The following is a 55,613-nucleotide window of genomic DNA, read 5'->3' as shown; positions in this document are numbered from 1 at the left end:
CGACGCCAGGGGATCGTAGGGCACGACGTAGGGGCCGAACAGCGCCGCGAATAGGATGACGACCAGAAGGCCGAACGCGAACGCGGTAACGCGGTTCTCGCCGAGAACATAGCGGGTGTGCTCGAAGATCGAGGCGAGACCCGAAGTGCGCGCGGGGACAGCGGGTTCGACGGCGGGGGCTACGCTGCTCATCCTTCCAACCTCACTCGCGGATCAATGACGCCATAGAGAATGTCGATCAACAGGTTGAGCAGCACGTACATCACCGCCATGGTGAGGACAAAACCCTGCACCGGCGCGAAGTCCGACGAGATCAGGGCTTCCACCGCGTAGGAGCCGATGCCGGGCCAGGCGAACACCTTCTCCACCAGCACGTTGGCGCCGAGCAGGAACGAGAACACCATGCTGAGCGTGGTGATGACCGGCAGCATGGCGTTGCGGAAGGCGTAGGTGACGATGACGGTGCCCGGCGACAGCCCGCTGGCGCGCGCGGTGCGCACGAAATCCGACGACAGCACCGCCAGCATCGAGGCCCGCGTCATGCGCGCGATCGGCGCCAGCGAGAAGACCGCCAGCGTCGCCGCCGGCAGGATCAACTGGCTCAGCGCCGAACGAAACGTTTCGAAATCGCGCGCGATGATGGCATCGATCAGATAGAAGCCGGTCACCGCCGGCGGCGCGCTGTAGAACACGTCGAGCCGGCCCAGCGGCGCCGGCGACCACCCCAGCCTGAAATAGAACACATAGACCAGCACGAGGCCGGTGAAGAACACCGGCAGCGACACGCCGGCCGTCGTCGTCACCCGGCAGAGATGGTCGATCCACGAGCCCGGCCTTGTCGCCGCGAGCACGCCGAGCGGAATTGCGATCACGATCGACACCACGAGACCGAGCAATGTCAGTTCGGCAGAGGCCGGCAGGCGGTTCTTGATTTCGGTCGCGACCGGCTGGCCGGTGGTGAGCGAATTGCCGAAATCGCCGCGCGCCAGATCGGCGGTGTAGCGAAAGAACTGCTCGATCAGCGGCTTGTCGAGCCCGAGTTTCTTGCGGATCTGCTCGACCGCCTCCTTGGTTGCGGCCGGGCCGGCGAAATACGCCGCGGGATCGCCGGGCCGCGCGCGGGTCAGCAGGAACGTGACGATCACGACCCCGATCAGACTCGGGATCGCGAACATCAGCCGTTTGCCGATCATGGTCAGCATGGCATGGCACTCGCGGAGTGCGCGGATGGCGAATAGCGAATGGCGAATGGAAAACCGTCGCTGCTCTCTCTCACTCTTCGCTACCCCCTATTCGCTACTCGCCACTCGCCACTTACGCCTTCACCAGGGCGCGGTAATCCAGCCTTCGGTGGAACCAGTACTGGTAGCCCGAGACATTCTTCTGCATCGCGACGTTGACATAGGGCTGGTAGAGCGGAATGCGGGGAATGTCCTTGAACGCCAGGTCGACGAAGCCTTTCACGTCCTTCTCGTAAACCGCCTTGTCGCCGATCGCGGCGGCATCGACGGCGCCATGGATGAAGGCGTCCATCTCCTTCGACTGGTAACTCATGGTATTGAAGATCGAATTCTTGCCGTCGTAGCACCAGATGAAGAAGTACTCGGGGTAGTCGAGCCAGCCGGAGAACACGTTGGTGTAGAGCGGCAGCGCCTTCTTGTTCAGCTCGGTACGCCAGTTGGCGCCCGGGATCTTGTTGATCGTGGTCTTGATACCGATTTGCCCGAGGCTTTCCTGCACCAGGATACAGAGCGGCTCGTTGACGCCGGCGAAGCCGAGATCGAACGACAGCGTGGTCTCGAAACCGTTGGGAAAGCCGGCCTCGGCCAGCAGCGCCCTGGCCTTCTCGATATTGGTGACGAATTTGGTCGGCTGCGGCCACGCCACCTCGGTCGGCGCGTTGGCCGCCGCGCCGAACATCGGCTTGGCGAGGCCGAACAGCACCACATCCATGATCTTCTGGTAGGGGATCGCGCAGGCGACCGCCTCGCGCACCTTCGGATTGTCGAACGGCGGGATCTTGACGTTCATGCCGATGTACTGGACGCCGTTGGAATACGGCACCGACACGATGTTGAGCTTGCCGCTATCCTTCAGCTCGACGAAATCCTTGTTGGGCAGATCGTAGGAGATATCGGCGTCGCCGCGCTCCAGCAGCGCGCGGCGGTTGCCGGCCTGCGGCACCATGCGCCAGATCACGCGTTTGACCTTGGGCATCGGGCCGCCGACCCAGTCGTCATTGCGCTCCATGATCACTTCGGTCCCGGCGGTCCATTTCGTCACCTTGTAGGCGCCGGAGCCCGCGGTCTGCTGCTTGGTATATTCGAGACCCCAGGGATCCTTCTCGCTGGCGTTCTTCTTCACCAGTTCGGAATTGATCACGCAGGGCACGATCACGGCGAGATCGGGAATCGTCAGGCGGTCCTTCTTGGCGAAGTCGATCCGCACCGTGCTGTCGTCGACCACCACGAACTGCTCGGGCTTGGTCAGCGAGCCGGCGCCCATCTGGAAGGTCGGGAAGCCGCCGACGCTAACCGCGCGGTCGAGCGACCATTTGACGTCCTTCGCCGTGACCGGCGCGCCGTCGTGAAATTTGGCGTTCTTCTTCAGCTTGAAGGTCACCGACATGTCGCCGACCTTCATGTCTTCGGCGAGTTCGGGCTTGAACTTGTCGCGGTCGTAGTAAGCCACGCCGCCGGGGCCGGTCTTCATTTCGTGGGTGATCAGCCGGTCGTAACAATTCCACGAAACCTCGTAACCGGGCACGTTGGTGCCGACGCCATGGATGTCGAGGTTGTTGGGACCGCTTTCCGATACGATCAGCAGCGTCTCGGAGCGGGCCTGGGCCTTGGCGGCGGACCAGATCGCCGGCGCCGGCACCATGGCGCCTGCCGCTACCCCGGTGACGGATTTCAGAAAATCGCGACGCTTCATGTGATGCTCCAAAGCTACGGACGAGATCGGCTGTGGAACCGGCATCGCAAGGTTTGTGCCAAATCTTAATGGAAGGCTAATGTGGCGCTAAGACCATGATTCAATTGTCGAATAGCCGAAGTTGGCTTGGGCGTCGTCTCCCCGGCTGAGCCCAGCATTGCATACAAAGAGAGATAACTGCTCAAAAATTATGCAATATTCTTGTCTGGCTCGTTTGTTGGGCGCAGGGCGGTAGGCCAAGCCGCGGAACATCGCCAAGGCGTCGGCAAAAGGCGAAAGTCCCGCATCTTCGCTTACTGCCGCTCATCGACGGTGCCATCTCGAACCGCGTCCGTTTTTGCGACAAGGTGGCGCGCCGGAGATCCGGTCAAAACTGGGAATGCACCATGCAATACACGCCCGACGAACTCGGACCTCGCGAACGCTACAAGGTACTGACGGCCTTCGTGTTGCCGCGGCCGATTGCCTGGGTCACGACCATCGGCCCCACCGGCGTGGTCAACGCCGCGCCGTTCAGCTTCTTCAACGTGTTCTGCGAGGATCCGCCGCTGTGCATGTTCGCCGCCAATTTGCGGCCCGACGGCCGCGTCAAGGACACGGTGGTCAACATCCAGCGATCAGGGGAATTCGTCGTCCACATGACCGATGAGCCGCTGGCGCGGGCGATGCACGATTCCAGCGGCGACTTTCCGCCCGAGATCGGCGAGCCCGGCTATCTCGGACTGAAGCTTTCGCCCTCGACCAAAATCGCGGTGCCGCGGCTTGCCGACGCGCCATGGTCGATGGAATGCAAGACCTGGAAAACCATCGATGTGAACGGCGACCGCCAGCTCATCATGGGCGAAGGCATCAATTTCCACATCCGCGACGAATTGTGGGATCGCGACGCCATGCGCGTCCACATGGACCGCTATCATCCGATCGGTCGCATGTTCGCCGACCGCTATTGCCGGACCGACGACCGGATGGTGTTCCCGCCCGCCCCGGTCGTGCCTGCTGCATAACGACGCCTCGCGGGGAAAATTCCCGCATCGCAGAAAGGACGATCCAGATGAACGCCGAGCCCTACAAATCATGGCAATGCCGGACCTGCGGCTACATCTACGACGAAGCCGTGGGCGATCCGGACGAAGGCCTCACACCCGGCACGCGATGGGCCGACGTTCCGGACGACTGGGTCTGTCCGGAGTGCGGCACCGCCAAGAGCGATTTTGATATGGTCGAGCTGTAGTTCGATAGCGCGGACCGGTGCCATGCCGGTCAATTCGGCCAGAGCAATTCCTGTAACTGGACGAGGTCGCCGGCTTTGTGTTGCCAGCCCTCGATGCAGATGTGTCTGACGGGATCGCTGAAGCGGTGCAGCAGCATCAGCACCATCAACCGGCGCTTTAATGTGAAATCGATCTCCGCGCTGGAATAGCCGAATCCGCTGAACAGACTGCGGACGCGACCCGGCATCCCGGCGGTCATGAAGGCGCTGGGGCCGAGCAGGTCGTATTCGGCCCTTCCCGTCATCACGTCGCCGAAGTCGATCAGCCCCGAAAGCCGCCAGTCTCCGTTGTCGCAACTCAGCAAGAAATTCTCCGGGATGTATTCCCCGGTCAGGATGACCGGCGGCGCGTCCAGCGCCGTCAGCGCCTCGGCGTCGGCAAGCAGATCGTCGAACCCATCGAGAAATTTGTGCGACAATCCGAGGCGCTCATGCCTCGTCCGGCACCCCGCGATTTGCCGGGCCATGAACTGCGACCAGCCTGGTTCGATCCCGGCGAGGTCGCCGACCGGCGCGCGCTGCACCTGTGCGATGGTCTCGCCGATCTGAGCCAGCACACGCTCCTTCTGGTCCTCCGGCAGAACCTGCCATGCCTCGCTGCCCACCACTCCGGGCAGCCGCGTGATAACGAGATACGGCCATCGGTCGCGCTCGCCTTCGAGCACGATCTCCGGAATCGGGACGCTGAGCCGCCCACGCAGCTGCGCCAGCGAAATCCGCTCCGACTCGAACTGGCCGCGCAACGATGGCGGAAACAGCTTCAGGATCAGATGCTCATCGAGCCCGACCACGAGATTGGTCCCGGTCGCAAAGACATGCGCGTCCGCATGCGGCAATCCGTGACTTTGCGCGATATCGAGCGCCGCCGGCAGACACTGCGACGCATCGGCGCGCCATGTCTCGAAGCTTTCGAAATTCGAGAGACTTGGCAGTGAATGCATCTGATATCACAACTACCGGTCCGGATTTGCCCGCTCGAACTGGCGCAGCAGCCGGTTGCCGCGCTCGACGGCGGAATCCAGCGCTTCCTGCGCGGACTTCTTGCCGCTGAAGGCCTGCTCCAGCTCGTCTTCGATCACGCCGCGGACCAGGACGAAGGAGCCGAGCCGGACGCCGCGCGAATTTTCGGTCGGCGGCTTCAAGGTCATCTGCTCGATCGAGATCGCCGCACCCGGATTGCGATCGTAAAAACCCTGCGCGCGGGTCAGGTCGAACGCCGCCCGAGTCACCGGCAGATAGCCAGTGTTCTGGTGCCAGGCGGCCTGAACCTCCGGCTTCGACAGATAGGCGAAGAATTTCGCCACGCCCTTGTATTCGACACGCGGCCGGTCCCGCAGCACCCACAAAGTGGCGCCGCCGATGATGGTGTTTTGCGGCGCGCCTGCGACGTCGGGCCAGTACGGCAGCATGCCGTAGCCGACCTCGAATTTCGAATTGGCCTTGATGTCCGCGCGCGTCGCCGAACTCCCCAGGAAGATGCCGCATTCGCCCTTTTGAAAGCGCGGCTCCGCGGTTTGCGCCCGGCCGCTGTAATCGAACACCTTGGTGGCCTGCCATTCCGTCAGTTGCGCGACATGGCGCACCATCACCGGATTGTTGAAATTGAGTTCGGCATTGAGACCGCCGAAGCCATTGGCCATGGTGGAAATCGGCAGATTGTGGAATGCGGAAAAATTCTCGACGTTGATCCATGACGGCCAGGAGGTGGTCAAGCCGCAAACCGCGCCGGACCCCCGCAGTTTTTTCGCGGCCGCGCCGACCTCGGGCCAGGTCTTCGGCGGCACTTCGGGATCGAGGCCGGCGGCGCGGAACAGATCCTTGTTGTAGTAGAGGATCGGCGTCGAGGCGTTGAACGGGAACGACAGCATGTTGCCGGCGACGTCGGCATAGTAGCCGGTCACCGCAGGAAGATAGGCGGCCGGCGAGAACGCCTCGGTCTCGTTTCGCATCAGCTCATACACCGGATAGATCGCGCCCTTCGCCGCCATCATGGTCGCGGTCGCGATTTCGTTGACCTGAACGATGGTGGGCTGGCTGCGCGAGCGAAATGCGAAGATCGCCGCGGTGACGGTTTCGGTGTAGTTTCCCTTGTAGCTCGGCACGATCCGGTATTCGGATTGCGATGTGTTGAAATCAGACGCCAGCTTCTCCAGCTGCCGGCCGAGTTCGCCCGACATCGCGTGCCACCACATGATCTCGGTGACCGCCCATGCCGGAGACGCCAGTGTGACCATTGCGGCAACGGCCGCGAGCTGCAGAAATCTCAGAGCCGAATTCACCATACAACCAATCTAATCTGTGGCGGCCGAAACGCCGCTCTCGCGCGTGAAGGCCCTCAACGTGAAGGCCCTCAATAAGGCCCTGAGCCAGCGGTTTCAATCCGCAAAAGGTTGAGCGCAGCGCACCATTGACGCCCCGCGTGGCGCTGGCAGGATAGCTATCGGAAGGCGGCATCTGCTAAATGGGTTGAACCTTTCCTGCCCACCGTCGACATCATCATAAGGGGATGAGTTTTGCCTGTGTACAGCCGCGCCGGCCTTTCGCGGACCGTAACACTCGTTGTCGCGCTGTCGCTGACGGCGGTCTCGACGAGTGCCGCGGCGCGGGAATTTCGCGCCGCCGGTACAACGGGCGAAGACCTCAAGCGCAGCAATGTCGCTGTAGCCCTGACCGGGACCTGCGTGTCGGCCACCATGTTGACCGATACCGCCCCCGTTTCGCACCATAGAACATCTGCAAGAGCCGCCATGGCTCGAATCGACGCAAAAAATGCCGCGCGATGTCATGATGGCGCGGCTGATCGAACGAATTCGCAAGGTGGAGTGAATTAGCCTTGGCATTGCCGCGGCAAGACGAACGCATGGAACGGCCGGCGGGTCTCGCCGCGCGCGGCCGTGCCCGGGTCGTCGGGCTGGTCCGCGCGGTGCCGATCCGCTGGCGCATCCTGTCGATCGCCGCGCTGAATTCGGCCGTGGTCGTTGTACTTGCCGGCATGATCTGGAACGGCGCCCAGGTGCTCGGTTCGGCCTGGGACGACGTGCGGCAGGTCCGCGAATCCGACAAGATCCTGGCGCTGCTGGAAAGCGAAACCAGCCGGCTGCAGAACCTGATCCATCGCTACATCACTCAGCCGAGCCCGGAACTGTTCGCGGAGATCCTGCTCTTGCGCGAGGCGGTGCTGGGCACGCTGACCACGCGCGCGTCGACCGACCCGATGCTGTCGGGGTCGGTCGCTGAACTCGAGCGCGTCACCGATAAATTCCTCAACGGCTTCGGCGAGCTGCGCGCGGTCCAGGCCACGATTACCAAGACCTATCAGGACCAGGTGCTGGCTCCCGCCAAGGACATGGCCGGACTGTATTCGATCATCGAAGGCGCCACCGGGCGCCGCGAGGCCCTGATCTGGCCGTCGCTGGGCAAATCCCGCGAGGCGTTCACCGCGATGCTGGTCGCCGCCAACGCCTATTATCTGTCGCTGGCAACGGCGTCCGCCGAGGACGCCCGCAGGAATACCGAGACCATCGAAAAAACCATCCCGGAGATGTCCGAACTGGCCGAAAACGACCTGCAGCGCATGGCGCTGCAGCGGCTGCAGGCCAGGACATCCGCGCTACGCGAGGGCTTTGCCAAGCTGTCGGAGCAACTGGCGAGCCGGACCGAGCTCTTGCGCAACACCATCGACGCCAGCCAGGCCGAAGCGATCGGCGCGATCGACAATCTGTCGGTCAAGATGCGCCAGCGCGAGCAGAAGGCGCAGGCCACTTTCGACCGCACGCTGACCAGCATTTCCCGCAAGGTGCTGTCGATCGCCGTGATCTTTCTCGGCATCATCCTGACCGCCGGCGTCATCATCGCGCTCTCGATCCGGCTGCCGCTGCAGCAGATCATGGCGTCGATGCACGCCATCACGACCGGCGATTACGACCGGCGCGTGCAGGGCACCAATGCCAAGGACGAGGTCGGCGCGATGGCGCGCGCGGTCGAGGTGTTTCGCGAAAACGCCATCGCCAAGCGCGAGACCGAGGACGAACTGCGCACCTCGAAGGAAAAGGCCGAGGGCGCCCTGCTCGAACTCAACGCCGCCCAGCAGAACCTGATCGACGCCGAACGGCTGGCGGCGCTCGGCGGCCTGGTCGCCGGCGTCGCCCATGAGGTCAATAATCCGATCGGCATCAGCCTGACGGTGGCGTCCAGTTTCGCGCGCCGCGCCGAAATGTTCGAGGCCGAGCTGAAGTCCGAGGGGCAGCTGCGCAAGTCGCAACTGGAGGAATTCGTCCGCTCGTCCCGCGACGCCGCCGGGCAGCTGGTGGCGAACCTGCATCGCGCCGGCGAACTGATCCAGTCCTTCAAGCAGGTCGCGGTGGACCGCTCGCATGCCGAACGCCGCCAGTTCAGCCTGTCGGAGGCGACCGACCAGATCATCGCGAGCCTGCGGCCGGTACTGAAGCGTTCTCCGATCACGCTGTCGGTCGACGTGCCCGAAGGCCTGGTGATCGACGGCTATCCGGGCTCGTACGGCCAGATTCTGACCAATCTGTTCCTCAATGCGGCCAATCACGCCTTTGCCGACGGCCGAAGCGGCGCCATCTCGATTTCGGCGCGGCCGCGCGGCAGTGACGATGTCGAAATCATTTTCGCCGATAACGGGGCCGGAATGACGCCGGACGTGCAGCGGCAGGCGTTCGACCCGTTCTTTACCACCCGGCGCAACGAGGGCGGCACCGGATTGGGCCTGCATATCGTTTATAATCTGGTTACCCAGCAGCTCGGAGGCCGGATGATGCTGGATTCAAGACTGGGACAAGGCACCACATTTCGCATTATTATGCCGCGGGCCGCCAAGGGCGGTTCCGCGACCACAGAACAAGCAAGCGACGGGATTCCGCAATGGCCGAACAGGACGATGTCCTCCACCTGATCGACGATTCCGGAACCGCTCCGGTAGCCTCGACCGCGCGCAAATGGAAAGTCGCCGTCATCGACGACGATCAGGCCGTGCATGAAGGCACGCGGTTTGCGCTGAGCGACTACAATCTCAACGGCCAGACCCTGGAGATCCTGTCGGCCTATTCGGCGGCCGAGGGCCGCAAGCTGATGCAGGCGCACCCCGATATCGCCGCCGTGCTGCTCGACGTCATCATGGAAACCGACGCCGCCGGCCTCGACCTCGTCGAATATATCCGCAACGAGATCAAGAACGAGACCGTCCGCATCATCCTGCGCACCGGGCAGCCCGGCCAGGCGCCGGAGCGGCGCGTCATCGTCCAGTACGACATCAACGACTACAAGGCGAAGACCGAGCTGACCGCCGACAAGCTGTTCACCTCGCTGACCGCGGCCTTGCGCAGCTATCAGCAGCTCGAGCGCATGGTGCAAACCAGGCGCGGGCTGGAAATCATCATCGATGCCGCCTCCACGCTGTACGACTTCAAGTCGATGCAGCGGCTCGCCGAGGGCGTGCTGACCCAGCTCGCCTCGCTGCTCAATGTCGATTGCGCCGGCATCCTGGTGCTGCGCGACGACGGCAGCAGCGCCGGCAACGACTTCTCGGTGCTCGCGGGCTCCGGCTGCTACAGCCGCTTCATCGGCACCACCGGATCGAAATCGCTCGATCCGGACCTGCGGCAGATGGTGGAAGCGGCCTTCCACCGCCGCAAGAACGAATTTGCCGACCACCGCAGCGTGCTCTATCTGCGCACCGGCAGCGGCCGCGAGGTCGTGGTGCTGCTGCAGGCGGAACGCCCGCTGTCGGAGACCGACCGCGCGCTGGTCGAGATTTTCTCCAGCCGGCTGTCGATCGCCTTCGACAACGTGATCCTCTACCAGCAGCTGCACGAGGCCAACACCCAGCTTGAGGACCGCGTCGCCCAGCGCACCCGCGCGCTGATGCAGGCCAACCGCCGGCTGTCGTCGCAATGGATGCGGCTGCAGCGCGCCAACGGCTTCAAGAACGAAATTCTCGGCACCGTCGCCCACGACCTGAAGAATCCGCTGGGCGTCATCCTCGGCCGCACCGAAATGCTGACCGAACTGATCGGCGCCGGCTCCTCGAAGGAGAGCATCACCGCCCAGGTCGAACACATCCGCGACGCCACCAAGCGCCTGACCTCGATGGTCGACCACCTGATTTCGGACGCGATGGCCGATGCCTTCGACATCTCGATCCGGCGCGAACCGGTCGATATCGCCGCTTTGGTCAGCGAGGTCGCCGACGCCAACCAGCCGCTGGCGGTCAACAAGCAGCAGACCATCTCCGTGTCGGCGCCGCCGAATATCGTCACGATGTGCGATACCGACCGGATGCGCGAGGCGATCGACAATCTGGTCAGCAACGCCATCAAATACTCACCAATCGGCGGCAGGATCACGGTCGTGGTCACCCATGAGCAGGACAGCACCATCATCCGCATCGCCGACGAGGGCGCGGGTCTCTCGCCGGAAGATCTCGGCCGGCTGTTCGGCCGTTTCCAGCGGCTGTCGGCCAAACCCACCGCCGGCGAAAGCTCGACCGGCCTCGGCCTGTCCATCGTCAAGCGCATCATCGACATGCATGGCGGCGAGGTGACCGCCGACAGCGCCGGGCCCGGACGGGGGTCGACCTTCACCGTCATACTGCCTGCGACTGAAATGTCATGAGCCAGACCCAGCAACACATCATCATCGTCGACGACGAAGCGCCGGCCCGCGAGATGGTCGGCGAATACCTCAAGATGCACGGCTTCGGCGTCACGCTGTGCGACGGCGGCAAGACGCTGCGCGAGGCGATCGAGGTCTCGGTGCCGGATCTCGTGGTGCTCGATCTCAACATGCCCGAGGAAGACGGACTTTCCATCATCCGCGACCTCAAGGGCCGCACCAATGTCCCGGTCATCATGCTGACCGCGACCGCGAGCCCGATCGACCGCGTCGTGGGGCTGGAGCTCGGCGCCGACGACTACATCGCCAAACCCTGCGAGCTGCGTGAATTGATGGCGCGGATCCGCTCGGTGCTGCGGCGCTCCGCGCCGGCCAGGGCGCCGGCTGCAGCACCCGAGGCCACCAGCGCCAAGGCGAAGGACCAGCTGGTGCGGTTCGGCACCAAATGGCTCGATCTCGAGGCGCAGGCGCTGCGCGACGACGAGGGCAACGAGCATCCGCTGACCGCTTCCGAATTCGGCCTGTTGAAGGTGTTCGCGGCCAATCCAAAGCGGGTGCTGTCGCGCGAGCGGCTGCTGGAGCTGGCCAACGCGCGCGATGCCGAGGCGTTCGACCGCGCGGTGGACCTGCGCATCATGCGAATCCGCAGAAAGATCGAGATCGACCCGACCAAGCCGGCGGTGATCCGCACCATCCGCGGCGGCGGCTATTTGTTTTCGCCGGTCGGCGAGAAGGCGTAATGCCGCGTAGTTAGCGACTCCCTCGCCCCGCTCTTGCGGGGAGAGGGTTGGGGTGAGGGGCTCTTTCTTTCAACGAGCACCGACGGCGCGGTGAGTCCCCCTCACCCGGTTTCGCGCTTAGCGCGAAACCGACCTCTCCCCGCAAGCGGGGCGAGGTAAGGAAGGGACTGCCGCTCCAGTTCGCGCAACACGACGCCCTGTGTTTATGGGTCCCGGCGCGGAGGCCGGGACGACAGCTGCGTGATATCGGCTATCGCGCCCCGCAAGAGCCTCCATACGCACCAGAACGCGAATCGTTCCCCACCCCCAACCTGCGATGCCCCTCGCGGCCAACTTTGTGAAATCGTTCACATTTCCCCCTCGAATGTTTCGTCGCTGACCGCGCGACGAAACAATTCTTTTGCGCATGAAACCATTTTCCCGTTGGCGTGCAGACGTCCCGAAACCGGGGTTAACTATCACTCCGCTCCAACGAAACGCCGCCAATGGCGAATACCAGGAGCGTGTCATGCAGAACGTCGTAGCCATCAACGCCGCAGCCCGCCAAGGCATCATTGCCGCCCAGGCGACCTCGGATGAAATGCTGCTGCAGAGCATCTCCGATGGCGGCCGGACCGCGATGCATATCCTCTACTCCCGACACAACGTCCGGGTTTACCGCTTCATCCTGCGCATCGTGCGGGACACCACCATGGCCGAAGACCTCGTCAGCCAGGTTTTCCTCGACGTGTGGCGCACCGCCGCCCAGTTCGAGGGCCGTTCGCAGGTCTCCACCTGGCTGTTGTCGATCGCCCGCTTCAAGGCGCTGACCGCGCTGCGCCAGCGCCGCCACGAGGACATCGACCAGGAAGACGTGCTCGAAATCGCCGACCAGGCCGACACCCCGGAAGCCTCGCTGGACCGCAGCAATACCTCGGCGATCCTGCGGGCCTGCGTCGCCAAGCTGTCGCCGGCGCATCGGGAGATCATCAACCTCGTCTACTACCATGAGAAGTCGGTGGAAGAGGCCGGCGCCATCATCGGCATTCCCCAGAGCACGGTGAAGACCCGGATGTTCTATGCCCGCAAACAGCTTGCAGACTTGCTTAAGGGCGCCGGCGTCGACAGCCTCGCGGCATAAAATCGAGTTATTTCAACTGGTTGACAGGGCGCCAAGGGTGGAAAACGGACGTTTTGGCGGCGAAAGAGATTACTTCCGACGAAACAATTGAAACAATCCACGACATCACCCGGAAAAACTCAGCCCCTATACCCATCATCACCAACGCAACGCCAACGCCGAACAGGAGAACGAACATGCTGAAGCCTTCCTTCCGCTTCTTCATTATCCCGCTCGGCGCGGTCTGCACCCTGGCCTCGCTGTCCGCCCAGAACACTGCCCCCCGCGCCCAGCGCGACACCGGAACGACGTTCGTCCGCGAGCAGGTGGTCGATTGCAGCAACAAGAATCCCTCGGAGGTCTGCGTGATCTCCTACGACAGCGAGACCACCCGCTGAATTCAGGTTTCTAGCCTACCAAGTCTTCTAACCTTCCAAGTCTTTAACCTTCCAAGTGACCTCCAACGACCCGGATGGGATGCCCCCCTCCGGGTCGCTCTGTTTTTGGGGGGCGCTGACGGCGCCGGGATCGAGTACGCCGATTTTCTCACAAACACGTGACGCTGCCGGTGCGCCCCCGACGTAACGCCTTGGCCCGGCATCCCGAAGAACCATGACAACCCCCGTACGGTCGCAAGGCCAATGGCGGGATCGTTCATGGGATCCCATTTCGATGCTCAACCTCGTTCTCGCCCTGCTCGCCGGAATCGTCACCATCGCGGCGCCCTGCACGCTGCCGATGCTGCCGATCCTGCTCGGCGCTTCGGTCGGCCAGACCGGCAAGGTACGCCCGGCGATGATCGCGGCAGGCTTTGTCCTGTCGTTTTCCGCCACCGCGCTGGCGCTGAGCGCGATCACCCGCATTTTCGACTTCGATCCCAACAGCCTGCGTACCGCCGCGACCGTGCTGCTGCTCGGCTTCGGGCTGTTGATGGTCTGGCCCGCGCCGTTCGAATGGCTGTCGGTCCGGCTCAACGGGCTGATCGGGTCAGGTCCGGCCGGCAACGCCGCGGCGAGCCAAGGCAATCGCGAAGGCAATCTCGGCGGTTTCGTGCTGGGCACCACGCTCGGCCTGGTCTGGACGCCCTGCGCCGGTCCGGTGCTGGGCTCGATCCTGACCGTGATCGCGACTTCCACCGACACCGCATGGGCTGGTGTCCTGCTGGTGGTCTACGCCGTCGGCGCCGCGATCCCGATGCTGGCGATCGCCTATGGCGGCCAGGCCGTTACCACCCGCGTCCGCAGCGTCGCGGCAATCTCGCCAAAATTGCAGCAGGGGTTCGGCGCCGTCGTGATCGCCTTCGCAGTCGCCTCCTGGTTTCAATACGACACGCTGATCGTGGCGTGGCTGACCGGATTTTATCCGAGCGGCCAGCTCGGTCTCTAACCCAAAGATCCACCCCGAATGGAGTTTTCCATGACAAAACGTTTCCTCGCAGCCACCGCTTCCGTGTTTGCCCTTGGCCTGATCGGCGCCGCCAGTCTCGGCATTGCCGGCGATGCCGCGCGCGATACCACCGCTCCCTTCGCAGTCGCAGCGGTGCAGGGTGCCGCCCCCGACTTCACCGGCATCGGCAAATGGTTCAATTCCGCACCGCTCAAGGTCGCCGACCTGCGCGGCAAGGTGGTGCTGGTCAATTTCTGGACCTATGGCTGCGTCAACTGCATCAACGCGCTGCCGCACGTGGTCGCGCTCAATGAGAAATACAAAGACCGCGGCCTCGTCGTGGTCGGCGTCCACACCCCGGAATTCCCGTTCGAGCGATCGGCCGCCAACGTGCAGAGCGCGCTGAAGCGGCACGGCATCACCTATCCGGTGGCGCAGGACAATGATTCGAAGACCTGGAACGCCTGGCGCAACCAGTATTGGCCGGCGCAGTACATCATCGACCAGAACGGCAAGATCGTGTTCCAGCACGCCGGCGAAGGCCAGTACGAGCAGATCGACCGCACCGTCGCGCGGCTGCTGAATGCGAACAGCTGAGCGAGCCTGCAGAACGCGGCGCCATACAAGGGCGCCGCGCGGGAACCTGCCATTCGGTCCTTCACGATATCCCTCGCGCGCATTGCGTGGTATTCGAAACGCACGATCCAACCTTGACGGATGGTGCCGATGTTCGAGGGCTGGGATGCTGTAGTACTGGCGCGGGCGCAGTTCGCCTTCACGATGTCGTTTCACATCGTGTTCCCCGCCTTCTCGATCGGGCTGGCCAGCTATCTCGCGGTGCTGGAGGCGCTCTGGCTGTGGACCGGGCGCGAGGTCTTCATCAACCTGTTCAATTACTGGCTGAAGATTTTTGCCGTCGCGTTCGGCATGGGCGTGGTCTCGGGCATCGTGATGTCCTACCAGTTCGGCACCAACTGGTCGGCGTTTTCTGACAAGACCGGCCCGGTGATCGGCCCCCTGATGGCCTACGAGGTGCTGACCGCCTTCTTCCTCGAGGCGGGGTTTCTCGGCGTCATGCTGTTCGGCCTGGAGCGGGTCGGCCACCGCCTGCATTTCCTCGCCACCCTGATGGTCGCCGTCGGCACCCTGATCTCGGCGTTCTGGATCCTGTCGGCCAATTCCTGGATGCAGACGCCGGCCGGCTACGCCATCAATGCCGACGGCCAGTTCATCGCCGCCGACTGGTTCAAGGTGATTTTCAATCCGTCATTTCCCTATCGCCTGGTGCACATGGTGCTGGCCGCGTATCTGACCACCGCGCTGGTGGTCGGCGCGGTCGGCGCGTTTCATTTGCTGCGCGACCCGCATCTGGCGGGACCTCGCGTCATGTTTTCGATGGCAATGTGGATGGCCACGCTGGTGGCGCCGATCCAGATTTTTGCCGGTGACCAGCACGGCCTCAACACGCTGGAACACCAGCCGGTGAAGATCATGGCGATGGAAGGCCATTTCGATAGCCACCCGCACGGCGCGCCGCTGATCCTGTTCGGTTGGCCGGACCAGGCCGCCGGCAAGGTGAAATACGCGATCGAAGTCCCGAAACTCGGTTCGCTGGTCCTGAAACATTCGCTGGACGCGCCGATGGCCGGCCTCGACACCGTGCCGCGCGAAAACTGGCCGCCGGTGGCCATCACCTTCTGGTCGTTCCGGATCATGGTCGGCATGGGCTTGTTGATGCTGGGGCTCGGCCTCTTCAGCCTATGGGCGCGCTGGCGCGGCACGCTCTATCATTCGCGGTTGATGCTCACCTTCGCATTGATGATGGCGCCGTCCGGCTTTATCGCCGTACTGGCGGGCTGGATCACCACCGAGACCGGGCGTCAGCCGTTCACGGTGTACGGGCTGTTGCGAACGGTTGATTCCGCCTCGCCGCTGGCCGCGCCCGCGGTGGCCTCGTCGCTGATCGCCTTCATCATCGTCTATTTCGCGGTGTTCGGCGCCGGCGTGGTCTACATGCTCCGAATGATGGCGGCGCCACCGCATCACGGCGAACAGGGACCGAAGGGCGACACGCCGGCGCGCGCCGCCGGCATCACGCCGGCCGCAGGCGCCACGCGGGGGGCCGCGTCATGACCGCCGCGATCGACATCGCCACCGTCTGGGCGTTCATCATCGCCTTCGCCGTCTTCGTCTATATTGTCATGGACGGGTTCGACCTCGGCCTCGGCATTCTGTTTCCGCTGTTTCCCAAAAAATCCGATCGCGACGTCATCATGAACAGCGTCGCACCGGTGTGGGACGGCAACGAAACCTGGCTGGTGCTCGGCGGCGGCGGCCTGATGGCGGCGTTTCCGCTGGCCTATGCGGTGCTGATGCCGGCGCTGTACACGCCGATGATTGCGATGCTGATCGGCCTGGTGTTTCGCGGCGTCGCCTTCGAATTTCGCTGGCGGACCACGCCGGGCGGCCGCAATCGCTGGGATATCCCGTTCTTCGCCGGATCGCTGCTGGCGGCGCTGGCGCAGGGCGTAGCCCTCGGCGCCATCCTGCAGGGCGTCCATGTCGAGGCGCGGCATTATGCCGGCGGCTGGTGGGACTGGCTGACGCCGTTCAGCATCCTGACCGGCATCGCGGTGGTGATCGGCTACGCGCTATTGGGCGCGACCTGGCTGGTCATGAAGACCGAGGGCCCACTGCGCGACAAGGCCTATCATCTCAGCTGGTTTCTGTTGTTCGCGATGATCGGCGCCATCGGCGCGGTCAGCATCGCCACGCCGTTCCTGCACATCCAGTATACCCAGCGCTGGTTTTCCTGGCCGGGCATCATCCTGACGGCGCCGGTGCCGATCGCGGTCGCTGTTGTCACCGCGCTGCTGCTGCGCAGCCTCGCCAGGAAACGGGATTATCAGCCGTTCTTCCTGACGCTGACGTTGTTCGCGCTGTCCTATGCCGGGCTCGGCATCAGCATGTGGCCCTATATCGTGCCGCAGAGCATCACCATCTGGCAGGCGGCTTCGCCGGAGAACAGCCAGATCTTCATGCTGTTCGGCGTCGCCGTGCTGATACCCTTGATTCTCGGCTACACCGGCTGGGCCTATTATGTCTTCCGCGGCAAGGTAAAGGCCGGGAGCGGCTATCATTGAACCCGCCAGAGCCAAATCCGCGGCCGCTGACGCGGCGCCTGCTGTGGTTCGCGGCGCTCTGGCTCGGCGGGGTCGGCGCCGTCACTCTCCTGTCCTACGGACTGCGGCTGTGGATTGCTCCGAAATAAGGGGTTTCGGCCGGGCCTCGGCCCGAGACAAACCCAAAAACATCGAAAACAACCCCATGCACAGTAACCAAGCGGTTGGTGACACTGAGGTTTTCCCCGCGGAAAATCTCGATCCCCCAAGCATATGGGGTGTGCCTGCCCCAAACTTGCCATCAAGTTGCCACTGAGATTTGATGGTTCCATGATTTGGCGAAGGCGCCACCGGGAGAACTCCGAATGACCAAATTTCGCCACCTGATCTGGACGATCGCCGCGACAGCCGGACTGATGTTTTCAGCCTCGCAGAGTTTTGCGCAAAAGCCCGATGTCGGCGACCAGCCCGGCCTGATTGCCGATGACAGCGTGGAACTTGATCCGCAGTTCAGGAAGACAGCGGTGCTGTACCGCACCTCCGAGCCGCCGGGCACCATCATCATTTCAACCAAGGATCGCCATCTCTTTCTGGTCCAGGGCGGCGGCCGCGCGCTGCGCTATGGCATCGGCGTCGGCCGCGATGGATTCCAGTGGCAGGGCCTGGTCAACATCACGCGCAAGGCGGAGTGGCCGGACTGGACGCCGCCGCCGGAGATGATCCAGCGCCAGCCCTATCTGCCGCGCTTCATGGCCGGCGGACCCGGCAATCCGCTCGGGGCGCGTGCGATGTATCTCGGCACCACGGTCTACCGCATCCACGGCACCAACCGGCCGGATACGATCGGCACCGCGGTTTCGTCCGGCTGCTTCCGGCTGGTCAACGCCGACGTCGCCGACCTCTATGAGCGCGTCCCGGTCGGCACCAAGGTCATCATTCGACAGAAGCCGGAACTGTAATTCGAGCGGCTCATTTCCGCGGCCGTCCCATTTTCCTGACATTGGTGAGAGAAAAAATGTTTCGCACATTTCGAGGCGGCCTGCTGATTGGATTGGCGGTCGCAATCGCGATCGCGGCCGCGGCCATTACCTACGAACGCTACGACACCAAGACCCTGAAACGCACGGAAAGGCGCGGCGAAGTGCTGTGCGGCGTCAATGCCAGCCTCCCCGGCTTCTCGATGCCGGACGACAAGGGCAACTGGGCCGGCTTCGACGTCGACTTCTGCCGGGCGGTGGCCGCCGCCATCTTCAACGATCCGAAAAAGATAAAATTCGTTCCGCTCGACGCCAATGAGCGCTTCAAGGAGCTGCAGAGCCGCAAGGTGGATATCCTGTCACGCAATTCGACCTGGAGCATGTCGCGCGAGACCAACTTCGCCCTCTATTTCCCGGCCGTCGCGTATTATGACGGCGGCGGCTTCATGCTGCCGGCGGCACGCAAGATCGACTCCGGCCTGGAACTCGACGGCAGCAAGGTCTGCGTGCAGGGCGGAACCACGACGCAGCTCAACCTCGCCGACTATTTCCGCACCAACAACATGAAATACACGGAAGTAAAGTTCGATAAATTCGACGACGTCTTCAAGGCCTACAGCTCCGGCCAGTGCGACACCTTCACCGCCGACATTTCCCAGCTCTACGCGCTGCGGCTGAACCTCGCAAAGCCAGGCGACCACGTCATCCTGCCGGACGTCATCTCCAAGGAGCCGCTGGCGCCGGTGGTGCGGCAGCGCGACGACGACTGGATGATGATCGTGAAATGGACGCTGTATGCGATGATCAATGCCGAGGAACTCGGCATCACCTCCAAGAACATCGATGAGGCGCTGAAGTCGAAGAAGCCCGACGTGATGCGGCTGGTCGGCACCGAAGGCGCCTACGGCGAAGATCTCGGACTGCCCAAGGACTGGGCCGCGCGTATCATCCGCCATGTCGGCAATTACGGCGAGATCTACGATCGCAATGTCGGCGAGGATTCGAAACTCAAGATTCCGCGCGGACTGAACCAGCTTTGGAACGCGGGCGGAATTCAGTACGCGCCACCGATCCGGTAGATTTGCGGGACGGAGCCACCGGCGGCGCCATCCCCCAAGCTCGTCATCGCCCGCGAAAGCGGGCGACCCAGTATTCCAGAGACGTCAGTAATAGGGCCGAGACGCCGCGGCGTACTGGGTCGCCCGGTCAAGCCGGGCGATGACAGTTGTGGGGATGCGAAACCGTCTCAACGTCATTGCGAGGAGCTCTTGCGACGAAGCAATCCATGTCCCAACGCAAAGAAAGATGGATTGCTTCGCTTCGCTCGCAATGACGGCTGAGGGAGTGGAACCTCAATAACTCTTCATCCGCGCCAATTGATCCGCGTGAAAATTGCTGTCGCCGAACAACTCCTGGCAGACTCGCGCGCGCTTCATGAAGAAGCCGATGTCGAACTGGTCGGTCATGCCCATGCCGCCGTGCATCTGCACGCCTTCCTGCACCGCCAGAGTCGCGGTGGTGCCGGCGCGGGCTTTGGCAACGGCCACCGCAGCGCCGGCCTTGTCGACACCCGCATCCAGCGTCTGCAGCGCCTTCAGCACCGCGGCGCGGGTGATCTCGATGTCGACATAAAGCTGGGCGGCGCGGTGCTGCAGCGCCTGGAATTCGCCGATCAGTTTTCCGAACTGCTTGCGCTCCTTGAGATAGGTGACGGTGCGGCCGAACACTTCCTCGCTGAGCCCCACCATCTCCGACGCCACCGCGGCGCGGCCGATATTGAGCACGCCTTCCAGCAAGCCAAAACCCTGATCGACCTCGCCGAGCACGCCGTCGGCATTGACCTCGGCATTGTCGAACACGATGCGCGCGGCATTGTGCGCATCGACCATCGCGGTGCGCTCGATCGCAATTCCCTTTGCTTTGGGATCGACCAGGAACAGCGTCAGGCCGTCGCGCTCACCGGCCGAGCCCGCGCTGCGCGCCGCCACGATCAACAGGTCCGCGGTGTGGCCGTCGACCACAAAAGCCTTGCCGCCCGAGAGTTTGAAGCCGTTGCCGGCGCGCACCGCCTTTAGTTTTGTCATCAGCGGGCGATGCTTGGCCCCCTCATCGATCGCCAGCGCCGCCAGCAGCGAACCATCCGATATGTTCGGCAGATATTGCGACTTCTGCGCGTCGCTGCCGCCGCGCGACAGCGCCGACGCCGCGAGCACCGATGTCGCCAGATACGGCGACGGCATCAGGGTGCGGCCGATTTCCTCCATCACGATGCCGGCCTCGACGCAGCCGAGCCCGCTGCCGCCGAACGCTTCGGGCACCAGCAGGCCGGAAAATCCCATCTCGGCAAAGCCTTTCCACAGCTCGCGGGAAAATCCCGTCGCGTCCTTGGCGTCGCGCAGCTGCCGCAGATGCGACACCGGCGCCTTGTCGCTGATAAAACCCCGCGCGCTGTCGCGCAGCATCGATTGTTCTTCGTTGAGGACGAGTGCCATGAGGGAGGATTCCGGTTTGGATGTTTCAGGTCATTCTAGAGTTCGTCATTCCGGGATGCGCCCTCTTGGGCGCAGGCCCGGAATCCATACTCACGATCGTGGTTAGGGATTCCGGGCTCGCTCGCTTCGCTCCCGCCCCGGAATGACGGGTGATGGAGGCGGACAAGCTTCACGCCCCCGGCAAATCCAGAATGCGCTTGGCGACGATGCCGAGCATTACTTCCGACGTGCCGCCCTCGATCGAATTGGCCTTGGTGCGCAGCCAGGCGCGCGGCCGGGCGCCGCCTCTGGAGCGTTCGCTTTCCCATTCCAGCGCGTCGACGCCACCGGCCGACATCAGGATCTCGTGGCGGCGCTTGTTGAGCTCGGTGCCGTAATATTTCATCGCCGAGGAAAACGCCGGATGGGCCTGCCCCGCCTTGGCGAGGTCGACCGCGCGCTCGGCGGCGGCTGACAGCGCCGCTTCGTCGATCTCGAAGGTCGCGATCTGGCCGCGCAGCATCGGATCTTCCAGCCGGCCCTGCTCGTCGCTCCCTACCGAATCGGCGGCGACCTGGCCGAGCGGCCGGCCGACGCCGCGCTCGCCCATGCCCGAGATCATCGCGCGCTCGTGTTGCAGCAGATACTTTGCGACGTCCCAGCCGCGGTTGACGGTGCCGACCACATGCGATTTCGGCACGCGGACATTGTCGAAGAAAGTTTCGCAGAACGGCGAATAGCCCGAGATCAGCAGGATCGGCTTGGTCGAGACGCCCTTCGAGGCCATGTCGAAAAGAATGAAGCTGATACCGTCATGCTTCTTGGCTGATGCGTCGGTGCGCACCAGGCAAAAAATCCAGTCGGCGTAATTGGCGTAGGAAGTCCAGATCTTCTGGCCGGTGATGATGTAATCGTCGCCATCGCTTTCGGCGCGGGTCTGCAGGGAGGCGAGATCGGAGCCGGCATTTGGTTCGGAATAGCCCTGGCACCAGCGGATCAGGCCGGCCGCGATCTTCGGCAAATGTTCCTTCTTCTGCGCCTCGGTGCCGTATTTCAGCAGCGCCGGCCCAAGCATCCAGATTCCGAAACTCGACAGCGGCGAACGGGCGCCCATCGCCGCCATCTCCTCGCGCAGGACCTTGTGCTCGCCGGCATCGAGGCCACCGCCGCCATATTCCCGCGGCCAGTCCGGCACGGTCCAGCCCTTGTCGCGCATCCGCTCGAACCAGATGCGCTGCGGCTCGGAGGAAAATTTGGTGTTGCGGCCGCCCCAGAAGGTGTCGCCGTCCGATGTCATCGGCTTGCGCATTTCCGGCGGACAGTTGGCTTGCAGCCAGGCGCGGGTCTCACTGCGGAATTTTTCCAGATCGGACATGGTGGCGTTTCCATTTGGAGATGTTGGATCGACCTTAGCCGTCGCATCGCGGAATTCAATATATCTCTGGCGCACCCGTCCGTGATGCGGAATATGATAGGGCTGTGTGGTCCGGCGTCCCAGGCGCCCGCAACGATTGAAAAACAAGAGGAAACCAAGATGCGGCTGAAGTTGCTTTCGCCTGGCGAAATGAACGCGGACCAGAAACAAACCTACGACGAGTCGATCGCCGGCAAGCGCGGCGCCCCGCCGGCGCCGATGATGGCTTGGCTCAACAGTCCCGAAATGGCCCGGCACGCCACCCGGCTCGGCGAGGTGATACGCTACAACACCTCGTTTCCGGCCAAGCTGTCCGAGATCGCGATCCTGGTCACCGCACGGCACTGGACCTCGCATTACGAATGGTTTGCCCACAAGCGGCTGGCGCTGAAGGGCGGCATGGACCTGAAGATCATCGAAGACATCCGCGACCGCCGCACGCCCACATTCGACGATCCCAAGGGCCAGATGATCTACGACGTTGCGAAGTCGCTGCATGAAGGCCACGGCGTCGCAAAGCCTCTCTACGACGAGGCCGTAAAACTGCTCGGCGAGCGCGGCGTCGTCGAGATCATCGGGCTGTGCGGCTATTACACGCTGGTGGCGATGACGCTGAACACGTTCGAGTTCGAATTGCCGGAGGGGGAAGTGTCGGAGCTGGAGTAACGATCTCGTGTCCCGGACGCGGTGCAGCGTCCTTTAGAGCCGGGACCCACATCCGAGCAAAAACATGGGCCCCGGCTCAGTCTCGTAGCCCGGATGGAGCGCTTGCGACGAAGCAATCCACTCTTTCTTGTCGTTTCAGGGAAAGATGGATTGCTTCGCTTCGCTCGCAATGACGATCCGTAGCCCGGATGCAGCGCTTGCGTAATCCGGGGTGAACGCGACACCGCCCCGGATTGCGTCATCGGACCGCGCGGAGCCTGTCATCGGGCGCGCATTCGCGCGACCCGTTGGCGCCGATCCCATGCCACCATCCGGGCTACGAGCGCTTCTTGTTCCCGCGAATCATGATCAGCACGGCGGCGACCAACTCCAGCGCGATGCAGCCGTAAAACGGCAGCGCATAGCTCCCCGAGGCATCGCGCAGCAGGCCGATGACGCCGGGGCCGAACGCGTAAGTCACCTGGTTGATCGCCGTGATCAGGCTGATCAGGACGCCGAACGAGGAGGGTGCGAATTCGCGCTGCACGATCAGCGCCGGCAGCGTGATCAGATTGCCGACCGAGAAGCCGAACAGCGCGCAGGCCGCGATCAAGGCGACCTCGTTGTGCACGTTGATGATGACGACGAGGGCGGCGGCCTGGCTGACGAACGAGATCGCCGAGGCGAGCCGCTGGTTGAGCCGGTCGATCACGAACGAGAACAGCACCCGGCCGACCACCGCCATCGCGGTCATCAGCGCGACCGCGGACGCCGCGCGTTCCCGACCCACCACCGAATCCAGGAACGCGATCAGGTGGACGATGAAGCCGACCTGCGCGAACAGCACCAGCGCGAAGGAGGCCGAGACCGAGAGAAAGCCGATGTCGCGCAACGCCTGCGCCCGCACCCGCGTCGCCGACGGCGCGTCCGCCGACAATGCGGCGACCGCGGCGCTCGGATGCAGCGGCGGCCGTCCGACGAACATCAGAGTGACCGGGACCATCACCACGATCATGGCGATCGCGGCGGCGACCATGGCGCCGGGAAATCCAAAATACCCGATCGCTCCCACCAGCAGCGGCACGCCGATGATGCCGCCGAAGCTGGCGCCGTTCAGCGCCAGGCTGATCGCCATGCCGCGCTTCTTGTCGAACCAGAGCCCGAGCGTGTTGGTGATCATGCCGAGACTGGTGCCGGCCCAGCCGAACGCCAGCAGCGCATTGGCGGCATAGAGCTGCCATGGCTCGGTGACCCGGCCAATCAGTATGGCGGCTCCCGCCATGGTGAAGACACCGGCCAGCAGGCAGTTGCGCGGACCGATGGCCTTGATCGCCTCGCTGACAAAGACGACCAGCAGCGCGCCGGACAGATAGAAGAACGTGGTGCCGCTCGAGATCAGCGAGGTGGGCCAGCCGTGCAGCCGATGCAACTCGGCGACATAGACGCTCTGGCCATAGAAGCCGAGCCCCCAGCCGAATGTCGCCACCAGAAAGCAGACCACGACGATGCGCCAGCCCACATAGCGGGCCGAGGTTTCGTCAAGGGCGACTGGCTTGGAGTCGTTCAATGCACGTCTCTCTAAATCCGTCATGCCCGGGCTTGACGACATCTATCAGAATCACAAGAGCGATAGTTCGACCCGCAACGAACTGTCAGCAGTTGTCACTAAGTCTTCGGTTTTGGCGGATCGTAGAAGAACCGCTCGCGAAAGATCCGGTCGCCGCGCCATTCCTGCAGCGCGACTTCATCGATCCGGGCGGTCTTGCCGGAAAGGTAGGTGAAGTCGAAAATCCAGTTGATCGCGACGCGGTCGCCCTCGAGGATCGAGGTCACGCATGTCGAAACCACGGTCTTGACCCGTTCCAGCGTGGCGCGTTCCTGCGCCACCAGCACGTCGCGGCCGACGCGCGGAGGTGCTGCGTTTTCCTGCATGCTGGCATCCTCGGTGTAATAGCGCTCGATGGCGCCGGCATGATCGCCGGATTCTACAACGGCGATGAACTCATCAAGACGGGCTCGCGACGGCATGAAACCTCCCACGTTCAAGCAGCAATCAAATCAGCAATCAAATACTTGGATCGGGAAATTCCGTTACGGCCTGCCTCGCCCGACGCCTCGCGAACGACGCGAACATCAGCACCGCAAGCCCGAGCAGCACCGGCGGGAACACCACCATGTTGACGGTGGACCAGCCGTAATTCGCCAGCAGCTGGCCCGACGCGAACGATCCCACCGCCATCATCCCGAACACCAGAAAATCGTTGAAGGCTTGCACCTTGTTGCGTTCCTGCGGCCGGTGCGTCTCCAGCACCAGCGCGGAAGCCCCGACGAAGCTCAGGTTCCAGCCGACCCCGAGCACGATCAGCGTGGCCCAGAAATGCATCGCGGTGAGGCCGGACAATCCGATCGCAGCGGCGACGGCCTCCAGCACCAGCCCGAACGCGACGATTTTCGGCGCCCCGAAGCGCGCGATCAGCGAGCCCGTGAAGAAGCTCGGCCCGTACATCGCCACGATATGCCATTGAATACCGAAATTGGAATCGCTGACGCTTAGCCCGCACATCTGCATCGCCAGCGGCGCCGAGGTCATCACCAGATTCATCATGGGATAGGAGACGATGCCGCAAAGCGCGGCCGCGATGAAGCGTGGCTGCCGCGCGATCTCGAGCAGCGGCCGGCCGCCATGCATATCGGCCGGCGCCGGCTTCGGCGCATCGACCCCCGCCAGCACCGCCATCGCGACCAGCGCCACCACCGCCTGCATCAGGAAGCTGAAGGCGAACAGATAAGGCGGCCAGATATCCATGGTCCACTGCACGAGCTGCGGACCGAGCACGCCGGCGAATACGCCGCCGGCCATCACCCACGACACCGCCTTGGGACGGAACGCGACGCTGGCGCCGTCGGCGGCGGCGAAGCGGTAGGATTGCGACACCGCGCCGTAGAGCCCACCGAGGAACGTCGCGACGCAGAACAGCACGAACGAGCCGCGCAGGATGGCGTAAGCCCCGAGCAGGCCGGTCAGCATGCCGCAACCGGTGCCGATGATGAAGGCTGTGCGGCGGCCATAGGCGCGCGAGATCGCGCCGGTCGGCAAGGTGCCGGCGGCCAGGCCCACCACATACATCGACAGCGGCACGGTCGCGAACGAGATATCCGGCGCCAGCGTCGCGCCGACGATCGAGCCGGTGGCGAAAATGACAGCCGAATTCGCGCCGGTCAGCGCCTGCGCCGCCGCCAGCCGTGCCACATTGGATCGCGCGCGAGCGTCATCCGCGATTTCGTCGGCTGCAGTCACGTCGATCATTCATTATTTTCCGCCCAGATGCGGCCCGAAGCATTCGGCCGCATTGATTCCCGATACTATGGCGGCAAGCTTCCGCCCGATCAACCGACGCAAACGGGCGCGCGCCATGCGAGCAGCGCACATTGGACAGCACGCAGGAAAGCCGCGTAAATGACACATCCGCCATTCATGCTGTTTCCCGGGGTGCTCCATGTCCATCGACGACAGGCCGACGATCGCAGCCCCCGACGACGATCCTTATCTGTGGCTGGAAGAGATCGAGGGCGAACGGGCGCTTGCCTTTGTCGAGCAGCAAAACGCCCTGACGCTGCAGAAATTCGGCGACGCCGGGTTTGCGGGAGATCGCGACGCGCTGGCCGAAATCCTCAACCGGCCGGACAACATTCCCTTCATCGGCCGGCGCGGCGACTTCGTCTACAATCTCTGGAAGGATGCCAATAATCCGCGCGGCCTGTGGCGGCGAACCACGCTGGCGGAATTTCGCAAAGCCAGCCCGGCATGGGAAACCATCCTGGACCTGGACAAGCTCGCCGCCGGGGAAAGTGAGGATTGGCTGTTTGCCGGGGCACAGGCGCTGCCGGGAAGCGGCAAGCGAATCGTCAGCCTGTCGCGCGGCGGCAGCGACGCCGCCACGTTGCGCGAATTCGACATCGAGACAAAATCCTTTGTCACTGGTGGCTTCACGCTGCCGGAAGCGAAGGGCGGCGTGGCGTGGATCGATGCCGAGACGCTGCTGCTGTCGAGCGCCCATGGCGATGATATGGCGACCACATCGGGTTATGCCAGAACCGTCAGGCTGTGGCGGCGCGGCACTGATGTGCGGCAGGCGCCGGTGCTGTTCGAGACCACGCCTGAACATATGAGCGTGCACGCCAGCGTCGACCGCACCGGCGCGGCGCCGCGGATATGGTTCATCGAGCAGCTCGATTTCTTCAACCACAATGTCTGGCTCGGTGACGCGACCGGCGCGCGACAAAAGCTCGATCTGCCTGCTGACGCCGAGGTGGATTTTCATCGCGACTGGCTCGCGGTGAAGCCACGCAAGCCGTGGACAGTGGGAACGCGGACTTACGCGCCCGACACCGTGCTCGGAATGTCGCTGTCGCGATTTCTGGCGGGAGAGCGGGATTTCCGGACTCTGTGTGAGGCCGGACCGCGCCGCGCGGTGCAGCACTTCTTCTGGGCCAACGGCAGGCTGGTGATTTCCATTCTCGACGAATTGCAACCGGTGTTCGAGGTCTGGACGCCGGCGGCCGATGGCTGGACCTCCGGCAAGCTACCGGGCTTGCCCGAAATCGGCGTCGCCGATGTCTGGCCGCTCGACGCTGAAGAGGCCGAAAGCAACGGCGACCTGCTCGCCAACATCCAGGACCCGCTGACGCCGGCCTCCCTGATGCTGATCGAGGGCATCGCCAGTCCTGTCGTGCTGAAGCGTGCGCCGCGCACTTTCTCCGCGGAAGGACTTGTGGTCACCCAGCACGAGGCGATTTCGATCGACGGCGAGCGCATTCCCTATGTCCAGGCCGGACCGGCCGCCCTGACCGGCGAGGCGCCGGTGCATCTCAACGCCTATGGCGGCTTCGGCATCTCGGAGCGGCCCTATTACCGCTCTGCGATCGGCAAGCTGTGGCTCGAACAGGGCGGCACCAGTGTCGTCGCCAACATCCGCGGCGGCGGCGAGTTCGGCACACGCTGGCACGAGGCCGGCCGTTATGCCGGCAAGCGGCTGACGCATGATGATTTTGCCGCTGTCGCCACTGACCTGGTGCGGCGAGGCGTCACCCGGCCTGATCGGATTGCGGCGGAGGGCGGATCCAACGGCGGCATCCTGATCACCAACATGCTGACGCGTTATCCGGAGCGCTTCGGCGCGCTGTTCTGCACGATCCCGCTGATCGACATGCGCCGCTACAGCAAACTGCTGGCCGGCGCGAGCTGGATCGCCGAATATGGCGACCCCGACAGACCGGAGGAATGGGCCTGGCTGCAGACCTATTCGGCATATCACACCGCAGTGCCCGGCCAAAACTATCCGCCGATCCTGATCGCGACCACGAAACGGGACGACCGCGTCCATCCCGGCCACGCCCGCAAGATGGCCGCGAAGCTGCAGGCGATGGGGTATGAAGCGTATCTCTACGAGCCCGCGGCGGGCGGCCACGGCTATGGCAAGGACAACAAGGAGCGCGCCGCGTTCACCGCGCTGGGGTATGCGTTTTTGAAGCAGAAGATCGGCTGGCGGAAAACAGAAGCGTAGGTCCATCGTTCGTCATTGCGAGCGCAGCGAAGCAATCCAGCTTAGTTGCTTCGCCAAAGAAAGCTGGATTGCTTCGTCGCAAGAGCTCCTCGCAATGACGCGGAGAAAGTAGCGCTTCAACACAACAGGTGTCATCGCTCGACTTGATCGGGCGACGACGAGCTAGGTCCGCGCGAACACCAGCACCAGATTGTTGGCCGGCATCTCCGCTGTTTCCACCAGCCTCAGTCCGACGCTCGCCGCCAGCTTCTCCAGATCGGCGATATCGCGCACGCCCCATTCGGGGTCGCGGTCACGCAGGCTGGTGTCGAACACGGCGTTGCTGAGCGCGGTGTGCTTGCCGTCGCGCTTGAACGGCCCGTAGAGGAACAGCCGTCCGTCGGGGCGAAGCGTGCGCGCAGCGCCAGCGAACAGGCCCTCGGCGACCTGCCACGGCGCGATGTGGATCACATTGGCGCAGAACACCGCCAGCAGTTTTCCCGGGCCGCTGCCGTCGGACCATTCGCGACACCACGCCGGATCCGACAGATCAATCCGCAGCGGCGCGCGGATATTTGGCAGTCCCGCATGCGCCCGCCACGCCGCGATGCTCTTCAGATGCGCCGCGTTGAGGTCGCTCGGCCACCACACGATGTCGGGAAAATGCCGGGCGAAATCCACCACATGCTGGCCGGTGCCGCTGCCGGCCTCGACCACATCGCCGGACTGGCCCGCAAGATACCGCTGCAGCACCGCGCGGATCGCCAGATGGTTGCGGTGGAACGTCGGCGCGTCGAGACGGCCGTCGGGCTCGATCCGCCCGCCGTCCTTGCCAAATTCCACGACATACCCAGCCATAGGATTGCGTCCTTTGCGATCAAGGCTTAACAGCTTTGAGCCGGGATTGCTCCAGTTCCGGGAAAAATCCGGCGGGCATTGCCGGGATCTATGACGCGCCGCTTTAATTCAAGTTCCCGCAATAAATGTCCTTCAGCACCTGCAGCACGCGCAGTGCCTTCTTGTCGGCGATACTGTAATGCAGCGTCTGCGAGGCGCGGCGGAACGTCACCAGACCATCGGCGCGCAACCGCGCCAGATGTTGCGACAGCGCGGACTGGCTGAGCTTCGCCACCTCGACCAGTTCGCCCACCGTCATTTCGCCGCGCGCGGCGAGAAAGCACAGGATCAGCAGCCGCTTTTCGTTGCCCAGCAATTTCAGCAGCCGCGCCGCCTCGACGGCCTGTTTTGCCAGCATTTTCATTGCCGCGGCGTCCGCGGCGCTGATTCCGGTAGCCTTGTTCCTTGCTATTGCCGCTGTTCTCATCACCTGCATGTCCCGACGAATACCAACGTATATGATATCCTGATATTATCGCGCTTTCCAATAATTCAGCATTGACTAAATTAGTGTGCGACAATAGTTCGTGAGGATACTGGGCATGATCACACATCACAACGGTAGCCGGCTGCCATGATCTTTCGACAACTGTTCGACAGCGTTTCCGGAACCTACAGCTACCTGCTGGCCAGCCGCGCCGGCGGTGAGGCGCTGATCCTCGATCCCGTGCTGGAGAAGGTCGACCGCTACTGCCAGCTGCTGCGCGAGCTTGATCTGCGGCTGGTGAAGGCGGTCGACACCCATCTGCACGCCGACCATGTCACCGGGCTCGGCGAGCTGCGCGACCGCACCCACTGCGTCACCATCATGGGCGAGCAGAGCAAGGCCGACGTGGTGGCGATGCGGGTCGCCGAAGGCGACAGGGTGACGATCGAGGGCCTCAGCCTCGACGTCATGTACACGCCCGGCCATACCGATGATTCCTACAGCTACCTGATGGGCGACCGGGTGTTCACTGGCGATACGCTGCTGATCCGCGGCACCGGCCGCACCGATTTCCAGAACGGCAGCGCGCGGGCGCAATATGATTCGATCTTCAACCGGCTCCTGAAACTGCCGGACGAGACCATGGTTTTTCCGGCCCATGACTACAAGGGCGACACCGTCTCCACCATCGGCGAGGAAAAGCGATTCAATCCGCGGCTGCAGGTGCGCTCGGTGGATGAATATATCGAGCTGATGGGCAATCTGAAGCTGCCGAACCCGAAGATGATGGACGTCGCGGTGCCCGCCAACATGCATGTCGGCCTGCATCAGGACGATCTCGCCAGGCAGGGACAGTCGCTCACCGTGCGCGAGGGAATCGACAGCCTCGGCCGGCCCGATATCCTGCTGGTTGATCTCCGCGAAACCGGCGAACGCGCCAAGCACGGCACGCTGCCGGGCGCGCTGCACGCGCCCTATCCCGCCATCGCTGACGCCTTGCGACCCGGCGGCATGCTGCGCGAGGTGGCCGCAGCGACCGGACGCCGCATCGTGTTCTTCTGCGCCTTCGGCGAGCGCTCGGCGATGGCGGTGGCGGCGGCCAAGGAAGCCGGGCTTGCCAACACCGCGCACATCGCCGGCGGCATGGATGCATGGAAGAAGGCGGGTGGGCCGGTGGCGACGGGGTAGCTTGTCGTCGCTCCTTGCGCTACACACCCAACTCCCTCATGGTGAGGAGTGGGTTGGGCAGCGCCTTGCGCTGTCCGGCGCGCGTCTCGAACCATCTGGCACATTGGCTGCTGCCATCCTTCGAGACGCCGCGCGAAGTGCGCGCGGCTCCTCAGGATGAGGTCGGTATTCGTTCGCAGGGACGACGGAAGAGTTTTACTTCCCTACCCGCTCCAGCTCCTTCACCAGCACGTCCAGCGCTTCCGCCAGCATGACGCCGCCGCATTCGGTCAGCCGCTCCGGAATCACGATACGTTTCGCTGCCGGATAGAATCGCTCCAGCGCGGGATGCAGCAAGAAGGCCTGGCCGTCATCGCGGGCGAAATCGCCGGCCTGCGACACCAGCAGCAGATCGGGTTTTTGGCTGACGATCGCCTCCAGCGATGCGAATCCGCCGAAATTGAACCCGAGTTCGCCGGCGGTATTGAACAGCCCGGTTTCGGCCAGCAGCGAGCCGACAAAACTGTCGCTGCCCGCCACCCAGCCGCGCCGCGACAGCGGCAGCACGCGGTAGTGTTTGTCGGCGACGGCCCGGCGCGCCCGCGCCAGCGCCGCGTCGAGTTTGGCGATTTGCTGCGCCGCGCGATCGGGATGCCCGGCGATGTCGCCGAGTTGGCGAAGCTGGTCCTTCACCTCCATCAGGTTGCGCGGCACCGAAAGTTCGGCGAGGCGCAGCCCGTTGGCTTTCAACAGCTCCCGGGTCGCGCGCTTGTCGAACACGCTGGCGACCACCACGTCGGGCTTCAGCACCAGCACGTCCTCGGCGCTGCCCGACAGCGTCGGAAAACGCCTGACATCGCCGGTCACCCAGGCATCCCTGGAAAACCGGCTGAGGCCGAGAATCTGCTCGGGATCGGCCAGCGTCAGCAGCACCTGGTCGGTGCAGACATTCATCGAGACGATGCGCGGCAGAGGCGCGGCGGACGCTGACGACACCGCGCAGCCCGCGAGCGCGATCGAAGCGGCGAAAGTGACAAGCCGCCGGTACATCAGATTTCCGCCCACGGCACGATCACCGCCGCGCGCTCGAATTCGGCGCGATAGGCACTGATCCGGAACACATCCGCCATCACCTGCTCCGACAACGCCGCGGCCGGCGTTCCTTGCACCACCAGGCGGCCTTCGCTGAGCACGAGCACAGTATCGGCGAAGCGCGCGGCGAGGCCGAGATCGTGCGTCACCACGATCACCAGCACGCCCCGATCGGCGGCGGCGCGCAGGCTTTTCATGACATCGAGCTGGTAACGCGGGTCAAGCGAGGCGGTCGGCTCGTCGGCCAGGATGACCGGCGCTTCCACCGCGAGCACGCGGGCCAGCGCCACGCGGCTGCGCTCGCCGCCGGAGAGCTCGGTAACGCGGCGGTCGGAAAACTCCATTACGTCGGTCGCCCGCATCGCCCGCAGCACCGCCTCGGAATCCTTCGGCGACAATCGCGCCGGGTCGGTCGCGCCATGCGGATAACGGCCGAGCGCCACGATATCGCGCGCCGGCAGCGGCCAATGCACGATGTGGCCCTGCGGCAGATAGGCAAAACGCCGCGCGCGGTCGCGCAGCGAGAGCGACGACAGCGCCTCGCCGCCGACATGGATGGCGCCGTCCGACGGCAGCAGCCCGGCGAGTGCACGCAGCAACGTGGTCTTGCCGGCGCCGTTCGGGCCCACCAGCGCGACCAGATGCCCTGACGCCAGCGACAGCGAGATGTCGTTCAGCACCAGGCGGCCGGCCAGTTCGACGTTGAGACCCTGTGCGGTGAGGAAGGCGCTCATGCCACGCCTCCGCCGAGCGCGCGGCGTTCGCGCCTGATCAGATAGAGGAAGAACGGCACGCCGATGATCGAGGTCAGCACGCCTACCTTGATGTCGCTGGTCGAGGGAATGATGCGCACCGCGATGTCGGCCGCCAGCAGCAGCGCGGCACCGGTGAGCGCGCTCGGCAGCAACAGCCGCGCCGGATCGTGGCCGATCAAGGGCCGCATCAGATGTGGCGCCACCAAGCCGATGAAGCCGATGGTGCCGGTGACCGCGACCGCGCCACCGACCCCGAGCGCGACACCGACAATCACCACCAGCCGCAGCCGGCCGACATCGACGCCGAGGCTTTGCGCGGTCTCCTCGCCGAGGCTGAGCGCGCGAAAAGCATTGCGCTGGTTCCACAGGATCACCGCGCCCGCGACGATGAACGGCAGCGCCAGCATGACGTGGCGAAAACTGCGGTCCTCCAGCGAGCCGAGCAGCCAGAAGGCGATTTCCAGCACCACGAAGGGATTGCTGGAGAGATTCATCACCAGCGCGGTCGCAGCCCCCGCAAGGCTTGAGATCGCAAGGCCGGCGAGAATGAGAATCAGCAGTCCCGCATTGCGGCCGGCGATCGCCAGCAGCACGAACACCGAGGCAAAGGCCATCGCGATGGCCGCGACCGGCAACGCGTAGGACCTGACATCGGCGAGCCCGAGCGCGATCACCAGAACCGCGCCGAACGCGGCCGATTGCGGCGCGCCGAACAGCGACGGCGAGGCCAGCGGATTGCGCAGCAGCCCCTGCAGCGCCGCACCCGACAGCCCGAGGATCGCGCCGATTGCAAAGCCCAGAATGGTGCGCGGCAGCCGGATCTCGCGCACGATCACCTGCGAGACATCGCTGCCGCCGCCGAACAGGGCCTCGATCACGGCCAGCGGCGACAGCCGCACCGGGCCGATGCCGAGCGAGATCAGCATCAGCAGCACGACGAGCGCGACCAGCGCCATCGTCACACTGACGCGTCGCCCTGCCCCGATATCCGCGCTCACCACGGCGTCCCCGATACTCATCGACAATCCCTAGACCACTCGCCGTGCTGATACATGATTTCAGGCCGGGCAACAGGGTTGCATGCGACAAAAATAGCGCATTCGTCCAGTGCAGGAGGCGCGCAGGCCCCCAAGGCATTGACTCGGAGTTTGACAAACTTCTACCATGATCCTCGACGGTTCCCTTGCTTGGGGATCAAAAGGGAATGCGGTGCGGGGAAACTTCCCCAATGCCGCGGCTGCCCCCGCAACTGTAAGCGGTGAATCTTTCGTCATACGCCACTGGGAATCTCGGTCCTGGGAAGGCGACGCAAGGTATCGACCCGCGAGCCAGGAGACCTGCCGTCAGCCGTGGTCACACGCGAAGATGTCGGTCGGGGAGTACAGACATTAGCTTCATCAGAGGTGCGCGAGCACGTTGATGAGACTTGGTTCGCTGTGACGTGCCACTGACGTCATACCGAGGTTGAATCATGTCTGCCATCTTCGCCACAGCCGCCCAGCGGCGTCGCACCTGTTTGCTTGCCACCACTTTCCTTGTACCCATTCTGTCCTTGAGCGTTTCAGCCGCAAAAGCGCAGCAACTCGCCCAGGCGCTGCCGCCGATCGAGATCACCTCGCCGGACGAAAACCGCACCCGCGCGAAGCCCAAAATCGATCAGGAGACGAGTTCGCGCCGCGTGGCGCCGAACGCAGTCCCGGCGAACACGCCGGCCGGCGGCGCAGCCGCGACCGGCGTTCCGGCCGTCAGGCAGTTCAGCGGCATCGTCGGCGCATCGACGTCGGTCATCACGGCAGAGGACATCGCCCACTCCCCGGCACAAACCGTGCAGGAAATCATCGCCCAGACGCCGGGCGTGCAACTGACAAGCCTGTATGGCGGCGTCAACGGTGTGAAGACCAGCGTCGACCTCAGGGGATTCGGCGCGTTCGCAACCTCCAACACCCTGGTGCTGATCAACGGCCGCAGGGTCAACGACGTCGACATGGCCGGGGTCGATTTCTCGACCATTCAGCGCGATTCGATCGAGCGCATCGAGATCACCCGCGGCAACAGCGGCGCGGTGCTGTACGGCGACAACGCCGTCGGCGGCGTCATCAACATCGTGCTGAAGAACGGCGTCGGCGGCCCACCGGTCAAGATGCGCGCCGAGGCCGGCGTCGGCTCTTTCAATTCGCGCATGGCCTCGGTCTCGGCCGCGACCAATTACGGCCCATGGTCGACGTCGTTCTATGGCAACGGCATCAAGTCCGACGGTTACCGCGTCAACAACGCGCTCGACCAGCGCAACGGTGTCGGCAACCTCAATTACACCACCCCCGGCCTCACCGCGTTCGTGACCCTGTCCGGCGACGACCAGAAGCTGGGTTTTCCGGGCGGCCGGCTGGTCGATCCCTCGATCGGCCTCGATGAACTCGCCACCAACCGCCGCGGCGCTGCCACCCCGTTCGACTACGGCCACCAGCAGGGCGCCAACGCCACCGCCGGCTTCACCAAGACCCTGATGAACGGCGTCGATCTGATCGTCGACGGCGGCGTGCGGGACAAGAAGCAGCAGGCCGCCTTCTTCAATGCCTTTGGCAACAGTTACGTCGACGCCCATTTGCAGACCTGGTCGATCACACCGCGCCTCAGCATCAAGAACGTGATGTTCGGAATGCCCTCGGCCATTCTGACCGGCATCGATTTTTACGACGCGACCTTCCACCAGGAACGTCCGACGGACAAGGGGACGCCGCCGATCCACACCTATGATCTCGCGCAGAAAACCCTTGCCGGTTACTGGCAGCACAATATCGGGCTGTTGCCGACCACCGATGTCTCCTATGGCGCGCGGATCCAGAACACCACCCTGAGCGCAAAGGACCGCCTCAACGATCCGCCGAATTGCGCCATATTCTTTAGCTGCGGCGCTCAGGCGCTTCCGCTGGACAGCAGCGAGACCCAGCATGCGCTGCATGTCGGCATCGAACATCGCTTCAACGACATGTTTTCGGTATTCGGCCGCGCCGCCCGCGCGTTCCGCACGCCGAATGTCGATGAACGGGTTTCATCGGGCCCCTCCTTCGACGCCTTCTTCAATCCCATCCCCGGCAACTTCGCTCTGAAGACCCAGACCTCGCACGACATCGAGGGCGGCTTCCGCATCAAGTCGGGCGGGTTCCAGCTGCAATCCAGCATCTACAACATGGAGCTCGAGAACGAGATCCATTTCATCCCGGCGCTGTTCTACAACGTCAACCTCGACCCGACCCGCCGCTACGGCTCCGAGACCAGCGCCTCGCTGCGGCTCAGCGACAGCGTGACGCTGCGCGGCGGCGCGGCCTATACCGGCGCGGTGTTTCGCGAAGGCGAGTTTGCCGGCAAGGACGTTCCCCTGGTGTCCCGCTACACCGCCAGCGGCGGCGTGGCCTGGAACATCTGGCAGAAATATCTCGTGGCGGACGCCACGGTGCGGGCCTGGAGCGAGCGTTTCATGGACAACGACCAGGCCAACACCCAGCGCCGGATTCCGGCCAACGCCACGGTCGACTTCAAGCTGAGCGGCGAATACGGCCACTTCTTCTGGTCGCTCAGCGCCAACAACCTGCTCAACGCGCTGTATTACGACTATGCCATCGCGAGTTCGTTCACCGCCGGCCGCTTCGGCGCCTATCCGCTGGCGGGCCGGACCTACATGGTGAAGGCCGGCGCGACGTTCTGAGCTGCGGCGCGCTGCTTCTTCTCCCTCTCCCCGTTCTTCACGGGGAGAGGGTCGGGGTGAGGGGCTTTCTCAACAGCACGACTCGCGGAGAGTCCGCCTAACCCGGCGCTGCGCGCCGACCTCTCCCCGCAAGCGGGGCGAGGTAAGAAGCGCCCGGCTTGTCCTGACCGCACCAGACGATATTCTCCCGGCCCAACCGCCGGGAGAATATCGAGCGATGAATGCCGCGACCATCGATCTGCTGCACCGGGCGATTGCCGATCCCGACACACAATGGAGCCTCGGCACCTTCGGCGCCATCGCCGAGTTTTCGCGCGATCCCCATGAGCCGGTCACCTTGCAGCAATCCGATGACGCCGTCTCGGCGGTCACCGCGCGCGGCGGCATCGCCATCCGGCATCATCCGCGCAACCGGGCCCTGGCGTCCGAAAGCATCACCAAATCAGGCTGGAATCAGCGCATCGCGCTATGCCTGTCCAAAGCCGATGGCGCGATGGGCGGCCGAGCCGTGCTGACCGAACTCGGCGCCGACACCGGGGCCTTGCGCGCGAGCGATCGCGATTCAATCCTGTTCGATCTCGGCCTCGGCGCGCCGCATGCGGATTTCTGTGTGCGCATCGGTGATGGCGACACGGCAGCGCAGCTGCGCCGGCACGCCGGCCGGGCGGTGTTTGAAACAGGCAATCCCGCGATGGGACTGATCCTCAGCGCCAATCCGCACCGCGTCTTCATCAGCCGGCTCGGCCGCATCGAGGTCTATCAGCCGATCCCGCCGGCTTCGGGCAGGAGCCCCGAGGGGCCGCACACCCATGTGTTGCCAAAACTCTTGAAGAGCGGCCGGACCCATCCGGCGACCGAGCCGATCCCCGAGGGCTGGGTTCCCTGCGCGCATCTTTATCCGCCGCATCCGGCGCGCGATGGATCGGGCGAGGCGCGGCCGTTCGACCCGGCGCGCCACGAGTCATTTCAGTCTTACATCGCGCGGTTCGGCAGCCCTGAAATTCTCAGCCTCAAGCGGCGCGTGCGGGATGCGATAGCAGCGGAACAGCCGCCATCGGCGATGTCTGGAGACCGCCACGGCCGCGCCGGCATCCGGATCGCGTTGCGGCAGCTGAAGGCCGCCGGCCATGTCTCGCCGGTATTGCAGTCATGGCTGCAAAACCTCGATCCGGCAGGCCTCGAAACCGACGCCGACGAGGCCGACCTTCACCACGATTGAGGATTTGGCCCGAAAACCGGCCCTTTTTGCCTCCAGATCCGGCCTAAAGTTGCCCGCTGGCGATAGGATGCATGGTAAGAGGGGGCAGCAGGACGCCGCACCATGATGCGCGCCGTAAAATCCGAGGCACACGATGGATGACGAACCGAAAACCCCGGCCGAATTGAAGGAGATCCGGCTGAACCGAAGGGCCGCCCAGGATGCCGAAGGCATCAAGGCGATGGCCGATATCGCGGCAGCCGATATCGCGATACGAAAGCGCACGGCGACCCTGCGCGAGGAACGATTGGCGCGCGAAGCCGCCGACCGCGAAAAGCCGCCGGAGCCGAAGGCCAAGGCCAAACCCAAGAAAAAGAAGACAACCTGAATGTCAAAAGAAGACCGCGACCGCGCCGATGCGCGTTTCAACAAGGCCGCGCGTGCGGCCAACGACGCCAAGGTCGTGAAATCCGATCGTGACGTGACGACCAAAGCCGTGCTCGACAACATGGCCAGGCTGAAAGCCTTGCGCCTCGCGCGCGAAGCCACCGCACCGCCCGCGGCGGTCAAGAAGCCGCGCGCCAAGTCGTCGACGTCGTCGGCCAAGAAGACCGAAGAAAAGGGCCCGGTACTGGCGGATTGGCTGGCCGGGCGGCAGAGCGGCGGCCACCGGACCTAGTCGTTTTTTCTCCCCTCCTCCCGCGAAGCGGTGGGGAGGGGTCGGGGGTGGGGGGTGGGGGGTCTATCGGCGCGTACAACTGGCAGCGAGTCCGCGGAAGCACCCCCCACCCCCGACCCCTCCCCGCCACGCGCAAGAGCGCGTGGAGGGAGGGGAGCAAAAAAGACGTTACACCGGCGCCGGCCACTCGATCATCGAGCGGGTCTTGGTGGCGGCGTCGTAAACCTGCACCTGAAGCATCTGGTACTGATTCTTCAACGCCATGCCGGCCTCTTCGGCGGCTTCGACGGTGTCGTGGTGCGACTTGAAGTGGCCGTCCACCACCAGCGAATAACCCTCGGTCGGCGCTTTGTCGGCGCGAATGATTTTACGCGGCTGCTGTTCTTCGGCTTCGATCTTCGGCTTTTTCATCGGGGCTCCAGATCACGATCCGGTCGGATCATGATTTCATTTCGTTGATTGGGCATGATGTTCGGGCAAACGCTTCGCGTTTGACCCGAGGGAAAACCGGTTCCCGCCTTGCGCTTGTGCGGCGCTTCGGGTCCGGATCATGCTCGGGCTGTGCCTCCCTTTACACCGAACGCCGGAAAAAGGCAGGAAAGATTGTCCAACTGCGGCTAATATACTCATCAAACGTGGCGAAATGAGCCGATTTGAGGGACCACATGGGCGGAACCGGTAAAAAGAGCGAGCCTCCTCCCAAGGACGGCAGCAAGGACGGCGGCAAACCCCGGAAGCCGCCGCCTCGACCGGTCGAGGACGACGATGACGAGGATGGCGACATCGCCACCCCGAAACGCGACCGCAGCGGCGACGACGACGAGCCGCTGTAGAGCACCACAAGTCGCAAAACATAAAAGGTGTCATCACCCGGCACTTGACCGGGTGACCCAGTATTCCAGAGACATTCGAGATAAAGCGAGAGGGCGCGGCGTACTGGATCGCCCGGTCAAGCCGGGCGACGACGGGTGAGAGTTTTGGGACTCTAGCGAAATTCCCCACTCTCGATCATCCGGATACTCGCGATATCGAGCAGATGCGCGCCCCAGCCGCCACGGGCGAGCGCGACGCCGCGGCCGGGGGCGGCGAGCAACACCATCGCGATCAGCGCCAGCGGCACCGCGCTGATCCAGTCGAGCCGAAGCGGAGTCAGTTCCTCGGCGCTGCCGGCATAGGGCCCGCCGCCGGTCGCGAGATTCCAGCACTCCCTGATGATATCGCGCCGCGTGCCCCCGCGCGACGCGCATCCGAGCAACGCCTGCATCGCCAGATGCGTCCGCACGTCCGCGCGGCTTTCGCCCGCCATCGCGGGCACTTCACCGACCGAAATCCGCAACAGCAGTTCGACCAGATCGAACCCGGCGAGATACGCGCTCATCGGTTCGACCAGCCGCGGATTGCAATCGATCAGCAGCGGTGCCGCTCCATCGTCCCGCATGATGCAATCGACCGACAACGCGCCGTGCCAGCCGAGTGCTCGTCCGATTTGGGCGACGTGGCTGCGCAGCTGTGGCCTGGCAACGCTCTGCTTGATCGCCTCGCCGCCCCCGGCGCCGGCGGCGATCTGCCGATAGGCATGAAAACCGAGCAATTCGCCGCGGCAGAACACGGCTTGCGCCTTCTCGATGGCGCCCGGGACGAACGCCTGCACCAGCACTTCATCGGCGAACGCGCCGCGGGCGTTCAGATCCTGTAGCGCGCGATCCAGATCATCGCTGCTGCGGACGAACCAGATGCCGCGGCTGGCGGTGCCGACGGAGGTTTTGACGATGGACGGAAATTTTATGGCGTCGCGCAGTCCGCTCGGCGAATTCACGATTCGTGTCGCCGGCTGCGGCAGGCTCAATCGGTCGAGCAACCGGCTGAAGCCGGCCTTGCTGTGCGCGGCGCGGTAACTTGCAAAATCCGGCAGCGCCAGCCCGACGCGATCCCTCAGCCGCTCCTGCACGCGCGCGAACAAAAACCCCTGTTCATGGGTGGGCAGCAGCACATCGTATTGTCCGGTGGCCAACAGTCGCTCGACAAAGGCGAGGAAGCCCGCGGGATCGTCCCGCAGCCCGGGGCAGCGGTGAAATTTTCGGACAAAGCGCGAGAACCGCACCAGGCAGAATGGCGCGGGATCGCAGACCTCGATGTGGTGGCCCGACAGTCCAAGGATGGTGATCGCCTCGCGCGCGGACGTACTGTTTCCCTCGGGAACCAGCACCCGGAGCGGCCTTGGAACATGGGTTGACGCGGCCATTCTCTCGCTTTGCTGACGCGGCGTTTCCTTACCCTCCCCTGGAGGGGGAGGGTCGGCTCGCATCGCAAGATGCGAGACGGGGTGGGGTGGCAGTCCCTCAACGCGAACACTATCCGAAACGAGAGACTGTCACCCCACCCCGCTCGCTCCGACGATGCTGCGCATCGCCGAGCGCGATCAACCCTCCCCCTCCAGGGGAGGGTGAAGAACGGCACCGCCTTTCGCGCTTCGCGGGGGCTGCTATGCAGCGGTATTCATGGACAAATAACCGGTAGCCGGTATTTTGGCGCGCCTTGCCGGGCTGTTACCAACAGGGTTTTTAGCGCAGATATGGTCGACGTTCTCGCCGCACCGCAACAGGCCAAGACGGACAGTTCGCTGCGGACGCTGGCGGCGATTTCGCTGGCCCATTGGGTCAGCCATTTCCATCTGTTCGTGCTGCCGATGCTGTTCCCGTTCCTGAAGGAGCAACTCGGCGTCGGCTATATCGAGCTTGGCTTTGCGATCACCGTGCTCGGCATCGTCTCCGGCCTGACGCAAGCCCCGATCGGTTACCTCGCCGACCATATCGGCGCCCGAAAAGTGCTGCTGATGGGGCTGACGCTCGGCGGCCTGGCGCTGCTCATGCTCGGTCTCAATCTGAGCTATCCCTGGCTGCTGGTCTGCGCCGGACTGCTGGGGCTGGCCAACAGCGTCTATCATCCCTGCGATTACGCGATCCTGTCGGCGCATATGGATGAAGCGCGGATGGGCCGCGCGTTTTCGATCCACACCTTTGCCGGCTTCCTCGGCGGCGCGGTGGCGCCCGCCATCATGGCGGCGCTGGTGGCGACGGTCGGCGGAACAGGCGCGCTGATCGCTGCCGGCGCCGTAGGGCTGCTGGTAGCGCTGGTGCTGATCGCCATCGGCATTCCCGACGCCAGCGCCGCCGACCGCAAGGTCGATGGCGTGCAGCCGCCGAAACAAAGCATCATCACGCCGGCCATCATCATCCTGACGATCTTCTTCATGCTGCTTGGCCTGTCCAACGCCGGCATCAGCAATTTCGGCGTGGTCGCGCTGATGACGGGTTATGGCGAATCATTCTCGACGGCCAACCTGGCACTGACCGCCTTTCTTGCCTGCAGCGCCATTGGCGTGCTAGCCGGCGGCTATCTCGCCGACCGCACCAGCCGCCATGGACAGGTCGCCGCCGCGTGTTTTGCCATCAACGCGGTCATCATGCTGGTGATTGCGACCACCACCCTGCCGTCGCTGCTGCTGACGGGAATGATGGCGATCGCCGGATTTCTCGGCGGCGTGATCGCGCCGTCGCGCGACATGCTGGTGCGCAACGCCGCCCCGCCGGGTGCGGCCGGCCGCGCCTTCGGCATCGTCTCCACCGGCTTCAACCTCTCCGGCATCTTCGCACCATTGCTGTACGGCTGGATCATGGACCAGAGCCTGCCGCATTGGGTGTTCGGCGCTTCCGTCGTGTTCATGACGCTGACCGTGTTGCTGGCGCTGGTCACCGACCGCAAGCCCCGCGCCGCCTGATGCATTCCTGAGCCGCATCCCGGGCGGTTGACAGGTTGGTGCCGCAATCCATGATGTCGGCAACAAGATCAATCAGGGATGTAACGCCATGGCTTCCAATCCAGATCTCGTGATCCGTGGCGGCAGCATTGCCGACGGCCTCGGCGGCGAATTGTTCGAAGCGGATGTGGCTGTTACCAACGGCCGCATTACCGAGGTCGGTAAGATCGCAAGCACCGGAACCGAAGAGATCGACGCCCGCGGTAAACTGGTCACGCCGGGCTTCGTCGACGTCCATACCCATTATGACGGCCAGGTCACCTGGAGCCAGGACATCACGCCCTCGTCGCAGAACGGCGTCACGTCAGCGATCATGGGCAATTGCGGCGTCGGCTTCGCGCCGTGCAGGCCTTCAGATCATGTCCGGCTGATTCAGCTGATGGAAGGCGTCGAGGACATTCCCGAACCGGTGCTGAGTGCCGGCATTCCGTGGGCCTGGGAAAGCTTTCCGGACTACATGGACTGGCTGTCCAAACGCCGCTTCGACATGGATATCGGCGCGCAACTGCCGCACGCTGCGTTGCGTGTCTATGTGATGGGCGAACGCGGCGCCAACCGCGATCCCGCCACAGCGGAAGACAACCGCGCCATGGCCGCGCTCGCCGGCGATGCCGTGCGCGCCGGCGCACTGGGATTTTCGACCTCGCGCACCCTCAACCACCGCACTTCGACCGGCGACTACACGCCGACGCTGAAGGCCAGCGAGGACGAACTGACAGCGATCGCCGGCGCCATGCACAGGACCGGCCGCAGCGTGTTCCAGTTCGTGCTGGATCTGTCGACCCTCGATGAAGACCTGCCGATGATGCTGCGGGTGGCGGAGAATACCAAAATCCCGGTATCGTTCTCGATCACCCAGAACGACCGGGCGCCGCGGCGCTGGCGCCAGACGCTCGACACCATCAACGCGGCTTCCGCGCGCGGACTGTCGATCACGGCGCAGATCGCCGCCCGTCCGGTCGGGCTATTGCTCGGGCTGGAACTGTCGCGCAACCCGTTCCAGACCCTGCCGAGCTATCGCGCGATCGCCCATTTGCCGCTGGCCGAGCGGTTGCAGCGCCTGCACCAGCCCGAGGTGCGCGCGGCCATCCTGAGCGAGACGCCGACCGCGACCGACGATCCGCTGTTCTTCCGGCCGAACTACGACAAGATGTTCCTGCTCGGCGATCCCCCCGATTACGAGCAGCCGCCGGAAAATACGCTTGGCGCGCAGGCCCGCCGCCAGGGCCGGCAGCCGGAAGAACTGGCCTATGAGGCGATGCTGTCGGACCAGGGCCGCGGCATGCTCTACGTGCCGTTCCTGAATTACGCCGACGGCAATCTCGACGCCACGCGCGAAATGTTGTGCGATCCGAATTCGGTGCCGGGCCTCTCCGACGGCGGCGCGCATTGCGGCATCATCTGCGACGCCAGCTTCCCGACCTATCTGTTGACCCACTGGACCCGCGACCGCAGCCGCGGCGAAAAGCTCTCGATCCCGTTCGTGGTGGCGGCGCAGTCGCGCAAGACCGCGCTGTCGGTCGGCCTGCTCGACCGCGGCGTGATCGCGCCGGGCTACAAGGCCGACCTCAACGTCATCGACTACGACAGACTGCATCTGCATCCGCCGAAGGTGCATTACGACTTACCCGTAGGCGGCCGCCGCCTGCTGCAACAGGTCGACGGCTACGACGCCACCATCGTCTCGGGCGTGGTGACGCAGCGCGGCGGTGTGGCGACCGGCTCGCGGCCGGGCCGGCTGGTACGCGGCGCGCAGGGCGACGCCCGGAAGTTCGGCGCCGCGGCGGGTTAGCGGGCGGGCTTTCTTCTCCCCTCCTCCCGCGCGGCCCTTCGCCGCGTGGTGGGGAGGGGTCGGGGGTGGGGGGTGTTTCCGCGCATTCGACTGCCAGTGAGTTTGCTGAGACGCCCCCCACCCCCGACCCCTCCCCGCCACGCGCAAGGGCGCGTGGGAGGAGGGGAGAAGATTACGCCGCGTTTCTTCCCTGCGTCGCCTGTGCGGCCAGCAACCCCGCCTCCACCAGCGCGTCCCGTATCCGAGCAATTTCCGCCTCCGATATCTTGACCAGCGGTGGGCGCACCACCGCGCGCGGCAGTTTGCCGAGCAGCACCAGCGCTTCCTTCATGCGGTTGTGCATGTCGATGAAGGGATCGGCGTAGAACACCCGCGCCGTCGGATAGATCCGGTCGTTGAGCCGGCGGGCTTCCGCGAGATCGTCGGCCCTCACGGCGCGATAGAGCCGGGCCTGCAGATCGGCGATGACGCTGCCTGAGCCGGACAGCAGGCCGTTGCAGCCGAGCACCAGCGAACTCAGCAGCCATGCGCTGTTGGTGGTGAGCACGTTGATGGGACGCGCGCGCCCCTGGAGTTTGCGAATCTGGCTTTCGTGCTGCGGCACCTGTGGCGTCCAGTCCTTGATGGCGCGGATGGTCGGCACTGCGTCGAACAACCGTTCCAGCGTCGCGGCCGGGTAGCCCTGCCCTGTGGCCAGCGGATATTGAAATACGATCAGCGGCAGATCGCTCGCGTCCGCAATGGCCTTGAAATGCGCCAGCGCCATCTCCGGGGATTGGCCGAGCGTGAAGGGAGCCGGCGGAAACACCAGCAGCGCTGAAGCGCCGCCGGCCTGCGCCTGCCTGGCGATCCGCGCCGCCTGCAGGCTGCCGTCGGCCCAGACACCGTGAATGATCGGCAAGACGTCGCCGACTTCCTCGCCTGCGATCGCCATGACGCGGCGCTGCTCGTCCTCGGTGCAGGAGGCAACCTCGGTGGAGTGGGCGTTGATGGTGATCGCCGACAGTCCCTGCACCGAGCCCACGTCACGCAAGTGAGCCCGAAAACTCGGCTCGTCGATCGACAGGTCCGCATGGAACGGCAGCAGCACCGCCGGAATGACGCCATGAGGCACGAAATCGGGATGGCGGCTCATTTCTCGTCTCCTTCAGTGTTGTTCTTGCTTGCGCTCGGCGCTCCCCGGCGCAATCCGCATGCGGGTCGTCCGCAGATCCGATCCGAAAGGCATCAGTTCATAGGGCGGTTTCCAGCCCAGCAGCGCGGCCAGGCGCCGGCGCCAGGCATCCAGCGCCGGATAATCCGCCGCGATATCAAAGCCGGTCTCGTCAGGCGGATAGTACACATACCCCGCCATCGAGAAATCCGCGATGATCGGCCTGTCGCCGAGCACGAAGGCACGATCGGTCAGGTGCTTCTCCGCGATCGCGAAACTCGCCTCGGTGCGCGAGCGCAGGAATGCCAGGATCGCCGGATGCACCGGCTCCGACATGAACGACCTCTGAAAGCGATGCATCGCATGATTGTTGGTGAACTTGTGATTGTCGAACAGGATCCAGCGCAAGGCCTCGAAGCGCTCCTCGTCGCCGTCGAGCGCAAACTTGCCAGTGGTCTCGGCCAGCCAGACCAGGATCGCGCCGGACTGCGACATTCGCTTTCCGTCGACTTCAAGCACGGGGACCTCGCCCATCGCATTGGTACCGGCCCGCCAGTTCGCATCGCGGGTCTGGCCGCCGGCGAAGTCGACCCCGACCGGCTCCCAATCGAGGCCGGCGCAGTTCATGTACAGCGCCAGCTTGTAGGAATTACCCGAGGCGCCGATGCAATGGAGCCTGTAGCGGGCCATTTTTCCTCACGCGAATTTCGGCTGCGCCGCCTGGGCCAGCAGCCGCGTGCGCTCGGTGTTGGGCCACAGCAGCAGCAGGCCGAGCAATCCGGATGAGACCATGACGACGGCGTTGATGACGAAGCCGGTCATGTAGCCGTCGAGCGGCACCGCCGCATGCTTGATCACACTGCCCATCACGTACGGGGCCACAAAACCCGCCAGCGTGTAGATCGCGCTGTAGATCGCGATCACCGCGCCGCGCTGCTGCACCGGGGTGAATTCGCCGAGCATCGGCGGGCAGACCACATAGATCGAGCCGCACAGCCCGGAGCCGACCACCAGCAGCGCGATCTGCAGGCCGGCGCCGTTGACATGCGGCATCGCCGCCAGGATCAAGCCGCCGATGATCAGCGGCACCGAACCGAGCACGCCGCGGGCGCCGCGGGTGGTGTAGCCGCGTGTCAGCATCACCTGCGATATCCACCCCGTCAGCAGCACGATGGCGGCGCCGAACACCCAGGGCAGCACCGAAATCCACCCGGCATCCTTTTGCTCGAAGCCCAGCCCCTTGACGATAAAGGGCGTGAACCAGGTCAGGCCGAGCGACAGCGCCCAATAGGCGCCGAAGGTCGCGGCGCAGCAGCCGATGAAGGTGCGCGAGGTCAGCAGCTGGAAATAGGGAACGCGGGGATCGGCGGCGGACATCGCGACGGTCTGCACCAGCGGTCCTTCCTTGCCCATCACCAGCCACGCCACCACCCACATCAGGCCGACCACGCCGAGCGCGCCGAACGCGTAATGCCAGCTGTGATTGACGATGATCCAGTTCAGCGCGGGCACCGCGAGGATCACGCCGAACGCCGAGCCCTGCGACAGGATCGCGGTGGGCAGCGTGCGCTTCTCGTCGGGAAACCATTTGTAGATCGCATGCGCCGCCACCGAGAACGCCGGCCCCTCGCCGGCGCCGAGGATGATCCGGCAGATCACCAGCGTGGTGAAACTGACGGTGCCGACCATCGGGAACTGGGCCACCGACCAAACCACCGCCATCGCCAGCAGCACCCAGCGGGTATCGACGCGATTGACGATGAAGCCGACGACGATGGCCGAGGTCGAGAACAGCAGGAAGAACGAAGACCCGAGGAATCCGAATTGCTCGGGATCGAGCTTCAGCTCGTCCATGATCGGCGCACCGGCGAGGCCAACCACGATCTTGTCGGCGAAATTGACCAGCATGAACAAAAACAGGAGAAACGTGATTGTCCAGGCGCCCTTGGGCGTCGGTTGCGTGGTCATGAGCTCCCCCCTTCTTGATTTGCTGGCCTGTTGGTCGGCCTCGCCGGATGCTACCCGCGGGGCAAGCCGCAATGCAACTGGGCATTTTTTGGACGGATTTTCGGCCGCAGCTCCGTGCGCCCCCCATCACGATCGCGTCGCCGCCACGATTGAGACCGTGATCTCCCGAGGTGGCCTTGGTATACTGGGCTATCCCCGCAAGGGCACTCAAAGAGGCATCGAATCCGCTTGGCATTGCAACCGGCAATCCCATCGTGCTGAGCGTCAGAAACCTGACCAAGACCTATCGCTCGGCCGGCGAGCAGGTCGCGGTGCTGCGCGGGGTCAACCTCGATATCGCCGCGGGCGAGCGCGTCGCACTGACCGGCGAATCCGGCAGCGGCAAGAGCACGCTGCTGCATCTGATCGCCGGGCTGGATGCGGCCGATGGCGGCGAGATCAAACTCGCCGACGCTGATGTCGCCGGCCTCAGCGATGCCGGCCGGGCGGAATTGCGGCGCGACCGGCTCGGCCTGGTATTCCAGCAGTTCAATTTGATCCCGAGCCTGAGCGTTCAGGACAATCTGGCGTTTCAGTCCCGCATTGCCGGCCGTCACGACGCCGCCTGGCATGCCGAACTGGTGGATCGGCTCGGGCTCGGCGCGCTCCTGAAGCGTTATCCTGAGCAATTGTCCGGGGGACAGCAGCAACGGGTGGCGATCGGCCGCGCGCTGGCGACAAAGCCGCTGTTGCTGCTCGCCGACGAGCCGACCGGCAATCTCGACGAGGCGACCGCGGATGACGTGCTGGCGCTGACCCGCGATCTGGTGACGCGCACCGGCTGCGGCTTCCTGATGGTGACGCACAGCGAGCGGCTCGCCGCCACGCTCGACCGCCGGATTCATCTGCATGCCGGGCTGATCGCGTGAGCCGCGCGCTCTGGATTCTCGCGGTTCTGCTCAGCCACTGGCGGCGGCATCCGATGCAGCTGGCGACCCTCTTGATCGGGCTGGTCTCCGCGACCGCGCTATGGAGCGGCGTGCAGGCGCTGAATGCGCAGGCGCGCATCAGTTACGACCGCGCGGCCGCGACCTTCGGCGGCGCGCGAACCGCGATGCTGGTCGGCCGCGACGATACGAGCTTCCCGCAGGCCCTGTTCGTCGATCTGCGCCGCGCCGGCTGGCCGGTGTCGCCGGTGCTCGAGGGCCGCATCCAGATCGGCGGACGTTCGTTCCGGCTCTTGGGCATCGAGCCGGTCACGCTGCCGGGCGAGGTCGGCAACGCGCCGACGGTCGGTCGATCCGGCCTGCAATCCTTCGTCACGCCGCCCGGCGAAATGCTGGTGGCGCCCGAGGTGCTGGCCGATCTCAATCTGCAGGAAGGCGCGCGGCCTTCGACCAGCAGCGGCACCTTGTTGCCGCCATTGCGGGTGCAGCCGCAACTGGCGCCGGGCGTGCTGGTGGTCGATATCGGCATCGCCCAGCAACTAATGAACATGCCGGACCAAGTTTCGCGGCTGTTGATCGGCAAGGCAAAAGGCCCGCGCGCGGCACTGGAAGCCGTCGCCGGAGACAGGCTGCGCCTGGTCGAACCGGATGCGGAAAGCGATCTGGAACGGCTCACCGACAGTTTTCACCTCAACCTGACGGCGTTCGGCCTGCTGTCCTTTGTGGTCGGCCTGTTCATCGTCAATTCGGCGATAGGACTGGCGTTCGAGCAGCGGCGGCCGATGCTGCGAACGCTGCGTGCCTGCGGCGTGTCGGCGCGGATGCTGAACGCGGTGCTGGTGATCGAGCTGGTAGCGCTGGCGCTGATCGCCGGCATCATCGGGCTGGTCTGCGGTTACGTCATCGCGGCGTCGCTGCTGCCCGACGTCGCGGCGTCGTTGCGCGGACTCTATGGCGCGCAGATCCCCGGTCAATTGACGCTGCGGGGCGAATGGTGGATCGCCGGCCTCGCCATCTCGGTGCTCGGCGCGCTGGCGGCGGCGGCGGCAAGCCTGACGAAGGCCGCCCGTCTTCCGGTGCTGGTGGCGGCGCAACCGCAGGCCTGGCAACAGGCGCAGCAGCGCTGGCTGATGGTTCAGAGCGCGGTCGCGCTCGCCGTGTTCGCGTCCGCTGGCTTCCTGCTGTTGTATGGCGACTCGCTGGTGTCAGGATTTGCCGTGCTTGCCGCCCTGCTGCTGGCCGCCGCCCTGCTGCTGCCCGCGATCCTGGAGCGCGTTCTCTCGCTCGGCCAGCGTAGTGCGCGCCGCCCGCTCGCAGTGTGGTTCTGGGCCGACAGCCGCCAGCAACTGTCCGGGCTCTCGCTGGCGCTGATGGCGCTGCTGCTCGCGCTCGCGGTCAATGTCGGTGTCGGAACCATGGTGGAAAGTTTCAGCCGGACCTTTGTCGGCTGGCTCGACGGACGGCTGGCGGCGGATGTCTATGTCAACGCCAAAGACGACGCGCAGGCGACCGCGATCAAGGCCTGGCTGCGCGGGCGTGCGGAAGTCGATGCGATCCTGCCCGGCGGCCGCGCCGACGCGCAATTTCGCGGCGCGCCGATCGAGATTCTGGGCCTGCCCGATCACACCACCTATAGTGAGCACTGGCCCTTGCTTGAATCCAGCGCCAACCCCTGGGTTCGCCTGCGGCCGGGCGATGCCACCCTGATCAGCGAGCAACTGTCGCGGCGTTTGAAACTGGGGATCGGCGACCGCATCGAGGTGCCCACGCCCGGCGGCAACTGGCCGCTGGAAATCGTCGGCGTCTATGCCGATTACGGCAACCCGAAAGGCCAGATCGCCGTCAACTACGCCGCGCTGACCCGGCGCTTCCCCGGCATCCCTGCCACACGGTTTGGCCTGCAGGTAGCGCCACCGAAAATTCCCGCGCTGCTATCGGCATTGCGCGAAAAATTCGACCTCGGCGACCGCAGTCTCGCCGATCAGGCCACCATGAAGGCGGAGTCGAAGCGGATTTTCAATCGAACCTTCGCGGTGACCGCGGCGCTCAACACCTTCACCCTCGGGGTCGCCGGCATCGCGCTGTTGACCAGCCTGCTGACCCTGAGCAATTCCCGGCTGCCGCAGTTGGCGCCATTGTGGGCGATCGGAATCACGCGGCGGCGGCTGGCCGCGATCGAATTGACAAAAACCCTGTCGGTGGCGCTGATCACGGCGCTGCTGGCGCTGCCGCTCGGCCTCGCGGTGGCGTGGTGCCTGATCGCGGTGGTGAACGTCAAGGCGTTCGGCTGGCGGCTGCCGTTTCATGTGTTCCCGCAGCAACTGCTCGAGCTCTTGGGCGTGGCCATGGCGGCATCGCTGCTGGCCGCCCTGCTTCCGGTGCTGAAACTGGCGCGCATGCAGCCGGCCAGCCTGATCAAGATTTTCGCCGATGAACGCTAGCAGAACAATATCGCGCCGCGCCTTCGCTGGCGGACTTGCCCTGCTCGGGCTCGGCGGTGGCGCGGTACGCGCGCAGGGCTTTGCCGGGCTCGGCGAGAACGCGGAAGGGTTTGCGGCCGTCGTGCCCGGCAGGACCTTTGCGTTTCCCGCCGACCACGGCCCGCATCCGGAATTTCGCATCGAGTGGTGGTACGTGACGGCGAATCTCAGGGATGCCAGCGGCGCGGCCTATGGCGCGCAGTGGACGCTGTTTCGTCAGGCAACGCGCGCGGGCGCGCAAGCGCAGGGCTGGGCCAACCAGCAGATCTGGATGGGCCATGCCGCGGTGACATCGGCGAATACGCACCGCTACACTGAGGCCTTCGCGCGCGGCGGCGTCGATCAGGCCGGCGTCGACATAAGACCGTTTCACGCCTGGATCGATGCCTGGGAAATGCGCGGTGGCGAAGCAATGCGCGACGCCATGCTGGCGCCGCTCGACCTCAAGGCGTCGGGCGCCGATTTCAGTTACGCGCTGCGGCTCGACGCCGAGCGACCGCTGGTGCTGCAGGGCAACGCCGGCTACAGCCGCAAATCGGAACGCGGACAGGCCTCGTATTATTACAGCCAGCCGTTTTTCAACGCGAGCGGCCGCATCACGATCGGCGACAAGCCCGTCGAGGTCACGGGCCTGGCCTGGCTCGACCGGGAATGGAGCAGCCAGCCGCTTGGCCCGGACCAGACCGGCTGGGACTGGTTCTCGCTGCATCTGAACTCGGGCGAAAAGCTGATGCTGTACCGGCTGCGCCAGCAGGACGGACGCAGCGACCTGTTCGGCAACTGGATCGCGCCCGACGGCCGCTCGATCGAAATCGCTTCCGCCGACAACAGCATCACGCCGATCGTGATGACCGACGTCGCCGGCCGCAAGGTGCCGACCGCATGGCGCGTCGCCATTCCCGCCCGCGGCCTTGCGATCGAGACCACGGCGCTGAACGCGAAAAGCTGGATGGGCACCAGCTTTCCCTATTGGGAGGGCCCGATCAGTTTTACGGGCAGCCACGCCGGATTAGGATATCTGGAAATGACCGGGTACTGAGGCCAGAGACATCGTCATTCCGGGGCGCGCCTCTTGGCGCGAGCCCGGAATCCATACTCCCGATTCGTGGTTATGGATTCCGGGTTCGCTCACTTCGTTCGCGCCCCGGAATGACGTCGAATAGAGGAAATTGCGATGTACCACCTCACCGCGCTCGTCACCTGTCTCGCCATCCTGTTCTACTTCTTCACCGGCATCCAGGTGTCGCGAGCGCGCGTGGCGTTCGGCGTCAAGGCGCCGGCGACCTCGGGCCATCCCGATTTCGAGCGGGTGTTCCGCGTGCAGATGAACACGCTGGAATGGATGCCGATTTTCCTGCCCTCGCTCTGGCTGTTCGCGATCTATATCGGCGACTCCTACGCCGCCCTGCTCGGCATCATTCCCATCCGATGGTGGCAAGCACGAATGCTGCGGACACGCCGAATGTACAAAACGCGCTGCCGGGAACCGGCGCGGTCAGCCAGCTCTATTGGGGCGATCCCCCGGATACGCTCATGGCCGCCCAGGCGATCTCTCCGACCGGCGGCAGCCAGCCGCACAGCAACTTCCAGCCTTATCTCTGCGTCAACTTCATCATTTCCTTGTTCGGAATCTTCCCGCCGAGTTAAGAGGACATCATGGCCGATCCATTCGTCGCCGAAATCCGGATCTTCCCGTTCAACTTCCCGCCCAAAGGGTGGGCGTTCTGTAACGGACAGCTGCTGCCCCTGTCACAGAACACCGCGCTGTTCTCGCTGCTCGGCACGACCTATGGCGGTAACGGCAAGTCGAACTTCGCGCTGCCGGACATGCAAGGCAATGCTCCGATGCACCCCGGACAGGGTCCCGGTCTGTCGCTGCATGATCTCGGCGAACTAGGCGGTTCGACGACGGTAACGCTGCTCGAGTCGGAAATACCGGCGCATTCGCATTCGATGTCCGGATATCAAAGTGACCCGGCCGACAGGTTCAATCCAAACAACGCTTCGCTGGCCCGGTCGAACAATGGCCAGGCATATGGGCCGCCGAGCAACCTTACCCAGATGGCGTTCCAGGCGCTTCCTCCTGCCGGCGGCAGCCAGCCGCACAACAACATGATGCCGTACCTTACGCTCAACTTCAACATTGCCCTCCAGGGCGTGTTCCCGCCGCGCGGATGAGCGTTCCAAAGTGAGCGTTGCCGCAGCGATCGCGTGTAGCTGGGCGCGTGCGACCGACGCAGGCCTGGGTTTCCGACGTATCGCGGAAAGCGATCTGCCGTTTCTCGAGGGAGTCTATGCCTCGACCCGATCAGAGGAGCTCGCTGCCACGCCGCTGAGCGACGCGCAGAAGGCCGCATTTTTGGCGGAGCAGTTCCGCCTGCAGCACGCGCATTACCAGAAGTATTATCCCGACGCCGACTGGCTGATCACTATGCACGCGGGCGAAGATATCGGCCGCCTCTATATCGAGCGCTGGCCGACCCAGCATCGCATCATCGACATCGCTTTCCTGCCCGAGCATCGCGGCAAGGGATTCGGCGAAGCCCTGCTGCGCGACCTGATGGATGAGGCGGCCGCCGCGGGCAAGGACGTCTCGATCCATGTCGAGAAGTTCAATCCTGCCATGCGGCTTTACCGGCGGCTTGGATTCGCCACCAAGGAAGACAAGGGCGTCTACGACCTCATGCGCTGGACCGCCACGAACGACTGACCCGTGCTGCGCCGCCTCAGGTGAACACCGCGTGATAGCCGTTGCCGCCGGACATCGGCCCGACCGGCACCAGGAAAATTTCCATCGTACCGAGTGCGGGGTGCCGGACCGGATAGATCGCCTGCGGCAACGACGGACCCGCGGGAGCGACGAACAGCAGCGAAAATGCTCCGCCCTCGCGGATCGCCTGCCCGTAACGTTCGGTCCTTGCAAGCTTCAGCGGCACCGTTCCGACAGGCGATGTCATCTCGAACACGGCATCGAGATGCGGATCGAAATCGTCGAGCTTCAGCTTGCCCAAGTCTGCCGGTGACACCATTTCGATCTCCTGGATCAAGCGATGGCCATACCATGCCACGGTTGATGAGTCAGCGAAAATGCCGCAGGCCCGTTGCCCGCATTGCACCGCAACCGCCGGATAATGTTGGAATAGCCGGCCGGAAGGCGATATTGAGCGGACGGCCATTGCGCCAGGCCACGGCAACGCGCCGCGGGCCGATCGGACGATCCGAAACGAGGTCCACCATGCACGCGCCTTCGTCCCACCCGTCGTCCGGCGCCGTCGCGGCGCAGGAACCGAAATACGGCGCCGATCACATCGCGCCGGATTGCGCGGGCCAGAACTTCTACGCGCTCGATCGCGGCCTGCGCGACCTGCTCCGGCTGTATCTGCAGCCCAACGACTTTCGCCGGCTCGAGCCCCACTTCGACCGGCTCGGCGCCCTGGCCGGCGGCCGGCTCGACCAACTCGCCAGAACTGCCGACAAGCACCCGCCGGTGCTGCAGGCCCGCGACCGGTTCGGCCGCGACGAGGACTGGATCGACTACCATTCCTCCTACCGCGACATGGAGGCGATCGCGTTCGGCGACTTTCAGTTTCACGCCATGAGCCACCGCGCCGGCGCGCTCGGCATGAACCGCCCGCTGCCGGCGGTCGCCAAATACGCGCTGCAATATCTGTTCGTGCAGGCCGAGTTCGGGCTGATGTGCCCGATCAGCGTCACCGACACCTCGATCCATCTGATCCGCAAATTCGCAAGCCGCGAGTTGCAGGATTATTTGCTCCCGAAAATGCTGTCCGGCGACCTCGCCACGATGTGGAAAGGCACGCAGTTCATGACCGAGCGCGCCGGCGGCTCCGACGTCGGCGGCATCGAAACCATAGCCCGCAAGGTCGACGGCAAATGGCGGCTCGCCGGTGACAAATGGTTCTGCTCGCACGCCGACGCCGATGTAGCACTTTTGCTGGCGCGGCCCGAGGGCGCGCCAGCCGGCACCAAAGGGCTAGCGCTGTTCGCGATGCCGCGCCGGCTGAAGGACGGCAGCCGCAACGCCTACCGCATCGTCCGGCTCAAGGACAAGCTCGGCACCCGCTCGATGGCGTCGGGCGAGATCCTGCTGGAGGGCGCCGAGGCCTGGATGGTCGGCGAGGCCGATCGCGGCCTCAAGCAGATGATGGAGCAGGTCAATTTGTCGCGGCTGTCGCACGGCGTCCGCGCCGCGGCGATGATGCGGCGCTGCGTCAACGAGGCGCTGACCTGCGCGCGCGGCCGCGCGGCGTTCGGCAAGACCATCATCGAATATCCGCTGCTGCGCCGCCAGCTGCTCAAGATCATCGTGCCGGCCGAGCAGTCGCTCTCGATGTTCCTGTTTGCCGCCAGCGCGATGGACCGCGCCAATGCCGGCTCCAGGCCCGCCGAAGACTGTCTGCGCATCCTCACGCCGCTGCTCAAATTCCGCGCCTGCCGCGACAATATTCCGGTGGCGACCGGCGCCATGGAAGTCCGCGGCGGCAATGGCTACATCGAGGAATGGGTGCATGCCAGATTGATCCGCGACGCCCATGTCGGCGTGCTGTGGGAGGGCACCAGCAACATCAACGCGCTCGATATCGTCAGGCGCGCGGTCGGCAAGAGCGGCACCCACCGCACGCTCGCACTCGCGCTGACCAATCTGGTCAATCACGCGCGACTCATCCCTGTCGCCTTCCGCGATCGCCTGCGCACCGCGCTGGATCGGACGCTTGCCCTGGTCGAGCGCGTTGCGGCCGAGCCGGCTGAGGAAGCGAATGCGCGTCAAGCGGCAAGCGCGCTCTATCACGTCACCAGCGCCATCCTGATGACATGGGAAGCCGCACAGCCGGGCGCCGATGCCCGTCGCGCGCTCTATGCGCGGCTGGTCGTCGACCACCGCCTCAGCGCGCAGGATCCGCTGGCGCCGGGCGACGGCGAGTTCGAACGCGAGATCGCGGAACTGGTGCTTGCGGAACGGCCGGTGACGCTGGCGCAAGTTACGGGGTTGCTCAGCTAGTCGCAGCTCTCGCTTACCCTCCCCTGGAGGGGAGGGTCGACGCGACTGAAAGGAGCGGCGGGGTGGGGTGGCGGTCTCTCGTCTCACACGGTGCCCGAGTCGAGAGATCACCCCACCCCGTCTCACATGTCGCTGCGCTCCATGTGAGCCGACCCTCCCCCTCCTGGGGAGGGTGAAGGATTTCCAGTTCCCCTCCCCGCCGACTCCGCTAGATTGCTCCCATGGGTCGCAACAAGACCAGGACTTCCGGGAGGACGATCGTGCACAAGGGGCGTGTGGTTTTCGGCGCCATGGACGAGGTG

General features: G+C 64.5%; 53 protein-coding genes, 1 pseudogene and 1 riboswitch (1 of these 55 running past the window's edge). Of the genes and pseudogenes, 32 read left to right on the top strand and 22 right to left on the bottom strand.

Going from position 1 to position 55,613, the window contains the following annotated elements; genetic code table 11:
* From Q7T45_RS04510 to Q7T45_RS04500, 3 genes are all read right to left on the bottom strand, one after another.
* On the bottom strand, positions 1–192 hold the 5' end (the start) of the coding sequence (locus Q7T45_RS04510; protein ID WP_304739290.1) for an ABC transporter permease. The gene continues 708 nt to the left of window position 1, outside the view; only the first 192 of its 900 coding nucleotides appear in the window; the start codon lies at positions 190–192; the stop codon falls past the left edge of the window.
* Positions 189–1,202, bottom strand: a complete 1,014-nt coding sequence (locus Q7T45_RS04505) for an ABC transporter permease (protein WP_304868129.1) — start codon at positions 1,200–1,202, stop codon at positions 189–191. The genes Q7T45_RS04510 and Q7T45_RS04505 overlap by 4 nt, the downstream gene beginning before the upstream one ends.
* 112 nt (positions 1,203–1,314) lie before the next feature.
* Complete coding sequence (locus tag Q7T45_RS04500; RefSeq protein ID WP_304868127.1) at positions 1,315–2,934, bottom strand: ABC transporter substrate-binding protein; 1,620 nt, start codon at positions 2,932–2,934, stop codon at positions 1,315–1,317.
* Positions 2,935–3,320: 386 nt separating this feature from the next.
* Here Q7T45_RS04500 and Q7T45_RS04495 point away from each other — a divergent pair, with 386 nt between their 5' ends.
* A complete protein-coding gene (locus Q7T45_RS04495; RefSeq protein WP_304868125.1) occupies positions 3,321–3,938 on the top strand; it encodes a flavin reductase family protein in 618 nt (205 codons plus the stop codon).
* A gap of 47 nt (positions 3,939–3,985) precedes the next feature.
* The gene (locus Q7T45_RS04490; protein WP_304868123.1) at positions 3,986–4,165 is read left to right on the top strand and encodes a rubredoxin; all 180 of its coding nucleotides are present in this window, start codon (positions 3,986–3,988) and stop codon (positions 4,163–4,165) included.
* 29 nt (positions 4,166–4,194) lie between these two features.
* On the opposite strand, the gene Q7T45_RS04485 is transcribed toward Q7T45_RS04490, so the two are convergent.
* On the bottom strand, positions 4,195–5,145 hold the full coding sequence (locus Q7T45_RS04485; protein WP_304868121.1) for a phosphotransferase: 951 nt from the start codon (positions 5,143–5,145) through the stop codon (positions 4,195–4,197).
* 12 nt (positions 5,146–5,157) lie between these two features.
* Positions 5,158–6,486 (bottom strand): sn-glycerol-3-phosphate ABC transporter substrate-binding protein UgpB, encoded by a 1,329-nt coding sequence (ugpB, locus tag Q7T45_RS04480; protein ID WP_304868119.1) that lies wholly within the window; start codon positions 6,484–6,486, stop codon positions 5,158–5,160.
* A 578-nt stretch (positions 6,487–7,064) separates the two neighbouring features.
* Here ugpB and Q7T45_RS04475 point away from each other — a divergent pair.
* The 4 genes from Q7T45_RS04475 (at position 7,065) to Q7T45_RS04460 (ending at position 12,700) form a co-directional block, all read left to right on the top strand.
* On the top strand, positions 7,065–9,122 hold the full coding sequence (locus tag Q7T45_RS04475; RefSeq protein WP_304868117.1) for an ATP-binding protein: 2,058 nt from the start codon (positions 7,065–7,067) through the stop codon (positions 9,120–9,122).
* Entirely contained in the window at positions 9,092–10,840 is a 1,749-nt protein-coding gene (locus tag Q7T45_RS04470) for a DUF3369 domain-containing protein (protein WP_304868116.1), read from the top strand. The genes Q7T45_RS04475 and Q7T45_RS04470 overlap by 31 nt, the downstream gene beginning before the upstream one ends.
* Positions 10,837–11,580 carry a response regulator gene (locus tag Q7T45_RS04465; protein WP_304868114.1) on the top strand — a complete coding sequence of 248 codons (744 nt, stop codon included), beginning with the start codon at positions 10,837–10,839 and terminating at the stop codon, positions 11,578–11,580. Before Q7T45_RS04470 ends, Q7T45_RS04465 begins: the two co-directional genes overlap by 4 nt.
* Positions 11,581–12,088: 508 nt before the next feature.
* Entirely contained in the window at positions 12,089–12,700 is a 612-nt protein-coding gene (locus tag Q7T45_RS04460) for a sigma-70 family RNA polymerase sigma factor (protein ID WP_304739315.1), read from the top strand.
* A 7-nt stretch (positions 12,701–12,707) separates the two neighbouring features.
* Here Q7T45_RS04460 and Q7T45_RS04455 read toward each other — a convergent pair whose 3' ends face one another.
* Positions 12,708–12,878: a hypothetical protein gene (locus Q7T45_RS04455; RefSeq protein ID WP_304868111.1), complete on the bottom strand. Its 171-nt coding sequence runs from the start codon at positions 12,876–12,878 to the stop codon at positions 12,708–12,710.
* Between Q7T45_RS04455 and Q7T45_RS04450 the strand changes: the two genes are divergently transcribed.
* The 8 genes from Q7T45_RS04450 to Q7T45_RS04415 all read left to right on the top strand — a co-directional run bounded on the left by Q7T45_RS04450 (position 12,877) and on the right by Q7T45_RS04415 (position 19,243).
* Positions 12,877–13,077 carry a hypothetical protein gene (locus Q7T45_RS04450; RefSeq protein WP_304868109.1) on the top strand — a complete coding sequence of 67 codons (201 nt, stop codon included), beginning with the start codon at positions 12,877–12,879 and terminating at the stop codon, positions 13,075–13,077. The two genes, Q7T45_RS04455 and Q7T45_RS04450, sit on opposite strands and share 2 nt — an antisense overlap.
* Before the next feature lie 274 nt (positions 13,078–13,351).
* Positions 13,352–14,065 (top strand): cytochrome c biogenesis CcdA family protein, encoded by a 714-nt coding sequence (locus Q7T45_RS04445; RefSeq protein WP_304868107.1) that lies wholly within the window; start codon positions 13,352–13,354, stop codon positions 14,063–14,065.
* A gap of 30 nt (positions 14,066–14,095) precedes the next feature.
* Positions 14,096–14,662 carry a thioredoxin family protein gene (locus tag Q7T45_RS04440; RefSeq protein WP_304868105.1) on the top strand — a complete coding sequence of 189 codons (567 nt, stop codon included), beginning with the start codon at positions 14,096–14,098 and terminating at the stop codon, positions 14,660–14,662.
* Between the two features lie 129 nt (positions 14,663–14,791).
* The gene (locus tag Q7T45_RS04435) at positions 14,792–16,198 is read left to right on the top strand and encodes a cytochrome ubiquinol oxidase subunit I (RefSeq protein ID WP_304868103.1); all 1,407 of its coding nucleotides are present in this window, start codon (positions 14,792–14,794) and stop codon (positions 16,196–16,198) included.
* Positions 16,195–17,208: a cytochrome d ubiquinol oxidase subunit II gene (gene cydB / locus Q7T45_RS04430; protein ID WP_304868101.1), complete on the top strand. Its 1,014-nt coding sequence runs from the start codon at positions 16,195–16,197 to the stop codon at positions 17,206–17,208. The genes Q7T45_RS04435 and cydB overlap by 4 nt, the downstream gene beginning before the upstream one ends.
* Positions 17,205–17,336, top strand: coding sequence for a DUF2474 domain-containing protein (locus tag Q7T45_RS04425; RefSeq protein ID WP_304868099.1), 132 nt, complete (start codon positions 17,205–17,207; stop codon positions 17,334–17,336). Before cydB ends, Q7T45_RS04425 begins: the two co-directional genes overlap by 4 nt.
* A 216-nt stretch (positions 17,337–17,552) precedes the next feature.
* Positions 17,553–18,146, top strand: a complete 594-nt coding sequence (locus tag Q7T45_RS04420; RefSeq protein WP_304868097.1) for a L,D-transpeptidase — start codon at positions 17,553–17,555, stop codon at positions 18,144–18,146.
* 56 nt (positions 18,147–18,202) lie between these two features.
* The gene (locus Q7T45_RS04415) at positions 18,203–19,243 is read left to right on the top strand and encodes an amino acid ABC transporter substrate-binding protein (protein WP_304868095.1); all 1,041 of its coding nucleotides are present in this window, start codon (positions 18,203–18,205) and stop codon (positions 19,241–19,243) included.
* 273 nt (positions 19,244–19,516) lie between these two features.
* Here the strand turns inward: Q7T45_RS04415 and Q7T45_RS04410 are convergent, their stop codons facing one another.
* Both Q7T45_RS04410 and Q7T45_RS04405 read right to left on the bottom strand, forming a co-directional pair.
* Positions 19,517–20,656 (bottom strand): acyl-CoA dehydrogenase family protein, encoded by a 1,140-nt coding sequence (locus tag Q7T45_RS04410; RefSeq protein ID WP_304868092.1) that lies wholly within the window; start codon positions 20,654–20,656, stop codon positions 19,517–19,519.
* Positions 20,657–20,825: 169 nt separating this feature from the next.
* Complete coding sequence (locus tag Q7T45_RS04405; RefSeq protein ID WP_304868090.1) at positions 20,826–22,010, bottom strand: acyl-CoA dehydrogenase family protein; 1,185 nt, start codon at positions 22,008–22,010, stop codon at positions 20,826–20,828.
* Positions 22,011–22,169: 159 nt separating this feature from the next.
* On the opposite strand from Q7T45_RS04405, the gene Q7T45_RS04400 reads away from it, so the two are divergent.
* On the top strand, positions 22,170–22,715 hold the full coding sequence (locus tag Q7T45_RS04400) for a carboxymuconolactone decarboxylase family protein (RefSeq protein ID WP_304868089.1): 546 nt from the start codon (positions 22,170–22,172) through the stop codon (positions 22,713–22,715).
* Between the two features lie 316 nt (positions 22,716–23,031).
* On the opposite strand, the gene Q7T45_RS04395 is transcribed toward Q7T45_RS04400, so the two are convergent.
* The 3 genes from Q7T45_RS04395 to Q7T45_RS04385 all read right to left on the bottom strand — a co-directional run bounded on the left by Q7T45_RS04395 (position 23,032) and on the right by Q7T45_RS04385 (position 26,001).
* A complete protein-coding gene (locus tag Q7T45_RS04395; protein WP_304868088.1) occupies positions 23,032–24,285 on the bottom strand; it encodes an MFS transporter in 1,254 nt (417 codons plus the stop codon).
* Between the two features lie 74 nt (positions 24,286–24,359).
* Entirely contained in the window at positions 24,360–24,722 is a 363-nt protein-coding gene (locus Q7T45_RS04390) for a nuclear transport factor 2 family protein (RefSeq protein ID WP_304868087.1), read from the bottom strand.
* Positions 24,723–24,759: 37 nt separating this feature from the next.
* Positions 24,760–26,001, bottom strand: coding sequence for an MFS transporter (locus tag Q7T45_RS04385; RefSeq protein ID WP_304868085.1), 1,242 nt, complete (start codon positions 25,999–26,001; stop codon positions 24,760–24,762).
* Between the two features lie 190 nt (positions 26,002–26,191).
* Here Q7T45_RS04385 and Q7T45_RS04380 point away from each other — a divergent pair, with 190 nt between their 5' ends.
* Complete coding sequence (locus Q7T45_RS04380; protein ID WP_304868082.1) at positions 26,192–28,258, top strand: prolyl oligopeptidase family protein; 2,067 nt, start codon at positions 26,192–26,194, stop codon at positions 28,256–28,258.
* Between the two features lie 162 nt (positions 28,259–28,420).
* On the opposite strand, the gene Q7T45_RS04375 is transcribed toward Q7T45_RS04380, so the two are convergent.
* Both Q7T45_RS04375 and Q7T45_RS04370 read right to left on the bottom strand, forming a co-directional pair.
* Complete coding sequence (locus tag Q7T45_RS04375; protein ID WP_304868080.1) at positions 28,421–29,095, bottom strand: DUF938 domain-containing protein; 675 nt, start codon at positions 29,093–29,095, stop codon at positions 28,421–28,423.
* A gap of 103 nt (positions 29,096–29,198) precedes the next feature.
* Complete coding sequence (locus Q7T45_RS04370) at positions 29,199–29,498, bottom strand: helix-turn-helix transcriptional regulator (RefSeq protein WP_304868209.1); 300 nt, start codon at positions 29,496–29,498, stop codon at positions 29,199–29,201.
* Positions 29,499–29,708: 210 nt separating this feature from the next.
* On the opposite strand from Q7T45_RS04370, the gene Q7T45_RS04365 reads away from it, so the two are divergent.
* Positions 29,709–30,749: an MBL fold metallo-hydrolase gene (locus tag Q7T45_RS04365; RefSeq protein ID WP_304868078.1), complete on the top strand. Its 1,041-nt coding sequence runs from the start codon at positions 29,709–29,711 to the stop codon at positions 30,747–30,749.
* A gap of 195 nt (positions 30,750–30,944) precedes the next feature.
* Here the strand turns inward: Q7T45_RS04365 and Q7T45_RS04360 are convergent, their stop codons facing one another.
* Genes Q7T45_RS04360 through Q7T45_RS04350 form a run of 3 tightly spaced genes read right to left on the bottom strand, consistent with a single transcriptional unit; the run spans position 30,945 to position 33,594 of the window.
* Positions 30,945–31,778 (bottom strand): ABC transporter substrate-binding protein, encoded by an 834-nt coding sequence (locus Q7T45_RS04360; RefSeq protein WP_304868076.1) that lies wholly within the window; start codon positions 31,776–31,778, stop codon positions 30,945–30,947.
* Complete coding sequence (locus Q7T45_RS04355) at positions 31,778–32,554, bottom strand: ABC transporter ATP-binding protein (RefSeq protein ID WP_304868074.1); 777 nt, start codon at positions 32,552–32,554, stop codon at positions 31,778–31,780. Before Q7T45_RS04355 ends, Q7T45_RS04360 begins: the two co-directional genes overlap by 1 nt.
* The gene (locus tag Q7T45_RS04350) at positions 32,551–33,594 is read right to left on the bottom strand and encodes an iron ABC transporter permease (RefSeq protein WP_304868072.1); all 1,044 of its coding nucleotides are present in this window, start codon (positions 33,592–33,594) and stop codon (positions 32,551–32,553) included. Before Q7T45_RS04350 ends, Q7T45_RS04355 begins: the two co-directional genes overlap by 4 nt.
* Before the next feature lie 139 nt (positions 33,595–33,733).
* Positions 33,734–33,935, top strand: a riboswitch (cobalamin riboswitch).
* Positions 33,936–34,046: 111 nt separating this feature from the next.
* Here Q7T45_RS04350 and Q7T45_RS04345 point away from each other — a divergent pair.
* From Q7T45_RS04345 to Q7T45_RS04330, 4 genes are all read left to right on the top strand, one after another.
* Positions 34,047–36,278, top strand: a complete 2,232-nt coding sequence (locus Q7T45_RS04345) for a TonB-dependent receptor (protein ID WP_304868070.1) — start codon at positions 34,047–34,049, stop codon at positions 36,276–36,278.
* Positions 36,279–36,495: 217 nt separating this feature from the next.
* Positions 36,496–37,497, top strand: coding sequence for a hypothetical protein (locus Q7T45_RS04340; protein WP_304868069.1), 1,002 nt, complete (start codon positions 36,496–36,498; stop codon positions 37,495–37,497).
* A gap of 133 nt (positions 37,498–37,630) precedes the next feature.
* Entirely contained in the window at positions 37,631–37,864 is a 234-nt protein-coding gene (locus Q7T45_RS04335) for a transcriptional regulator (protein ID WP_304739373.1), read from the top strand.
* Positions 37,865–38,155: a hypothetical protein gene (locus Q7T45_RS04330; RefSeq protein WP_304868068.1), complete on the top strand. Its 291-nt coding sequence runs from the start codon at positions 37,865–37,867 to the stop codon at positions 38,153–38,155.
* A 168-nt stretch (positions 38,156–38,323) separates the two neighbouring features.
* Here Q7T45_RS04330 and Q7T45_RS04325 read toward each other — a convergent pair whose 3' ends face one another.
* The gene (locus Q7T45_RS04325) at positions 38,324–38,566 is read right to left on the bottom strand and encodes a hypothetical protein (RefSeq protein ID WP_304868066.1); all 243 of its coding nucleotides are present in this window, start codon (positions 38,564–38,566) and stop codon (positions 38,324–38,326) included.
* A 254-nt stretch (positions 38,567–38,820) separates the two neighbouring features.
* Here Q7T45_RS04325 and Q7T45_RS04320 point away from each other — a divergent pair, with 254 nt between their 5' ends.
* On the top strand, positions 38,821–38,988 hold the full coding sequence (locus Q7T45_RS04320) for a hypothetical protein (RefSeq protein WP_304868064.1): 168 nt from the start codon (positions 38,821–38,823) through the stop codon (positions 38,986–38,988).
* 152 nt (positions 38,989–39,140) lie between these two features.
* Here Q7T45_RS04320 and Q7T45_RS04315 read toward each other — a convergent pair whose 3' ends face one another.
* Entirely contained in the window at positions 39,141–40,397 is a 1,257-nt protein-coding gene (locus Q7T45_RS04315; protein ID WP_304868061.1) for an ATP-grasp domain-containing protein, read from the bottom strand.
* A 330-nt stretch (positions 40,398–40,727) separates the two neighbouring features.
* On the opposite strand from Q7T45_RS04315, the gene Q7T45_RS04310 reads away from it, so the two are divergent.
* Entirely contained in the window at positions 40,728–41,933 is a 1,206-nt protein-coding gene (locus Q7T45_RS04310; protein WP_304868059.1) for an MFS transporter, read from the top strand.
* 88 nt (positions 41,934–42,021) lie between these two features.
* Positions 42,022–43,764: an amidohydrolase family protein gene (locus tag Q7T45_RS04305; RefSeq protein ID WP_304868057.1), complete on the top strand. Its 1,743-nt coding sequence runs from the start codon at positions 42,022–42,024 to the stop codon at positions 43,762–43,764.
* A 172-nt stretch (positions 43,765–43,936) separates the two neighbouring features.
* Here Q7T45_RS04305 and Q7T45_RS04300 read toward each other — a convergent pair whose 3' ends face one another.
* The 3 genes from Q7T45_RS04300 to Q7T45_RS04290 are packed head-to-tail and all read right to left on the bottom strand — an operon-like array spanning position 43,937 to position 46,885.
* Complete coding sequence (locus tag Q7T45_RS04300; protein ID WP_304868055.1) at positions 43,937–44,899, bottom strand: dihydrodipicolinate synthase family protein; 963 nt, start codon at positions 44,897–44,899, stop codon at positions 43,937–43,939.
* A 12-nt stretch (positions 44,900–44,911) separates the two neighbouring features.
* On the bottom strand, positions 44,912–45,607 hold the full coding sequence (locus Q7T45_RS04295; RefSeq protein WP_304868053.1) for a glutathione S-transferase family protein: 696 nt from the start codon (positions 45,605–45,607) through the stop codon (positions 44,912–44,914).
* A 6-nt stretch (positions 45,608–45,613) separates the two neighbouring features.
* Positions 45,614–46,885 carry an MFS transporter gene (locus Q7T45_RS04290; protein ID WP_304868051.1) on the bottom strand — a complete coding sequence of 424 codons (1,272 nt, stop codon included), beginning with the start codon at positions 46,883–46,885 and terminating at the stop codon, positions 45,614–45,616.
* Between the two features lie 254 nt (positions 46,886–47,139).
* On the opposite strand from Q7T45_RS04290, the gene Q7T45_RS04285 reads away from it, so the two are divergent.
* The 7 genes and pseudogenes from Q7T45_RS04285 to Q7T45_RS04255 all read left to right on the top strand — a co-directional run bounded on the left by Q7T45_RS04285 (position 47,140) and on the right by Q7T45_RS04255 (position 53,001).
* The gene (locus Q7T45_RS04285) at positions 47,140–47,793 is read left to right on the top strand and encodes an ABC transporter ATP-binding protein (protein WP_304868049.1); all 654 of its coding nucleotides are present in this window, start codon (positions 47,140–47,142) and stop codon (positions 47,791–47,793) included.
* A complete protein-coding gene (locus tag Q7T45_RS04280) occupies positions 47,790–50,252 on the top strand; it encodes an FtsX-like permease family protein (RefSeq protein ID WP_304868047.1) in 2,463 nt (820 codons plus the stop codon). Before Q7T45_RS04285 ends, Q7T45_RS04280 begins: the two co-directional genes overlap by 4 nt.
* Complete coding sequence (locus Q7T45_RS04275) at positions 50,242–51,330, top strand: lipocalin-like domain-containing protein (RefSeq protein ID WP_304868045.1); 1,089 nt, start codon at positions 50,242–50,244, stop codon at positions 51,328–51,330. Before Q7T45_RS04280 ends, Q7T45_RS04275 begins: the two co-directional genes overlap by 11 nt.
* A gap of 135 nt (positions 51,331–51,465) precedes the next feature.
* Positions 51,466–51,711: pseudogene (locus Q7T45_RS04270) on the top strand (MAPEG family protein); the annotation flags it as partial.
* Positions 51,630–51,938, top strand: coding sequence for a phage tail protein (locus Q7T45_RS04265; protein WP_304868218.1), 309 nt, complete (start codon positions 51,630–51,632; stop codon positions 51,936–51,938). The pseudogene Q7T45_RS04270 and the gene Q7T45_RS04265, both read left to right, overlap by 82 nt.
* 9 nt (positions 51,939–51,947) lie before the next feature.
* Entirely contained in the window at positions 51,948–52,469 is a 522-nt protein-coding gene (locus Q7T45_RS04260; RefSeq protein WP_304868043.1) for a phage tail protein, read from the top strand.
* A gap of 10 nt (positions 52,470–52,479) precedes the next feature.
* Positions 52,480–53,001 carry a GNAT family N-acetyltransferase gene (locus Q7T45_RS04255; RefSeq protein WP_304868041.1) on the top strand — a complete coding sequence of 174 codons (522 nt, stop codon included), beginning with the start codon at positions 52,480–52,482 and terminating at the stop codon, positions 52,999–53,001.
* Positions 53,002–53,017: 16 nt separating this feature from the next.
* Here the strand turns inward: Q7T45_RS04255 and Q7T45_RS04250 are convergent, their stop codons facing one another.
* On the bottom strand, positions 53,018–53,320 hold the full coding sequence (locus Q7T45_RS04250; protein ID WP_304868039.1) for a hypothetical protein: 303 nt from the start codon (positions 53,318–53,320) through the stop codon (positions 53,018–53,020).
* A 206-nt stretch (positions 53,321–53,526) separates the two neighbouring features.
* Between Q7T45_RS04250 and Q7T45_RS04245 the strand changes: the two genes are divergently transcribed.
* Positions 53,527–55,311 (top strand): acyl-CoA dehydrogenase family protein, encoded by a 1,785-nt coding sequence (locus Q7T45_RS04245; RefSeq protein WP_304868037.1) that lies wholly within the window; start codon positions 53,527–53,529, stop codon positions 55,309–55,311.
* The last annotated feature ends 302 nt before the right edge of the window (positions 55,312–55,613 follow it).

It is taken from the genome of Bradyrhizobium sp., from assembly GCF_030646015.1.
Classification (GTDB): Bacteria; Pseudomonadota; Alphaproteobacteria; order Rhizobiales; family Xanthobacteraceae; genus Bradyrhizobium.
The sequence above is the reverse complement of the archived record's forward strand: the minus strand, read 5'-3'. Positions and strand labels throughout refer to the sequence as shown.

Excerpts from the sequence above, each read along its gene's own strand:
- Q7T45_RS04505 (WP_304868129.1), bottom strand. The coding sequence starts at position 1,202 with ATGCTGACCATGATCGGCAAACGGCTGATGTTCGCGATCCCGAGTCTG.
- Q7T45_RS04500 (WP_304868127.1), bottom strand. The coding sequence starts at position 2,934 with ATGAAGCGTCGCGATTTTCTGAAATCCGTCACCGGGGTAGCGGCAGGC.
- Q7T45_RS04495 (WP_304868125.1), top strand. The coding sequence starts at position 3,321 with ATGCAATACACGCCCGACGAACTCGGACCTCGCGAACGCTACAAGGTA.
- Q7T45_RS04490 (WP_304868123.1), top strand. The coding sequence starts at position 3,986 with ATGAACGCCGAGCCCTACAAATCATGGCAATGCCGGACCTGCGGCTAC.
- Q7T45_RS04485 (WP_304868121.1), bottom strand. The coding sequence starts at position 5,145 with ATGCATTCACTGCCAAGTCTCTCGAATTTCGAAAGCTTCGAGACATGG.
- ugpB (WP_304868119.1), bottom strand. The coding sequence starts at position 6,486 with ATGGTGAATTCGGCTCTGAGATTTCTGCAGCTCGCGGCCGTTGCCGCA.
- Q7T45_RS04475 (WP_304868117.1), top strand. The coding sequence starts at position 7,065 with ATGGAACGGCCGGCGGGTCTCGCCGCGCGCGGCCGTGCCCGGGTCGTC.
- Q7T45_RS04470 (WP_304868116.1), top strand. The coding sequence starts at position 9,092 with ATGGCCGAACAGGACGATGTCCTCCACCTGATCGACGATTCCGGAACC.
- Q7T45_RS04465 (WP_304868114.1), top strand. The coding sequence starts at position 10,837 with ATGAGCCAGACCCAGCAACACATCATCATCGTCGACGACGAAGCGCCG.
- Q7T45_RS04460 (WP_304739315.1), top strand. The coding sequence starts at position 12,089 with ATGCAGAACGTCGTAGCCATCAACGCCGCAGCCCGCCAAGGCATCATT.
- Q7T45_RS04450 (WP_304868109.1), top strand. The coding sequence starts at position 12,877 with ATGCTGAAGCCTTCCTTCCGCTTCTTCATTATCCCGCTCGGCGCGGTC.
- Q7T45_RS04455 (WP_304868111.1), bottom strand. The coding sequence starts at position 12,878 with ATGTTCGTTCTCCTGTTCGGCGTTGGCGTTGCGTTGGTGATGATGGGT.
- Q7T45_RS04445 (WP_304868107.1), top strand. The coding sequence starts at position 13,352 with ATGCTCAACCTCGTTCTCGCCCTGCTCGCCGGAATCGTCACCATCGCG.
- Q7T45_RS04440 (WP_304868105.1), top strand. The coding sequence starts at position 14,096 with ATGACAAAACGTTTCCTCGCAGCCACCGCTTCCGTGTTTGCCCTTGGC.
- Q7T45_RS04435 (WP_304868103.1), top strand. The coding sequence starts at position 14,792 with ATGTTCGAGGGCTGGGATGCTGTAGTACTGGCGCGGGCGCAGTTCGCC.
- cydB (WP_304868101.1), top strand. The coding sequence starts at position 16,195 with ATGACCGCCGCGATCGACATCGCCACCGTCTGGGCGTTCATCATCGCC.
- Q7T45_RS04420 (WP_304868097.1), top strand. The coding sequence starts at position 17,553 with ATGACCAAATTTCGCCACCTGATCTGGACGATCGCCGCGACAGCCGGA.
- Q7T45_RS04415 (WP_304868095.1), top strand. The coding sequence starts at position 18,203 with ATGTTTCGCACATTTCGAGGCGGCCTGCTGATTGGATTGGCGGTCGCA.
- Q7T45_RS04410 (WP_304868092.1), bottom strand. The coding sequence starts at position 20,656 with ATGGCACTCGTCCTCAACGAAGAACAATCGATGCTGCGCGACAGCGCG.
- Q7T45_RS04405 (WP_304868090.1), bottom strand. The coding sequence starts at position 22,010 with ATGTCCGATCTGGAAAAATTCCGCAGTGAGACCCGCGCCTGGCTGCAA.
- Q7T45_RS04400 (WP_304868089.1), top strand. The coding sequence starts at position 22,170 with ATGCGGCTGAAGTTGCTTTCGCCTGGCGAAATGAACGCGGACCAGAAA.
- Q7T45_RS04395 (WP_304868088.1), bottom strand. The coding sequence starts at position 24,285 with ATGACGGATTTAGAGAGACGTGCATTGAACGACTCCAAGCCAGTCGCC.
- Q7T45_RS04390 (WP_304868087.1), bottom strand. The coding sequence starts at position 24,722 with ATGCCGTCGCGAGCCCGTCTTGATGAGTTCATCGCCGTTGTAGAATCC.
- Q7T45_RS04385 (WP_304868085.1), bottom strand. The coding sequence starts at position 26,001 with ATGATCGACGTGACTGCAGCCGACGAAATCGCGGATGACGCTCGCGCG.
- Q7T45_RS04380 (WP_304868082.1), top strand. The coding sequence starts at position 26,192 with ATGTCCATCGACGACAGGCCGACGATCGCAGCCCCCGACGACGATCCT.
- Q7T45_RS04375 (WP_304868080.1), bottom strand. The coding sequence starts at position 29,095 with ATGGCTGGGTATGTCGTGGAATTTGGCAAGGACGGCGGGCGGATCGAG.
- Q7T45_RS04370 (WP_304868209.1), bottom strand. The coding sequence starts at position 29,498 with ATGAAAATGCTGGCAAAACAGGCCGTCGAGGCGGCGCGGCTGCTGAAA.
- Q7T45_RS04365 (WP_304868078.1), top strand. The coding sequence starts at position 29,709 with ATGATCTTTCGACAACTGTTCGACAGCGTTTCCGGAACCTACAGCTAC.
- Q7T45_RS04360 (WP_304868076.1), bottom strand. The coding sequence starts at position 31,778 with ATGTACCGGCGGCTTGTCACTTTCGCCGCTTCGATCGCGCTCGCGGGC.
- Q7T45_RS04355 (WP_304868074.1), bottom strand. The coding sequence starts at position 32,554 with ATGAGCGCCTTCCTCACCGCACAGGGTCTCAACGTCGAACTGGCCGGC.
- Q7T45_RS04350 (WP_304868072.1), bottom strand. The coding sequence starts at position 33,594 with ATGAGTATCGGGGACGCCGTGGTGAGCGCGGATATCGGGGCAGGGCGA.
- Q7T45_RS04345 (WP_304868070.1), top strand. The coding sequence starts at position 34,047 with ATGTCTGCCATCTTCGCCACAGCCGCCCAGCGGCGTCGCACCTGTTTG.
- Q7T45_RS04340 (WP_304868069.1), top strand. The coding sequence starts at position 36,496 with ATGAATGCCGCGACCATCGATCTGCTGCACCGGGCGATTGCCGATCCC.
- Q7T45_RS04335 (WP_304739373.1), top strand. The coding sequence starts at position 37,631 with ATGGATGACGAACCGAAAACCCCGGCCGAATTGAAGGAGATCCGGCTG.
- Q7T45_RS04330 (WP_304868068.1), top strand. The coding sequence starts at position 37,865 with ATGTCAAAAGAAGACCGCGACCGCGCCGATGCGCGTTTCAACAAGGCC.
- Q7T45_RS04325 (WP_304868066.1), bottom strand. The coding sequence starts at position 38,566 with ATGAAAAAGCCGAAGATCGAAGCCGAAGAACAGCAGCCGCGTAAAATC.
- Q7T45_RS04320 (WP_304868064.1), top strand. The coding sequence starts at position 38,821 with ATGGGCGGAACCGGTAAAAAGAGCGAGCCTCCTCCCAAGGACGGCAGC.
- Q7T45_RS04315 (WP_304868061.1), bottom strand. The coding sequence starts at position 40,397 with ATGGCCGCGTCAACCCATGTTCCAAGGCCGCTCCGGGTGCTGGTTCCC.
- Q7T45_RS04310 (WP_304868059.1), top strand. The coding sequence starts at position 40,728 with ATGGTCGACGTTCTCGCCGCACCGCAACAGGCCAAGACGGACAGTTCG.
- Q7T45_RS04305 (WP_304868057.1), top strand. The coding sequence starts at position 42,022 with ATGGCTTCCAATCCAGATCTCGTGATCCGTGGCGGCAGCATTGCCGAC.
- Q7T45_RS04300 (WP_304868055.1), bottom strand. The coding sequence starts at position 44,899 with ATGAGCCGCCATCCCGATTTCGTGCCTCATGGCGTCATTCCGGCGGTG.
- Q7T45_RS04295 (WP_304868053.1), bottom strand. The coding sequence starts at position 45,607 with ATGGCCCGCTACAGGCTCCATTGCATCGGCGCCTCGGGTAATTCCTAC.
- Q7T45_RS04290 (WP_304868051.1), bottom strand. The coding sequence starts at position 46,885 with ATGACCACGCAACCGACGCCCAAGGGCGCCTGGACAATCACGTTTCTC.
- Q7T45_RS04275 (WP_304868045.1), top strand. The coding sequence starts at position 50,242 with ATGAACGCTAGCAGAACAATATCGCGCCGCGCCTTCGCTGGCGGACTT.
- Q7T45_RS04265 (WP_304868218.1), top strand. The coding sequence starts at position 51,630 with ATGGATGCCGATTTTCCTGCCCTCGCTCTGGCTGTTCGCGATCTATAT.
- Q7T45_RS04260 (WP_304868043.1), top strand. The coding sequence starts at position 51,948 with ATGGCCGATCCATTCGTCGCCGAAATCCGGATCTTCCCGTTCAACTTC.
- Q7T45_RS04250 (WP_304868039.1), bottom strand. The coding sequence starts at position 53,320 with ATGGTGTCACCGGCAGACTTGGGCAAGCTGAAGCTCGACGATTTCGAT.
- Q7T45_RS04245 (WP_304868037.1), top strand. The coding sequence starts at position 53,527 with ATGCACGCGCCTTCGTCCCACCCGTCGTCCGGCGCCGTCGCGGCGCAG.